The sequence below is a fragment of the Tropicimonas marinistellae genome, assembly GCF_001509585.1.
GTDB lineage: Bacteria > Pseudomonadota > Alphaproteobacteria > Rhodobacterales > Rhodobacteraceae > Tropicimonas > Tropicimonas marinistellae.
This window is the reverse complement of sequence record NZ_LNCI01000001.1, coordinates 630825-686013: the sequence shown is the minus strand read 5'-3', so window position 1 is coordinate 686013 and position 55189 is coordinate 630825. Positions and strand designations below refer to the sequence as shown.

Genomic DNA, 55189 nt, shown 5'->3' with positions numbered 1-55189 from the left:
CCTGCATCAATTCAACGGGGGCAACGACGGAAGCGTCGTACCGGCGCTCGGCGCTGGCACGGGTGTCGCGGCGGGCAACCCGGCACTGGCGCGGGGCTTCGCGGTTGTCTCGTCCGATGCCGGGCACGATGGCAAGGCGCATCCCGACGCGGGTCTCACGGGGGGCAACATGTTCGGCTTCGACTTCGAGGCGCGGCGCGACTACGGCTACAATGCGGTTGCGCAATTGCATCCCGTCGCGCTCTCTCTGGTCGAAGCCCATTACGGGCGTGCGCCGGAGCATGTCTATGGCTACGGCCGGTCGAATGGCGGCAGGCACGCGATGGTTGCGGCCGAACGGATGCCCGGTGCCTTCGACGGTCTGCTCGCCGGCTATCCCGGTTTCAATCTGCCCAAGGCGGCCATTCAGCATGCCTGGGACGTGCAATCGTTCAGGGCCGTCGGCGAAACCCTCGCAGCAGCCTTCAGCCCCGAAGAAATGAACCTCGTCTCCGAAGCCATCGTTGCCGCCTGCGACGAGCTGGACGGGCTGCCGGATGGCGTCGTCTTCGCCACACTCGCCTGTCAGGAGGCATTCGACCCGGCGGCTCTGGTCTGCGCGGACGGGCAAAACAGCGAATGCCTGACAGCGGAGAAAGTCTCGGCGCTTGAGCGTATCCACGCCGGCCCGAGCGACGGCAGCGGTTCCCAGCTGTACAACAGCTGGTATTGGGATACCGGCCTGAACAGCGGTGGCTGGCGGTTCTGGAAGCTCGAAAGTACGGTGCCGCCCTGGGGGCAAAAACCGATCATCGCGGTGATGGGGGCCGGATCGCTGGCGCAGATCTTCACAACGCCGCCAACCGAAGTCGCGGGGACGCCGGATGACCTCGAAGGATACCTGATGAGTTTCGACTTCGACGCCGACGCGCCGAAGATCCACGCGACATCGGCCGACTTCCCGGAAAGCCCGATGGAGGTGATGACCCCGCCCAACGCCGGGAACCCGACACTTGAAGACCTTCAGGCCGCTGGCGGCAAGCTGATCGTGTTCCATGGCGTATCGGACCCCGTGTTCTCCTTCAAGGACACGGCGGATTGGTATGGACGGCTGCAAGAAAACAATCCCAACGCCGACGACTTCGTCCGGTTCTACGCAATACCGGGAATGCCCCATGGCCAGGGCGGGAACGCGCCGGACGAGGTCGACCTGCTGCGCACACTCATGGACTGGGTCGAAGGCGGCAATTCGCCGGGGGCCGTGACCGCCGAATTTCGCGCGGACGGAAAGGAGATCCGGCCCGAGAACGTTGGCGCGGAACGGCCGCTTTGTCCCTACCCCGCACATGCGGTCTACACGGGTAGCGACGCCAGCAGCGCGACGAGCTTTTCCTGCGAATAACCAAGCGGGCGGCGCATCATGCGCCACCGCATCCCCTGACTGTCATCACAGTGGCTTCTTGAAACCGATGTGGGACGGCGTGTAGCCGAGCCCTTCGTAGAACGACTGTGCCCGCTCTCGCGCCCGGTTCGTGGTGAGTTGCAGAAGCCCGCAGCCAGCCGCTCGCGCCCGCGCCTCGGCATCCGCAAACATCGCTGCGCCAAGACCCCGCCCGCGGAACGGCGCGGCGATGCGCACACTTTCGATCTGCGCCCGGCGCGTCGCCTTGAGCGACAGGCCGGAAATGAAGGTGAGCTGGTAGGTCGCGACCACGTCGCCCGCCAACTCGCCCACGATCAACAGGTTTCCACCTTCCGCCCGCATCGCATCGAAGGCCGCGACATACTGCGCCAGGTCGGTGCCTTCCCGCCCCTGCCCCAGCATGTCGTCGGCGAGCATCTCCACGATCGCGGGCACGTCGTCGCGCCGCGCCTCCCGCCAGATCGCATTCACGCCAACGCGGCCCTGGCGAATGCCTCGATCAATGCCGGGTCCTTTTGCCCCGGCGCCGATTCCACGCCCGACGAGACGTCGACCTGGCGGGCGCCGGTGAGATGAATGGCCTCGGCGACGTTTTCCGGCGTCAGGCCACCGGCCAGCATCCACGGCACCGGCCAACGGCGCCCCGCAATGAGCCGCCAGTCGAAGGCGAGCCCATTCCCTCCGGGAAGCACGGCGCCCTCGGGGGGCTTGGCGTCCACGAGCAACTGGTCCGCCACCCTTCCGTAGTCCGCCAAAGCCGGCAGATCTGCCTCCGTTGCAACACCAACCGCCTTCATGACCGGCAGGCCATACCGATCCCTGAGCGCAGCCACGCGCTCCGGCGGCTCCGACCCGTGGAGTTGCAGCATATCGAGAGGCACCCGGTCGAGAATCTGATCGAGCGTCGCATCGTCGGCGTTCACCGTGAGCGCGACCTTTGCCACGCCCACCGGCACATCGAGCGCCAGCGCGCGTGCCGCCTCCGGATCAACGTGGCGCGGCGACTTGGGAAAGAAAACGAACCCGACGTAGGCCGCACCGGATCTAGCGGCCACAGCCACATGCTGCGGCCTCGTCAGGCCGCAGATCTTCACGCGAATGTCAGGCGGCATGAGGTGTCAGCTTGCCTTGCGCGTGGCGGCCTGGTCGAGAATGGCAAGAACCTCGTCCTTGCCCTCGTTGGACTCCTGCTTCAGCCGCGATACCTCGCGGTTGAGGCTCTTGACCTGGCGTTGCCGCTTGCTGACCTCGGCACGATGCTTGCTCTCGCGGATCCACTCGAGGATATAGCCAAGAAGCAAGCCAACCGCGATCCCGCCCAGGACCACGATGAACAGCGGCAGGTCAATCGAGAAATTCCAGGCCACGAGATCAGCGAGCCCCGACGGCAGTGCCGTCAGCGTCACCATCTGCCGGTTTGCCATGGCGGCAATAACCAGCACGGCAACGATTGCGGCCAGGATCAGGTAGCGAACGTATCGCATCATCGTCGAACCCCTCAGGTTTCCAGCCCGTTCAACCGATCGCGCAACAGCTTTCCGGTCTTGAAGAACGGCACGTGTTTCTCCTCCACGTCCACCGCATCTCCGGTCCGTGGATTCCGTCCCGTCCTCGCATCCCTTTTCTTCACGGAAAAGGCGCCGAAACCGCGCAGTTCCACACGGTCGCCCCGTGCCATCGCGTCGATGATCTCCTCAAAGACCGTGTTCACGATCTTCTCCACGTCCCGCTGATACAGGTGAGGGTTTTCCTCGGCAAGAATCTGAATAAGTTCCGATCGAATCATAGGTCTCCCCCTCAGCCGTCCCACAACGCAGCGGCGCACCATTCATGTCGCTCATCCGACTATACGGCATTTCTGCCACATCGTAACGGAAATCGCGTTGCTTGGTGCCAGAAATTCGCCCCTAAAGCCCCGAAAACAGGCGAGAAACCGGGTCGCATGCTCAGTCAAGCGCCCGAAAGCCGTCACCGCGCGCCAAAGCGGCGCCGAATCGTTCGGGATCGCAACGCCGTCAATTCCTGCCGCGCGGCGGGGAATCGCGGCGTGAATTGACCCGCTTTGTCCGAAAAAAACGCGACGCAGACCGATCCGTTTCCACGTGCCCATCCTCGAAAGACAGCATCGCGCGACACGGCGTGGGCCTGTCACGGAACGGCAATCGAGTTGTCGATGAAGTGCGGCAAGCCGGTTTCCCGGCGGGTGCAATTTGCACCGGGTCCGAACCGCCAACGACACAGACGGCGCCCCCTCGTCAGTCGGCTGGAGCGCCGCTCCCGAAGCCTACCGAAAAGAAAAGGCCCCGTGGAACACGGGGCCTTCCATTGTTCTTACCATCGGCGTGAGGATCACTCGTCGCCCTTGAGCGCTGCGCCAAGGATGTCGCCGAGCGAGGCTCCCGAATCCGAGGAGCCGAACTGCTCCACCGCTTCACGCTCTTCGGCAATCTCGCGCGCCTTGATCGACAGGCCCAGACGGCGCGTCTTGCTGTCGATGTTGGTCACACGCACATCCACGTGGTCGCCGACCTGGAAGCGCTCCGGGCGCTGCTCGGCACGATCACGCGACAGGTCGGAGCGGCGGATGAAGGACTTCATGCCCTCGTATTCCACCTCGATGCCGCCATCCTCGATCGCCGTCACGTTCACCGTGATGACCGAGCCGCGCTTCACGCCGCCCGTGGCCTCGGCAAACTTGTCGCCGCCCAGTGCCTTGATGGAGAGCGAGATACGCTCCTTCTCCACGTCGACCTCGGTGACAACCGCCTGAACCACGTCGCCCTTGCGGTATTGCTGGATGGCCTCTTCGCCGCGCTGATCCCAGCTCAGGTCGGAGAGGTGCACCATGCCGTCGATATCGCCGTCGAGGCCGATGAACAGACCGAATTCGGTGATGTTCTTGACCTCGCCTTCGACCTGCGTGCCCTCGGGGTGCGTCTCGGCAAAGACATCCCACGGGTTGCGCATGGTCTGCTTGAGGCCGAGCGACACGCGACGCTTCGCGGTGTCGATCTCCAGCACCATGACTTCCACTTCCTGGGAGGTGGAGACGATCTTGCCCGGATGGACGTTCTTCTTCGTCCAGGACATTTCGGAGACGTGGACCAGACCCTCGACACCGGGCTCCAGCTCCACAAAGGCGCCGTAGTCGGTGATGTTGGTGACACGGCCGGTATGGACCGATTCCAGCGGGTACTTGCCCTCGACGGTGTTCCACGGATCGTCCTGCAGCTGCTTCATGCCGAGGCTGATACGGTGGGTTTCCTTGTTGATCTTGATGACCTGGACCTTGATGGTCTCGCCGATCGACAGGATCTCGGAGGGGTGGTTCACACGGCGCCAGGCCATGTCGGTGACGTGCAGCAGGCCGTCGACACCGCCGAGGTCAACAAACGCACCGTATTCGGTAATGTTCTTGACCACGCCGTCGACCGCATCGCCTTCGGAGAGCTTGCCGATGACCTCGGCGCGCTGCTCGGCGCGGGACTCTTCGAGGATCGCGCGGCGCGAGACAACGATATTGCCACGGCGGCGGTCCATCTTGAGAATCTGGAACGGCTGCTTGAGGCCCATCAGCGGGCCGGCGTCGCGCACGGGGCGCACATCAACCTGGGAGCCGGGCAGGAAGGCCACGGCACCGCCGAGATCGACGGTGAAGCCACCCTTGACGCGGCCGAAGATCGCACCTTCGACGCGGGCTTCGTCGGCATAGGCCTTCTCCAGACGGTCCCACGCCTCTTCGCGGCGTGCCTTGTCACGGCTGATGACGGCTTCGCCACGGGCGTTCTCGACCCGGTCGAGGTACACCTCGACTTCGTCGCCCACGGCGATCTCGGGCGCTTCGCCCGGATTTGCGAATTCCTTGAGATCGACGCGGCCTTCCATCTTGTAGCCCACGTCGATAATGGCCTGGCCCGCCTCGACGGCGATCACTCGGCCCTTGACAACGCTGCCTTCGGCGGGCGTGTCGATTTCGAAGCTTTCTTGCAGGAGGGCTTCGAATTCCTCCATGGTTGCATTAGCGGACATTCAGTCGGTTTTCCTTCATTTCGCTTTCACTGGCCGGGCGGTTGTCTCCGCCGGTCTTTGGATTGGTCGGAAAGGCGTACCGAGAATGACAATCAGGGCCGGAGGTTTCCCCGACCCTGCCCGCATTCCGGCGTTGACCGCCTCTTGTTTGACGGGGCGTTCTATAGCCGCATCGGACCCGGGGGGCAATAGAAATCCATGGGATCGGAGGCACAGCTGCATGGCGCAGTCGCGGCCGTTTCCGCGATCCGCCGGGTTCTCGCCACCGTTCGCGCATCCCGGCGATGGGATGGGGCGCGGCGCCGATCCAAGCTCTGGCCCGGAGTGACCACCCCCCTGGCCGCGCCCAACCCTCCCCCCGGGAAGGGCGCACTGGCGATGCCGCTATCCGTTCCACCGTCCTCGGCGCAGTGAGACAAATCGCGCCGAATTGACGTCCCAAGGCGCCCACCCAGGGTCGGGCGCAGCCCTCCACGCTCCATTGAAACCGCTGTTCCATCCGCCGATCATATTCTCATTCTGAGCGACGAGGCGACTTGCAGCAGTCGTCGAGCGGGCCATTGGAAATGCGGGCGGCGCCTCGGCACGTGCCGCCCGATAGATCCGGGCGAATTCCTAAGAAACCGTGAATCCGCCCTCGTAACCCATTGGAATCATTACATCGACGTCTTGTCTCACGCGTGGGACAATGTTCAGGAATACCGCTCCGGCCCGGCCCACTGGCTCTCGGTGTAGCGGTCGCCATGGGCCCAACCCACGGGCAGCACCTGCTCGATCCGGGCGATCTCGGCGGCCGACAATTCCAGCGCGGCCCCCGCGACCAGTTCCTCGAAGTGGCGGACCGACCGGGTGCCCGGGATCGGAATCACATGGCTGCCGCGGCTCAGGAGCCAGGCAATGGCCAGCGCCGCCGCCGGGTATCCCATCTCCGCGGCCAACCGGCGGAAACGGTCCGTCGCGGCGAGGTTGGCCGCAAGGTTGGGCGCGACAAACCTCGGATTGTTGGTCAGGAACGGAATGTCACGGATTTTCTCGGCAGTGGGCGGCCGATCCGTCAGCAATCCGCGCCCGACAGGCGAAAACGCGACCAGCGAGGTGCCCAATTCGGCACAGGTCTGGACCAGCCCCAGTTCGGGCGCACGCGTGGAAAGCGAGTATTCCGACTGCACGGCCGCCACAGGGCAAACCGCATGCGCCCGCCGCAGGGAACTCGGCGCGATCTCCGAGAATCCGACAGCTCGCGCCTTTCCGGCCTGAACGAGACCGGCGAGGGTTTCGGCCACCTCTTCGATTGGCCGGTCGGCCTCCCGCCGGTGAACATAGAAGAGGTCCACGCACTCGATACCGAGCCGCGTGAGACTGCCTTCAAGTTCCGAGGTCAGATGAGCGCGCGAATTGTCGAAGCGGCGGTCACCCGCGCCCGCACCACCGGCCCCATGCAGGATGCCCGCCTTGGTCGCGATGTGGAACCGGTCATGGGCGTCGGAACCGCGCGCCTTCAGGAAACTCCCGATGGCGTTTTCCGATTTCCCCGCGCCATACACGTTGGATGTATCGATATGGGTCACCCCGTGCGCCAGCGAGGTATCGAGGATCGCATGGGACGCCGCCTCATCGGTCGGGCCATAGAAATCTGAAAACGACATCGCACCGATGCCAATGGCCGATACTGCCGCGCCATCGCGGCCGATCCTTCGGGTCTGCATGGGGGGCTCCTACTCGGTCTTCGCCTGAACCGCCTGCACCGCTTCGAGCGCGGTCCGCACGGCGGTTTCGATACTCATCGTGCTTGTGTCGATCTGAACGGCATCCTTGGCCGCCAGCAACGGCGCCGTTGTGCGGGCCGCGTCTCGGCGGTCACGCTCTGCGAGGTCGGCGGCGACCTCTTGCAGCGATACATCGTGGCCTTTCCCGCGCAACTCCTCGAACCGGCGCTCGGCACGAACGGCATCGGAGGCGGTGACAAACAGCTTCACGTCCGCATCGGGGCATATCACCGTTCCGATATCGCGCCCATCCAGCACCGCGCCGCCCATCCGGCGGGCAAAGGCGCGCTGGAAATCGACCAGGGCGCTGCGCACCTCGGGCATCGCGGCGACGCGGCTCGCGGCCTGGGCGACATCCGGCGCCCTGAGGGCATCCGCATCGCCGAGATCCGCCGCGGTCAGCGCATTCGCCGCCTCCAGCGGTGACATGCCCTGCAGCGTTTTGCGTCCGACGGCGCGGTAGAGCAAGCCGGTGTCCAGATGCGCATAGCCCAGCCGCTCGGCCAGCGCGCGCGCAATCGTGCCCTTGCCGGATGCCGCCGGCCCATCAATTGCAATCGTGAGAGACACCGAGTTGCCCCCGTTTTGTCCTTACCGAATGGGACTTTGCCAAATACACGTTTCGGCAGGCCGCGTCATGTTTTTTTGCCGCCGCCACCGCGAAAGGGGTCAGCCGACCATCGTGGTCAGGGTTGGATCGAACCCGCCCGCGCGCGGCAGAGCTTCGTCGATCTCGTAGTAGTCCCCTTTGTCGTCGCAGTAGATATGCGCGCTCAGAACAACACCCGAGGGCGCGTCAAGGGTTCCGGCGAAGATCGACAGGTTCGCCCCCGGACCATCCCAGAAGAGGTTCGCCCCGCAGGTGCCGCAAAATCCGCGCCGCGCATAGTCCGATGACGCATACCACGTCACTTCGCCGAAAATCGTCACCGAGTCGCGGCGCGCCGAGGTCGCCGCCACGTGATGACCGGAGGTTTTGCGGCATTGCGTGCAGTGGCAGGCGATCACCGGCCGCAGGGGTCCGGTGACTTCGTATCTTACTGCGCCGCAAAGGCAGCCACCGGTGTGGAACGACTCGGACATCAGTCGTTGTCGCGGTCGAATGTGGCCCCAAGCCCGCGCATAAGCGGTTCGAAGATCGGGAAGGAGGTTGCGATGGGCCCTGCATCGTCTACGCTGACGGGCCGTTTCGCGGCCAGACCGCAGACAAGGAAGGACATGGCGATGCGGTGATCAAGCCGGGCCGCCGCCATGGCGCCTCCGGGAACCCCACCAGCCCCAAGCCCATGCACGGTGAAGCTGTCCTCGGTCTCATCGACACGCACTCCGCAGGCGCGCAACCCGACGGCCATGGCGTCGATCCGGTCGCTTTCCTTCACCCGCAACTCGTGCACATCGGTCATCACCGTCTCGCCCTCGGCAAAGGCTGCGACAACCGAGAGGACGGGGTATTCGTCGATCATCGACGGTGCGCGTTCGGGCGGCACCTCGATCCCCTTCATGTCGGGAGAGAACCTGGCGCGCAGGTCGGCAACCGGCTCGCCCCCCTCCTCGCGCTCGTTCTCGTATACGAGGTCGGCACCCATCTCGCGCAGCGTCGTGAAGAGGCCGGCGCGAGTGGGATTGAGCCCGATATTTGGCACCAGCACATCCGAGCCCGGCACAATCAGCGCCGCACAGACCGGGAAAGCGGCCGAGGACGGGTCGCGAGGCACCGCGATGGTCTGCGGCCGCAACTCCGGCTGACCGGTCAGGGTAATCCGGAACCCATCGTCACAGCGCTCCGACGTCACCTCCGCGCCGAAACCACGCAGCATCCGCTCCGTATGATCCCGGGTGGCGGCGGCTTCGGTTACGATCGTTTGCCCGGGCGCGTTGAGCCCTGCCAACAACACTGCCGATTTGACCTGCGCCGAGGCCATCGGCGTCCTGTAGTCCACCGGAACCGGCGCCTTTGCACCGACAATGGTCATCGGCAGACGCCCGCCGTCGCGTCCAACCGCCCGCGCTCCGAATAGCGCCAGCGGATCAGTCACCCGGCCCATCGGGCGCGAGCGCAGCGAGGCGTCGCCGGTGAAGGTCGCAGTGATCGGAGAGGTTGCCATGGCCCCCATGATGAGCCGGACACCGGTCCCGGAATTGCCGCAGTCAATCACGTCCTCCGGTTCGGCGAAACCGCCGACGCCGACACCATGCACGGACCACTCGCCATCGCCGAGTTGCGTGACCTCCGCCCCGAAGGCTGCCATGGCCTTGGCGGTATCGAGTACGTCCTGCCCCTCAAGAAGGCCGCTGATACGTGTTTCACCCACCGCCATAGCGCCCAGTATCAGCGACCGGTGCGAGATTGACTTGTCACCCGGCACATTGGCATTGCCCACGAGCGGGCCGCCCGCGCGGGCCGTCATTTTCTGGGCGGGTCCGTGAGACGCCATTACATGCTCCCTATCCTGTCGCGGTGCCGGTTACCGCAGTCGGCCGCCTGCGTCCAGCGACCGAGAATGCCGCACGCAGATTGGGCACAAGCTTTTGCACCGCTGTCCGGTTTCGGATAGGCGTTGGCGGCCGGCCGAAAACCTGAGTCCGCTCTGCGCAGCTTTTCAGGCCGTTTGGCTGCGACCACGGCCGGCACCGCAGCACGTATCACTCGCAGGAGACCGACATGACCGTCATGCCAACACTCACGCTCAACGACGGCAATACGATACCGCAACTCGGTTTCGGCATTTGGCACGTGCCGCCAGCGACCACTTCGGACACCGTGAAGAGCGCGCTCGGTCTTGGCTACCGGCTGGTCGACGGTGCGTTCTACTACAGCAACGAAACCGAGATGGGCGAGGGCCTGCGCGCCTCCGGAGTATCGCGGGACGAGGTATTCCTCACCTCCAAGATCTGGAACGGTGACCACGGCGCGGAAAAGGCGCGCGCCTCCGTCGAACGCAGCCTGAAGAGCATCGGCGTGGACACCCTTGACCTCGTGCTGATCCACTGGCCGGTCCCGAGCCGCTTTCTTTACGTCGAGACGTGGCAGGCACTGGTCGACATGCGGCAGGCCGGGCTGACCCGCTCCATCGGGGTGTCGAACTTCAACGCCGACCATCTGGAGCGGATCATCGCGGAGACCGGTGTCGTGCCGGCACTGAACCAGATCGAGGTGAACCCGACGCTGCAACAGCCGGAACTGCGGGCAGCAAACGAGAAGCACGGGATCCTCACGCAATCCTGGACGCCACTCGGGAACGGCCGCTCCTTCGATGCCGAACCGATCACGGCGGCGGCCGCGCGGGCCGGCAAGAGCCCCGCCCAAGTGATCCTGCGCTGGCACCTTCAGCTCGGCAATGCGGTGATCACGCGTTCGGAGAACCCTGCGCGCCAGGCCGAAAACCTCGATGTCTTCGACTTCGCGCTTAGCGACAGTGAGATGGCGGAAATCGCGACGCTCGACCTCGGTCTGCGCACCGGTCCCGACCCATCGGTGTTCCGAATGCTCTAGGCGCACCGGGGGGTTCCGGATGTTCGGTGCTCCCCGTCCAGCTAGTCTCTCACGAATGTAAGGTAATGCGGCACCCTGCCTTCGCGCAACGCCTTCTGCTCGTAGCGCGTAGACAGCCAGTCATCCCATGGCGCGCGCCAATCCGTCGGCCCCTCGGCAGTCCAAGTGAACCCGTGGGCAGGCACCTGCTCGAGGGTCTGGCGCACGTAGTCGGGAATATCGGTTGCCACGCGGAACTCGGCGCCGGGCTTCAAAACGCGGGCCAGGGGTTCTAGGTGCTCCGGCGTCACGAATCGGCGCCGGTGGTGTTTCTTCTTCGGCCAGGGATCCGGGTAGAGCAGAAAGGCGCGCGAGATCGATGCCGCCGGAAGCACGTCGAACAGATCGCGCGCATCGCCGGGGTGGACGGCGACGTTTTTCGCGCCGGCGGCCCGGATCTTTCCCAGCAACATGGCAACGCCATTGATGAAAGGCTCGCATCCGATGATCGCGGCGTCGGGATGCTGCACCGCCTGGTGGACCATGTGCTCCCCGCCGCCGAAACCGATCTCCAGCCAGATCTCCCGCGCGCCGAACCGGGCCGCCAGATCAAGTGGTGCCCGGTCAGGATTGACCTCCCAATCCACAGGCCCTGGCGACAGCTTGTCCAGATCCTCGTCGAGATAGCCCTTTTGACTCGACCGCAGCGTCTTGCCGTGGCGGCGGCCATAGAAATTGCGCCACGGGGCGCCAGTGGGAGATTTGCTCTGCGTCATGGTCCGCTGCCTTTGTCAAAGCAGGCCCGCCGGGTCAAGCACCCGTCCGCGTGCGTCAGCACGCGGCCCGGCCCAACGGGATGAGCCCCCAAATGGGGGCGAAGACGGGCGGGAGTTCTCCGCAGCCGGGATCGGTGCTCAACGACCGGATACGCGCAACCGCTGCCGGGCAGCGTGTTCACACCGACGGAGGGACCAAGTTCAGCCAGCCGCCTTCTTGAGTGCCTCGACGAGGTCGGTGCGTTCCCAGCTGAACCCACCCTCATCATCCGGCGCTCGGCCGAAATGGCCGTAGGCGGAGGTGCGCTGGTAGATCGGCTTGTTGAGATCGAGGCGAGAGCGAATGCCCAGCGGCGTAAGGTCCATCACATCCGTCACAGCCCGCTCGATGGCTACCTCGTCCACGCTACCCGTGCCGTAGGTATCCACATAGACAGAGAGCGGCTTGGCGACCCCGATTGCGTAGCTGAGCTGGATCGCACAGCGGCGGGCGAGACCGGCGGCCACAACGTTCTTGGCCAGATACCGCGCCGCGTAGGCAGCCGACCGGTCGACCTTCGTGGGGTCCTTCCCGGAAAAGGCACCGCCGCCGTGCGGCGCCGCGCCGCCGTAGGTGTCGACGATGATCTTCCGTCCCGTCAGGCCCGCGTCCCCGTCCGGCCCGCCGATCACGAAAGTGCCCGTAGGATTCACCCACCACTCCGTCTTTTCGGTGATCCAGTCGGCTGGCAGAACTTCTCGGATGTAGGGTTCCACGATGGCGCGAATGTCGTCTGACGTCTGTCCCTCGTCGGCATGCTGCGTCGACAGCACGATCGAGGACACCTCCACCGGGCGGCCGCCCTCGTAGCGGATCGACAACTGGGACTTGGCATCAGGGCGCAGGTCGGGCTCGGCGCCGCTTTTTCGGGCTTCAGATAGTCGCCGCAGAATCGCATGTGCGTACTGAATCGGCGCTGGCATGAGTTCCGGCGTCTCGTCCACGGCATAGCCGAACATGATGCCCTGGTCGCCCGCGCCCTCGCGGTCCACGCCTTGCGCGATATGTGCCGATTGCTCATGCAGGAAGTTCAGCACCCGGCAGGTGTTCCAGTGAAACTGCTCCTGCTCGTAGCCGATATCCTTGATGCAGTCGCGGGCAATCTGGCTGATGCTGCCCATGAAGTTTTTCAGCCGATCTTCGTCCGACAAGCCAACTTCACCGCCGATAACCACCATACCGCTCGTCGCGAAGGTCTCGCAGGCGACGCGGGCGTTCGGCTCCTCGGTCAGGAACGCGTCGAGAACGGCATCGGAAATCCGGTCGCAGACCTTGTCCGGGTGCCCTTCGGAGACGGACTCCGAAGTGAAAGTGTAATTCTGTCGGGACATTAGGTGCTCCACTAAAGCTACACCGCCACGCCAGGAAGCCGTTGTGACGGTCGATTAAATCCCCTTAGGTCGACCACCCGTCGAGGTCAACTGTCTCTGGGCCGCCGACCCTGAAGCAGTGCCGCAACTGCCATTGCTGCCAGCAACGGCACCAATGGCAAATCGCCGAACCGGGAATAGGGCGTCGGCGGCAGCGGAGCCGGTAGCCGCAGGTCGGTATATCCCGCCTCACCGAGCGGCAGCCGGACAAGCTCCCGCCCGAACGGATCGAAGGCGGCCGACACGCCCGTGTTGGCGGCCCGCACGAGCGGCACACCCTGCTCCACCGCCCGCAGGCGCGCCAGCGCGAGGTGTTGATATGGGCCGGCAAGGCGGCCGAACCAGGCGTCGTTGGTCACCTGTACCAGCCAGTCGGCGCGTCCCGGTGCACGCGCGATGTCATTGGGAAAGATCGCCTCGTAACAGATCAGAGGCAGGATTGTTCCCGCATTTCCGAGGTCCAGCAGGACCGGCCCCGGGCCAGCGCTGTATCCGCCGGATGCATTCGCAGCCAGCCCGAATATGCTCAGCCGGGAAAACAACGAGGAAAATGGCATGTACTCGCCAAAGGGTACCAGGTGATGTTTGTCATATCGGCCGGTCACGGCACCGCTTTCATCCAACGTTACGAGCGTGTTGAACCAGCGGCCGTCCATCTCGCGCCTTTGCACGCCTGCGAGCACCTGCGCACCGTCCGCGGCGTCGGCCATCAATCGGAATGCGTGCGCTGCGTTGTCCAGCAACCAGGGCACGGCTGTCTCTGGCCAGATCACCACATCGGGGCGCTGCGCGCCCGCCGTGGGTGGCGCAGCAGTGAACCCAAGTTGCCGCTCGAAGTAGACCGGCATCAACTCCGGATCCCACTTCAGGTGTTGGGCGGCGTTCGGCTGAACGAGCCGAACCGTCACGGCAGGTTCGGCCGGGGCGGCAGGCCCGGACGGGACTCGCAGGTGCGCCCATCCCGCGGGCAGGGAGACCAGGGCTGCACCGAACAATGCCCCCAAGAGCGCCCGGCGCGCGCCAAACAGCGTCGGAAGGGCCGCCGCGAACAGTGTCAGCAGCGTCAATCCGTGTGCCCCGGCTATAGAGGCAAGCTGCATCTGTGGCGTGCCGATCCAGATGTGCCCGACCAAGGCCCAGGGAAACCCTGTGAAAACAAAGGATCGTAGCATCTCCGCCGACGTCAAGGCGACAACAGCAAGTCCCGCGCGCTGTCGCTGCGTATGCCCCAGACGTGCAGCCAATCCGAAAGCAAGCGCCCAGAAGAGGCCGAGCCCGCCCGCAAGAAACGCAAGGGCGAACGGCGCCATCCAGCCGTGGCGCGCGATGTCCACGAGAAAAGGTTCCACGATCCAGAACAGAGCCGCCGCGAAATAACCGGTCCCCAAAGCCCATCCGCGCCAAGCGGCCGTCTGCCAACGCGCAGGCAAGGAAAGAAGCGCCAAAGCGACCGCGAAGACAGCAAGTGCACCCCACGCCCAACCAAGCGGTGCCTGACCCGTTGCCGCCAGGGCTCCGAGTCCCAGGCAAATCCCGAAGCCTGAGCGGCGCGCTTCAACCGCCCTGGCAAATACCGCCGCCATGCCGGCTTACTCGGCTGCCGCCTGCTGCGACAATGCGAGCGCAGTACCGGGCAGCCGGACGCGCAGGCGCTTGATACGCCGTGGATCTGCGTCCACGACCTCGAATTGCGCGCCGGACGGATGCGGGATCACTTCACCGCGTGCAGGCACGCGACCGGTCTCCATGAAGACGAGCCCGCCAAGCGTATCGACCTCTTCCTCGTCCTCGCTATCCAGCAGCTTCATGCCGATTTCGGATTCGAAACCGTCAAGCGGCGCGCGCGCGAGCGCAAGGTAGCAACCGGGTTTCTCGAGGGTCCAGAATGCCTCTTCCTCAACGTCGTGCTCGTCTTCGATCTCACCGATCACCTGTTCGATCAGATCCTCGATCGTCGCCAACCCATCGACGCCGCCATACTCGTCGATGACGAGAGCCATATGGCGGCGGTCTGTTTGCATCTTCTGCAACAGCACGCCAATCGGCATCGATGGCGGCGCGTAGATCAGCGGGCGTAGCATCTCGCGCAAGTCAAACGTCTCGGCGCCATTGCCGTTGAACCCATATCGCAGGGCCACGTCTTTCAAATGCACAAGGCCGAGGGGGCTGTCGATTGTGCCATCATAGACCGGCAGGCGGGTATTGCCGCTATCGCGGAATACTTCCAGCAGTGCATCGAGGCCGATATCGACGGGGACCGAGACAATCTCCACCCGCGGTATCGCCACATCCTCCACGCGCATCTGGCGGAGGTTCGCCATACCGCGCGACGGACCAGTTCGCACCTCTTCCGGCAGGGGCACGGTATTGTGCATGCCAACGCCTCCGCGCGCCTCCGCGGCAGTTTCGGGTTTTCTAAACAGGTCGCCGAGACGCCGCATTATCCCGCGACTCGGTGGTGTGTCGGTCTCCTGCGCGCCATGCGCTGCGCTAGAAGATCCTTCGGGAGTATCGCCCATCGTTCCTTTCCAAAAACGCCGGTCGCGCCGGCACGACCCTAATATGGGTTCGGAAATCCAAGTTTGAACAGTATCTCAACCTCGAGGCGTTCCATCAAGAGCGCATCTTCGTCGCGGATGTGATCGTATCCCAACAAATGGAGCAAACCGTGAACGATCAGGTGCGTCACATGCGCCTCCAGCGGCTTTCCCGCCTCCTCCGCCTCCCTCGCGCAGGTTTCCCACGCAAGCGCTATGTCCCCCAGAAACGGGGGTTCGCCGGGAAAATCCGGTTCCGGTAGTGCCGGTTGCCCACCTGGCTTCTCTGGCGCGAGATCATCCGACGGCCATGACAAGACATTTGTCGCAGCTTCCTTTGCCCGGAAATCAGCATTCAGAACGGCGATGCGGGCGTCGTCGGTGGCAAGTATGGTGCAGGTGCAATCTTCGGGTAGATGCAGGTGCCGGAGGCTCGCGAGAATCGCGCGCTCGGCAAGAGCATGAAGGCCCGTGGCGTCCCATGCTTCCGCCTCCAGCACGATATCGACGGTTTCGGTCATTCCCGCCATCTCGTTCAATTCCCGTCCGGCCAGCTTAGCCGGCTGGCGCATCCGCGTCATAGGCGTCGATGATCCTGGCCACCAGCGGATGCCGAACCACGTCCTTGGCGGTAAAGTAATTGAACGAGATCCCGTCCACGCCTTTGAGTAGTTTCTCCGCTTCGACCAATCCGGAGGTTACGCCGCGTGGCAAGTCCACCTGCGTACGGTCGCCGGTCACTACCATCCGGGATCCCTCGCCAAGGCGCGTCAGGAACATCTTCATCTGCATCGTGGTGGCGTTCTGCGCTTCATCCAGAACAACCGCGGCATTGCTGAGTGTACGACCGCGCATGAAGGCCAATGGAGCGATTTCGATTTTCTTTTCTTCCTTGAGCTTGGTGACTTGCTTGGCCGGCAGGAAGTCATTCAGCGCGTCGTAGAGCGGCTGCATGTAGGGGTCGACCTTTTCCTCCTGCGTGCCCGGAAGGAAACCGAGGCGCTCGCCGGCCTCAACGGCCGGCCGGCAGAGTATGATCCTGTCCACGTGCCCGCCAATGAAGAGATTTACCGCGACAGCAACCGCGAGATAGGTCTTTCCGGTGCCCGCAGGTCCAATTCCGAAGGCAAGCTCATTGGCCATCAGCGCGCGAACGTAGGCTTTCTGCGCCTCGGTCCGCGGTTCCACGATCTTCTTGCGGGTCTTGATCTCCACGCGACCGCCCTGGAACATCTCCAATTGGTCGGCCGGCCGGGGCGCTGCCTCGTCTTCCAGCGCGCCCAGTCGGATCGCCCCGTCGATATCGCCGGGTTCCAGGGGCCGGCCGGCTTCGAGCCGCTCATAGAGTTCCTGAAGAATGACCGCACCGCGCGCCCGCGCGTCTCCATCGCCGATCAGCGCAAGCTGGTTGCCGCGCCGGACGATCTGCAACCCTAGCTGATGTTCGATCTGGGAAAGGTTGCGGTCAAACTCGCCGCAGAGTTCAACGAGGAGACGATTGTCGGGGAACTCCATCGGAGTTTCGAGAATATCGTCGGAAGTGGGCGGTGTGGTCAGGGCGCTGATTCCCAATAATGCGACTCCGCTGCTCGTGTTTGCTCTGAAGTTATGCTGCCCGCCATGCGCCCCGTTTGGCAAGTCGATGGGTACAAAATTCACGCGAGTGACACAAAAAGAGGCGGCGCAATCACAATCGAGTGCCAAATATGGGGTGCGCCGCGCCTGACTACGACCCTGTTTCATGTCGGCGAAGGGGTGTTTCACCGGGTTCGAGCGGTTTTGGCATCCCGCGTTTGCCATGCGGGTAAATGCAAGAGGCGTCAAATTGGAACGTTTCGGTCGGCGAGACTTCACAGCCCCCAGTTCAGCGGTATACTCCGTCGTCGAACGTTCCGTATCGCACCGGCCCGAGATGGGCACCCGGCCGTGCGCGTGTATGTGTTTCTGCCCCAGAGGGAATTCTACTGATGAACGTGAATTATCTGATTGCGGCAATGGTCGCGGGAGCAAGCGTTTTCGCAACCGGCAACGCACTGGCCGATGACCTCCCTTCCCCGTCGGACAACGACCGCATGACGATAAACGTGAGCTGCTACCGCGGCGCGTTGAAGACCGTCGCCTGGGACCGGCCCAATGCGGTGTTTATCGATGACCTGCTCCAGCTTGGCTACACACCGGAACAGGCCGATGCGATCGGCAACCGCGTGTGCCGGGACGAATATGGCGTCGGGAACGGCGCCCACAAGATCGAAACCCTCAAGAAACTGCTGAAAGAGATTCCGCCGGGCTGAGAGGTCGCGCGGCGCCTCAGACCAAGATTCCCGCCAGCGAGTTCGGTGCGCTTTCCGTGATGCGTACGTCCACAAGATCGCCGGGAGACAGGTTCGCGGTCAGGTGCACGGCGTGCAGATGGTCGGATTTTCCGACGACCTGTCCAGGCAACCGCCCGGACTTTTCGACAAGAACGCCCACTGTGCGGCCGACCATCGAATCCTGGACAGCGCGTTGCTGTGCGGTCAGCAGAGTTTGCAGCCGTTGCAGGCGGTCGTCGGCTTTGGCAGGATCGACAACCGGGCGTTCGGCGGCGGGCGTACCGGGGCGCGCCGAATACTTGAACGAGTAGCACTGGCCGTAGCCGATCTCTTCAACCAAGGCGAGCGTCGCGCGGAAATCCTCTTCCGTCTCTTCCGGGAACCCGACGATGAAATCGCCCGACATGAGGATGTCAGGACGGGCAGAGCGGATTCGGTCAACCAGGCGGATGTACTCCTCCGCCGTATGGCCGCGGTTCATCCGCTTCAGGATCCGGTCGGACCCGGACTGCACCGGCAGGTGCAGGTAGGGCATCAGCTTCTCGCAGTCACCATGGGCCGCGATCAGGTCGTCGTCCATGTCGCGCGGATGCGAGGTCGTGAAGCGAATCCGCTCAAGCCCATCGATCTCCGCCAACCTGCGGATCAACCGTGCGAGCCCCCAGGAGTCGGCACCGTCGGCACCGTGGTAAGCGTTCACGTTCTGCCCGAGGAGGGTTATTTCCCGCACCCCCTGTTCGACCAGCCCTTCGGCCTCTTTGAGCACCCGTGCAACCGGACGCGACACCTCTGCACCACGGGTGTAGGGCACCACGCAGAAGGCGCAGAACTTGTCGCATCCCTCCTGCACGGTCAGAAACGCCGTCGGCCCGCGCTTCGGCTTTGGCCGTGCCGGTAGGTGGTCAAACTTCATTTCCTCGGGAAACTCGGTATCGATCGCCGACTTGCCGCCACGCGCCCGCGCCTCCAGTTCCGGCAACCGGTGGTAGCTTTGCGGCCCAACCACCAGATCGACCAGAGGCTGCCGACGCAGGATCTCCTCGCCCTCGGCCTGCGCAACGCAGCCCGCTACACCGATCTTCAGATCGGGGTTGGCCGCCTTGAGGCCCTTGTAGCGGCCAAGCTCGGAATACACCTTCTCCGCCGCCTTCTCGCGGATGTGGCAGGTGTTGAGCAGGATCAGGTCGGCATCCTCGGGGCGGTCGGTCTGGGCATAGCCCTGCCCACCCATCGCCTCGGCCATGCGCTCACTGTCGTAAACATTCATCTGACAGCCGTAGGTCTTGATGTAGAGCTTCTTCGGCGCCTCTGTCATCGGCTTCGCCTCCTGATCGCTGGCGCGCGGCATAGCGCAGCCGGGTCGGCGGCGCAACGCCGCAGCAGCGGTTGCAACCGACCCGGACTTACTCCTAACGTGGCGCCAAGACGGGCGCGCGCCCGAACACGAGACGCCCCCGCATGAATTACTCCGATCTCGAAAGCCTCCTCGCCCACGCTCCCAACGCGCTCGCTCGTGCTCCGGTTGCGGTCATCCTTGCGGAGGACGATGTCGAAATTGCCAGCACCGTGGAGTACCACGTTGAAAAGGGATTCCGCAGCATTGTCCTGCTTCTCGGCGCGGGCATCCAGCCTCCTCCCGGCTTGCCAGATAACGTGCATTCCGCACCCTTCGATCCTCACGCCGTCGATGCGCCCGCCGGCCCGCTCAACCGGCTGATCGCTGCTGCGCCGCCCGGCACCTGGATGTTCTACTGCTATAATGGCGAATACCTGTTCTACCCATTTTGCGAGCATCGCAGCGTCGGCGAGATGCTGACATTTCACGCAGAAGAACGCCGTGACGCGATGCTCGCCTATGTCATCGATCTTTATGCCGACAATCTTGAGCATTGGCCAAACGCCGTTTGTCGCGAACGGGCCCATCTGGACAGGACCGGGTATTTCGCCCTCGCGCGCGCGGGCGGCCAGGACCGGCAGCTCGACTTTTTTGGCGGGTTGCGATGGCGTTTTGAGGAGCACATTCCGAAAGGCAAACGCCGTATCGACAGGGTATCGTTGTTTCGAACACAGCCGGGCTTGCGCCTTCAAACCGATCACACGTTCAACGATGACGAATACAACACCTACGCCTGCCCCTGGCACCACAACCTTACCGCGGCGGTCTGCTCATTTCGGACGGCAAAGGCGTTGAAACTGAATCCGGGCTCGACCTTCGATATCCCGAGTTTCGCGTGGTCCGGCTCCACGAGGTTCAATTGGTCGTCGCAGCAACTCATGGATCTGGGGCTGATGGAGCCGGGCCAGTGGTTTTGACCTGTTAGGGGATCCGAGGGGCGCTCACGCCCCCCGGGACCCAGAGACATCGCACCTAGGTCGACGCAGTTTCGGTATGTGCCATCCCACCGGAGATTTCCTCCGTCGCCTCAGGCACCAGCGGTTCCGGTAGGACGAGGTTCAGCACGATCGCGATGAGCGCCGCAGGCAGAAGCCCACTGGTCATCAGGACCCGGAGCGTTTCGGGCAGATGCTGCACGGCGCCCGGCTCAAGCTGCAGGCCAAGTCCCACCGACAGCGAAATTGCGAAGATCACCATGTTCCGCTTGTTCCAGTCGACATCCGACAGCATCGAGATCCCGGCCGCCACGACCATGCCGAACATCACGATCACGCCACCGCCCAGAACTTCGATCGGCACGGTACGGATAACTGCCCCCACCTTTGGGACAAGTCCGCAGAGGATAAGGAACAATCCGCCAATCGTCACGACATGCCGGCTCATGATGCCCGTCATGGCGATCAGGCCCACGTTCTGGCTGAAGGACGTGTTGGGCAGGCCACCGAATATGCCTGCAACGGCCGAACCCACGCCGTCGGCAAAGGTTGCGCCGGAAATCTCAGCATCTGTCGCTTCGCGCCCGGCCCCGCCTTTGGTGATGCCCGACACGTCGCCAACCGTTTCCACTGCGGAAACAAACGCCATCAGGCAGAAACCGATGATCGCCGCCAGGCTGAACTCGAAGCCGTACTTGAACGGCTGCGGCAAGGCAAAGCTCGCAGCACCTTGCCAACTCCCGGAAACACTCTCGAAACTCAGCAACCCGGTGAGAAGCGCGAAGACATATCCCGCCAGAATGCCGATGAGGACCGCAGAGACCGAAAGCATGCCCTTGGTGAAGAACTTGAACCCAAGGGTTACGAAGACGACGACGAGCGCGGCCGACCAACTGTGGAGGTTCCCGTATTCCGGCGTCCCGATCTTGGGAACGCCGCCTGCGGCGTACTGGATCCCAACCTTGACCAGCGCCAGACCGATCATCATCACGACAAGGCCCGTGACAAGCGGCGGCAACGCGAACCGGATCTTTCCGATCACCGTGCCGAGTGCGGCGTGGAACAGCCCGCCGATGAGAATGCCGCCGAACATTGCTGCAAGCCCGTCGACACCCTTGCCCGCAACCAGCGGGATCATGATCGGAATGAAGGCGAAGCTCGTACCCTGAACAATGGGTAGACGAGCCCCCACCGGACCAACACCGATCGTCTGCATCAGTGTTGCGATGCCGGCGAACAGCATCGACATCTGGATCATGTAAAGCAACTCGGGAAAGTCGGGTGAATTGGACCCGAAGCCGAAGCCGGCGGCTCCCGCAACGATGATCGCCGGCGTCACGTTGGAAACAAACATTGCCAGCACATGCTGGATTCCCAGCGGAACGGCCTTTGCAAATGGCGGCATGTAATCCGGATCGCGCAATTGCTGCGGCGTTCCGATTGAACCGGTGTCCATGTTTTCTGTCCCCTCTTTGTCTGGTTTCCCCACACAAAAAGGCGCGGCCTATCGAGAGTCCCTCTCTTTTTGCGGCTCACGTGAAGTCACAGCGCCGGGATGACCCGAAATCGGGCGCATGACACCGGGATGCTGCAAAAAGTGGCTTTCGCCTGCTAATGCGCAGAAACCGACGAGTTTATCGCCTGCGCAGGCGGATGACGACATCAATGCTCGCGACCTCGGCTCCGTCAGGTGCCTGCGGCAGGCGCGTGATTTCGAGTTCCTCGGCAGGCGCGTCGGTCAGGCGCTGGTCGTCTTCCCAGAAGAAATGCGGGTGGTCCGTCGTATGCGTATCGAAATAGCTCTTCGTTCCATCCACTGTGATCTCCCGCATGATCCCGGCATCACAAAATGCCCGGAGCGTATTGTAGACAGTGGCGAGCGAAACAGATTCCCCCGCATCGCGGGAGGACTCGAAAAGGCTCTCAGCGGTAACGTGGCGATTACGCCCGTCGCCTACCAGCAACGCTGCCAGCGCAAGCCGCTGCCGCGTCGGACGCAGCCCGCCCTTGGCAAGCCACTCGGCTCCGCGTGTACGTTCCTGATTGGTCATGAACCTGTTTCCGCTAACTCCAATTCAAGTCATGAATATGCGCAATTCGGCCCGAAATTCAATTGAAAACAGGTCGCAACATGCGAAGGTCACGGCAGCGGTGGCGCTCTTGCGCCGGTCGGACGGGCGGTGATAGAGAGCGCGGAGCAAGATGACTGGCGCCGGGAGGAAGGACTTCATGTCCGAAAGACAGACACGGTTCGAAAAAGAGGATCTGCTGCGGTGCGCGCGCGGCGAGATGTTCGGCCCGGGCAATGCGCAGCTTCCGCTGCCGCCGATGCTGATGGCAGACCGGATCACCGATATCTCGGAGGACGGCGGCGAGTTCGGCAAGGGCCACATCGACGCGGAATTCGACATTTCGCCCGACCTTTGGTTCTTCGAGTGCCATTTCCCCGGCAACCCCGTCATGCCGGGCTGCCTTGGCCTCGACGGTCTCTGGCAGCTCACCGGATTCGGACTCGGTTGGCGCGGTCTCAAAGGGCAGGGATTTGCGCTCGGCGCGCAAGAAGTGAAATTCGCCGGCATGGTTCGCCCCACCTGCAAGTTGGTCACCTACCGCATCGACTACACCCGTGTCATCGACCGGAAGCTGAAGCTGGGCGTGGCAAACGGCAAGGTCTATGCTGACGGCGAAGAAATATACGCCGTAACCGGGCTGAAGGTCGGCCTGGCAGAAGCACAATCCTGATCCGCAACGGAACTCTCGGAAGGAGGTCCAACATGCGTCGCGTCGTCGTCACCGGTCTGGGCATCGTCTCGCCCATCGGCAATTCCGCCGACGAAGTCACCGCCAGCCTCCGTGCAGGCGCGTCGGGCATCGCCTTCGATGAAACCATGGCAGAGCACGGCTTTCGCAGCCAGATCTCCGGCCAGCTGAAAATCGATCTGGCCGAGCATATCGACAAGCGGACCCTGCGGTTCATGGGGCCGGGCGCGGCCTACGCCCATATCGCCATGAGCCAGGCCATCGACGACGCGGGACTGGACGAAAGCGATGTGGTGAACGTTCGGACGGGCCTTGTCGCAGGCTCTGGCGGCCCCTCCACGTCGGCGATGCTCGCCGCCCATCAGACCGTGCTCAAGACCGGCGCCACGAAGCGGATCGGACCCTTCGCGGTGCCCAAATGCATGTCGTCCACGATCTCCGCAAACCTTGCGACTGCGTTCAAGATCAAGGGAATCAACTACTCCATCACCTCGGCTTGCTCGACGTCGCTGCATTGCATCGGCAACGCGGCCGAGCAGATCATGATGGGCAAGCAGGACGTAATGTTCGCTGGCGGCGGTGAGGAGCTGGACTGGACTCTTTCCTGCCTGTTCGACGCCATGGGCGCGATGTCTTCCAAGTACAACGACAGCCCGGAAACCGCGTCCCGCGCCTTCGATGCAAACCGCGACGGCTTCGTGATCGGCGGCGGCGGCGGGATCGTCGTCCTGGAAGAGCTGGAGCGCGCCAAGGCCCGCGGCGCCACGATCTATGCCGAAGTCACCGGCTTTGCCGCCACCTCCGACGGGCACGACATGGTCGCGCCTTCCGGCGAGGGCGGAGAGCGGGCGATGCGGCTTTCGCTCGATACGATCCCGGACGGCCGGAAGGTCAGCTATATCAACGCGCATGGAACCTCCACGCCAGTCGGTGACGTGGGAGAGATCGAGGCCGTACGTCGGGTTTTCGGCGAAGGAAAGACGCCGCCGGTCTCCTCGACCAAGTCGATGACCGGCCACGCGCAAGGCGCGGCCGGCGCATTGGAAGCCGTCTTCTGCCTGTTGATGCTAAGAGGTGACTTCATTGCGCCTTCCATCAACATCACCGAGCTCGACCCGGCATTGAACGCCAACGAGATTGCGACGGATCTGGTCGAGGCTGCCGGCTTGGATACGGTCATGACGAACAGTTTTGGATTCGGCGGAACGAACGGTTCCATGCTTCTTTCGAGATACGACGGGTAAGGGCGACATGGCGGAATTGATGAAAGGCAAGCGCGGCCTGATCATGGGCGTGGCCAATGATCGCTCTATCGCATGGGGCATCGCGAAGGCGATGGCGACCGCCGGGGCGGAACTTGCCTTTTCCTACCAGGGAGAGGCCTTTGGCCGCCGGGTTGAGCCCCTGGCGGAATCCCTCGGCTCGGATATTCTGATCGACGTCGACGTGACCGATGACGCCTCGCTCGATGCCGGTTTCAACCGCTTGCGTGAAACATGGGGCACCCTGGATTTCGTGGTGCACGCCATCGCCTACTCGGACAAGAACGAGCTCGGCGGCCGTTTCATCAACACGACACGCGACAACTTCCGTAATTCCCTTACGATTTCCTGCTACTCGCTGATCGATGTGGCCCGGCGCGCAGCGCCGATGATGCCCAACGGCGGCACGCTCCTGACCCTGACATACCAAGGCTCCAACCGTGTCACCCCGTACTACAACGTGATGGGTGTGGCGAAGGCGGCATTGGAATCGACAGTGCGCTACCTCGCCAACGACCTCGGCCCGGACGGAATACGGGTGAACGCGGTTTCTCCCGGCCCGATGAAGACACTTGCAGGCGCAGCGATCAGTGGCGCGCGCAAGACCTTCCGGCTGACCGAAACCAACGCGCCCCTTCGCGCCAATGCAACTCTGGACGCGGTCGGCGGAACCGCCGTCTATCTGGCGTCGGAGGCAGGTGCCTGCACGACCGGCGAAATCATCCACGTGGACGGCGGGTATCACGTGCTCGGGATGCCGCAACCGGAAAACATCTGACCCACGCGCGCAAGGCGATGCATGACGTGCCGTGCCGAGATTTCGTTCGGCGACGGTTCGAGCCGGGCGACCCAGCTACTCAGACAGGGAAATTCTCTTCGTCGTCCTCGCTTTCGTCCGCGTCGAACGCCTCCTGCTGCACAAGTTCGTCGCCCGGGAAAACCGGGGTCATGAGCCCCACGACGGCGCCGCTCGCATCGCCGACAGTTGCGATTCGCCCGACACCCGGCACATCGAGGGGCGCCCGGATGACAGTCCCGCCGGCGAAACGTGTTGTCTCCATCGCGCGGTCAACGTCGTCCACAGCGATATAGGTGATCCAATGTGATGGCATTTCGTCGAATTGCGCCTGTCCGGTCATGTCCATGATACCGGCGACCGGTTTTCCGTGCACAATTGCAACGTGGTAGTCGCTACCTTCGGCGGGCATCGCATCGAACGCCCATCCGCAAACGTCCCTGTAGTATTTCAATGCGCCCGGCACATCGCGTGTCATCAACTCGCTCCACCAGATCGCTCCGTGATTCAGGCTCATGGCGCACCTCCCCTGCTGCCGGCACCTCAATTCACGCCCCTGCGGCGTGCCCGCAGTCTAGCCGAGGATTCGCGGTTGCAACACGAGACGACGCGGCGCAGGACGCGGGCGAAAATGTGCATGTTCAACGCTCCGGCACTGTGCAAATGTCGAACCCGTGGGAGGGCCATGCATGACCATCCGTATCGCCGTATTCGATGCCTATGGAACTCTGTTCGACGTGGCCGCCGCCGCGCGGCGCGCGGCATCCGAGCCGAACAGCACCGCGCTGGCGACCCATTGGCAGGCACTCGCGCAAATCTGGCGCGACAAGCAACTCCAATACACCTGGTTGAGGGCAATTACCGGGGCGCATACCGATTTCTGGCACGTGACGACCGAGGCACTCGACTACGCGCTCGAAGCCACCGGCCTTGGTGGCGACGATGCGCTTCGCTCCCGGTTGCTCGCACTCTACCGTGAGCTCGACGCCTACCCCGAGGTTCCCGCCATGCTGCAGGCCCTGCGGCAAGCCGGGCTGAGGTCCGCGATCTTGTCGAACGGATCGCCGGACATGCTGCAAGCCGCCGTTGAGACGGCTGGGCTCGGCGCGGATCTGGATGCGATTCTGTCCGTGGAGTCGGTGGGTGTTTTCAAGCCGGACTCCCGGGTTTACGATCTTGTCGGCGAGCACTTTGGCTGCAACCGATCCGATGTTCTCTTCGTTTCCTCAAACGGATGGGACGCGGCAGGCGCTTCGGGCTACGGCTTCGAGACCGTTTGGGTCAATCGGGCCGGGTTGCCCGTGGATCGACTGCCATGGCGGCCGGCTCATGTCTTGCCTGATCTGACGAGAATTCCGGAGCTTGCCAGTACTCGATGACCCGGTTTTTCCACGCGCCTGACGGCCTGCGCCTGGCCTATGACGACCGGGGCAGCGGCCACCCGATCCTGTGCCTTGCCGGTCTTACCCGAAATATGGCGGATTTCGAGCCAGTGCGGGAGACCTTCGCCGACAAGGCCCGGATCATCCGCCTGGACTACCGCGGCAGGGGCCTTTCCGAGTGGGACCAGGACTATCTCGGGTACAACGTTATCAACGAAGGTCGCGATGCAATTGCGTTGCTCGACCATCTCGAAATCGATCGTGTCACGATCCTCGGCACATCGCGCGGCGGCCTGATCGCGTTGACATGGGCCGTTGGCCATGCCGACCGCCTCCACGGTGTGATCCTGAACGACATAGGCCCGGCCATCGACGCCCAGGGTCTGTCGCAGATCATGTCCTACCTCGGTTTTCGCCCACAGTACCGCGACTACGAGGATGCCGCCGACCGCCTCCCTCAGGACATGGCCCCGCGGTTTTGCAATGTATCGCGGGAGCAGTGGCGGGCTTTCGCGCAACGCGTCTGGAAGGAAGCCCCGGACGGTCTCGACCTGCGGTATGACCCGGCGTTGCGCCGCTCGGTCCTGGAACAATCCGCGAGTGGCACCCTGCCAGACCTCTGGCCGCTCTTCGAAGCACTGAAGCCGTTCCCCACCGGGTTGATCCGCGGCGCCAACTCCGACCTGCTGTCCCAAGCAGCCGTCTCCGAGATGCTGCATTGCAAGCCCGACATGATCTACGCCGAGGTGCCGGATCGCGGCCACGTCCCGTTTCTTGACGAGCCCGAAGCCGTTTCGGTCATCGAAACCTACCTGGATCGCGCCACATGAATATCGCGGAGATCGAAGCTGCCGCCGCCCGGCTATCGGGCCGGGCACGGCGCACCCCCTTTCTCTCCTCCCCCTTTCTCGACGAGATCGCCGGTCGCCCGGTCCACGTGAAGACCGAGTGCCTGCAGCATACGGGCAGCTTCAAATTCCGCGGCGCGTGGTCCGCCATCTCGACCTTGCCGGAGGGAACCCGCGGTGTGATCGCCTTCTCATCGGGCAACCATGCGCAGGGTGTGGCCATGGCCGCCCGGCTGCGGCGATTGCCGGCTGTGATCGTGATGCCGGCGGATGCCCCTGCCCTGAAACGCGCCAACACGGAAGCACTTGGAGCCGAGGTCATCGCCTACGACCGCGCCAACGAAGACCGCGACGCCATCGGAGAAGCTCTCGCGACAGAGCGCGGCCTCACGCTCATCCGCCCCTTCGACGACCCCCTGGTGATCGCAGGGCAAGGCACCTGCGGGCTGGAGATCGCCGAACAGGCGGCGGAGGCCGAAATCTCCTCGGCAACCGTGCTTACCTGTTGTGGAGGTGGCGGGCTGACGTCGGGCATTGCTCTGGCCCTCGAAGCACGGGCGCCGACGCTCCGGGTGCGCCCGGTGGAACCCGAGGGGTTCGACGACGTGGCACGCTCTTTGTCCGCTGGCAGGATCCTCTCCAACAAGGCAATGAGCGGATCCATCTGCGACGCCATCATTACACCGTCACCGGGGCGCCTTACATTTCCCATCATGCACCGCCTCTGCGGACCGGGGCTTACCGTGAGCGACGAGGACTGCCTCCGGGCGATGTACCTCGCGTTCCTGCGGCTCAAGATCGTACTGGAACCGGGAGGCGCCGCCGCCCTCGCCGCTGCACTGTTTCACGGCGATTCTCTCGACGACGGCCCGGTGATCTGCACTGCCTCCGGCGGCAATGTGGATCCGGGGGTTTTCCAGAGCGCTCTGGAACGTTACGGGAAGACGTGACGGCAGTTCAGGAGGTGACGACGATGCGGATGGCTGATCTTGGCGATATCGCCCTTCACTGGCGCGAGGACGGCAATCCCGACGGTGCGCCCATCGTATTCGCCAACTCCCTTGGAACCGATCTCAGGGTCTGGGACAGAGTCGTCGCCAGGTTGCCGCAGCGCTACCGCATACTGCGCTACGACATGCGCGGACACGGACTCTCCGACTGCCCCGACGGTCCCTATTCCATGGGCACGATGGTGCGTGACGCCGAGCGACTGATGGACCACCTTGATGTGAACGGTGCGGTGTTCGTCGGGCTCTCCGTGGGGGGCATGGTGGCGCAGGGCCTGGCCGTGAAGCGGCTGGACCTCGTTCGGGCGATGGTGTTGTCGAACACCGCCGCGAAGATCGGGACAAAAGAGATGTGGGAGGATCGGATCGCCGGAGTGCGGACTGGCGGACTGGAATCGCTGGCCGACTCGATCATGGAGAAGTGGTTTACACCCGCGTTCCGGTCCACGCCCGAATGCGCAGGATGGCGCAACATGGTCACGCGCACGCCGGTCGCGGGGTACGTTGGTACCTGCCACGCTATTGCTGGCACCGATTTCTATACCCCCACCTCGGGTCTCGCCCTGCCGACGCTGGCAATTGCGGGTTCGGAAGACGGATCGACACCGCCGGACCTTGTTCGGGAGACGGCGGAGTTGGTGAAGGGGTCGGAGTTCCACCTGATCCGGAACGCCGGCCATATTCCTTGTGTCGAACAGCCGGACGATTACTCTGATCGGCTTAGTAAGTTCCTGACCGCAATCGGCCACTAGGTGCGATGCAGGGGTCATTGAAAGACCTTTGAGATTCCCTTTCCGGTGTTTCCGCTCGCGGCATCGAACCGTCCGAGATTCACAGTCATGACTGAACCAGAGACCAATCCCCCGCCGACCGGTGACCATCGGCTTCCGCTGGCCTTCATCCTTGCGACGCTGGTGATCGATGCGATGGGAATTGGTCTTATCCTGCCGGTCATGCCAGAACTCATCGGCGAGGTTCACGGCGGCTCCCTGGCGGAGGCCGCCGTCTGGGGTGGAATTCTCGCAACCGGTTTTGCGGTCATGCAGTTCCTTTTCGGCCCTGCCCTGGGTGCGCTCTCCGATGCCTACGGGCGGCGGCCCGTGCTACTCGTGTCGCTCGCGGTCATGGCTGCCGACTACCTCGTGATGGCCCTGACCCATTCGATCTGGATTCTGTTGGTCGCCCGCATCGTGGGTGGCATTCTCGCGGCGACCCACGCAACGGCCATGGCCTTCGTCGCCGATATTTCTCGTCCGGAGGAAAAATCCGCTCGTTTCGCGCTCACCCATGCGGCCTATGGGGTGGGATTCGTTCTGGGGCCATTGATCGGCGGCCTGCTCGGCATCTTCGGGCCACGCGCGCCGTTCTACGCGGCCGCGCTCCTGGCGTTGGCAAACTTGTTCCTCGGCCTGGCGGTCCTGCCGGAAACCGTCACCGACCGTATCCGCCGCCCCTTTTCCTGGGCACGCGGCAATCCCTTTGGCGCTATCGCTCAAATCGGCCAGCTCCCGGGCGTCGGGCGGCTGCTCACGGTGCTGGCAATCTACGAATTCGCGCTCTACGTCTACCCCGCGATCTGGGCCTATTTCACACCCGTGCGGTTCGGATGGGACACGCCGATGGTGGGCACCTCTCTCGCCGTCTTCGGCGTCGGCTATACCATCGTGCAGGCCGGGTTGATCCGCCCGATCCTGAAGCGCCTGGGCGATCATGGCACCATATTCTTCGGACTGAGCTTCGAGGTGGGCATCCTCGCCACGCTGGGTATGGTCACGTCCGGTACGATCGCTATGATCCTGACCCCGATCTCGGCAATCGGGTCCGTCGCCGTGCCGGCGCTTCAGGGCGTGATGTCTGCCCGCGTCGGCGAGGACGCGCAGGGTCAGTTGCAAGGCGTCATAACGTCGACGATCTCGCTGGCCACCGTGCTCGCGCCACTCGTCATGACACAGGTCTTCTATGCAACGACGCGCGAGGGCGCGGCCTATCACAACCCGGGCGCGGCTTTTCTGCTCGCCGCCGTGCTCATGGTCGGCGGCGTGATACTCTATGTCGCCGGTACGCAAGAACGCGCGGACAATCCGAGGTGACGCTGCCCGAAAGGGTCACGCAGGAAATCCCAATGCAAGAAATCCGAGCTGCCGTGTGTCGCGCTGTCGGCGCTCCTCTGTCCATCGAAACGCTCTCGCTCGCCGCGCCCGGCCCGGCCGACGTGCAGGTCAGGATGGAAGCGGTGGCGATCTGCCACTCCGACATCTCCTTTATCGACGGAGGCTGGCAAGGGCGGCTTCCGGCGGTCTACGGGCATGAAGGCGTCGGCCGCGTCACGGCCATTGGTTCGCAAGTCCACACCGTCGCATTAGGCGACCGCGTGCTGGTCACGCTGATCCGCGCCTGCAATCACTGCCGAAACTGTAACACCGGCCAACCGTCCCATTGCGAGACGGCACCCGATCCCGAAACGGGGCCGCTGCGCGACAGCAACGGGACGCTCGTGCTCAACGCGATGAATTGCGGCGCCTTTGCAGAGGCCGTGACAGTGCACGCAAGTCAGGTTATCGCCGTTCCGGACGGGATCCCGGCGGAATGTGCCTGCCTGCTTTCCTGTGGCGTGATAACCGGCGTCGGCGCGGCGGTGAACACGGCAGCCGTGCGCCCGGGCCAGACCGTGGTGATCGTCGGCGCCGGTGGCGTCGGGCTCAACGCCATACAGGGTGCGCGCATTGCGGGCGCTGTACGCATCGTTGCCATCGACCTCTCGGAGGAAAAACTCGCAGCGGCGCGCCAGTTCGGGGCTACGGACGGGATCAGCGCTGACGACCCCGACGTCGCCGCCAAAATGCGCGCGGTCGCGCCCCGCGGAGCCGATACGGTCCTGATCTGCACCGGCGCGATCGCCGCGTATCACACCGCCCTCTCGCACATGGGTCGGCGCGGAAAGACGGTGCTTGTTGGAATGCCGCACACGGGTCAGATGGCGGAATACGAACCCGCCATGCTGGCCGCCCTTGGACAGAGCATCACCGGCTCCAAGATGGGCGACGTTGTGCTGGCCCGTGACATACCCTGGATGATCGACCTCTATTCACAAGGCCGCCTGCTGTTGGACGAACTCGTCTCCGGCCGCTGGTCTTTGGACCGGATCAACGAGGCCATTGCCGATACCCGCGCCGGCGGCGCGCGCCGAAACGTCGTCGTCTTCTGACCCCGGTCACCCGCAAGCTGGCGGCGGCTCAAGCTCGCTTGACGACGGGCATCCGCGCCAACCGAGCGTTCGCACGGCCTACCGCATGGCCGACAAGTTCGCGACCATCAACGTGCGGCGACGGTCAGCTGCCTCATTGATCTGTTCGGCCACCCCGGTCGCGTGGGAGAGATGTTGTTCGACGATTTCTGCGTTCTCCCGGCAACACACCTCCATTGCGGCATGCATGGCCTTGTCGATGGCGGCCAGGATCTCCGCCTCATGTCCATCCGTGACCCCGGTTCCCTCGATCGCCTTGATTTCCTCAAGCGCTTGGTGGGCGATGTCTTTCAATGGCATAGCTCGGTCCTCCTCATCGCCTATCTAGGCATCCAGGCGCCCCGGTCTCAAGGGGATGCGACGCCATTGGCCCGGCGTTTTCCATTGCGCCGCAGCGGCTTCGCCTCCTAGGCTCGGTCCATGTTCGACGACTTCCCTTACCCACTGGGCGGCGTTCCCGACCAAGGAACTGGCGGGTATTCCGCGCCGCGCCCGGACGTCGCCGTTATAAACGAAAAGACACGCTCCCCCGCCAATGAGGCACGCCTGAAACATCACCGGAACAGCCCATGAAACTGGCAGATCTCGACATTCTGATTACCGCTCCGCCGCCGCCCGGCTGGGGCGGGCGCTATTGGATCTTCGTCAAATTGACCACCGCCTGCGGCATTACGGGTTGGGGGGAGGTCTATGCCGCTGCGGTTGGGCCGGAGGCGATGCAGGCAGTTATCCGTGACGTCTTCGAACGCCACATGGCCGGGGAAAACCCCGAGAACATCGAACTGATGTTCCGCCGCACCTACTCTTCCGGATTCACCCAACGACCCGATCCGACGGTAATGGGCGCGTTCTCCGGCTTGGAAATCGCCTGTTGGGACATCCTCGGCAAAGCTCGCGAACGTCCCGTTTGGGCGTTGCTCGGCGGTCGGATGAACGATCGATTGCGCGCCTATACCTACCTGTATCCCGGTCCGAACGATCCGCTTCCCGACTTCTGGGTCGATCAGAACGCTGCCGCGCGCGCCGCCGAAGCGCGTGTCGCTCAGGGCTTCACCGCCGTCAAGTTCGATCCCGCCGGGCCATATACCGTCCGCGGAGGCCACCAGCCCGCGCTGTCGGACATCGAACGGTCCGTGGCGTTCTGTGCCGCAATTCGGGACGCGGTAGGCGACCGGGCGGATCTTCTTTTCGGAACCCATGGACAATTCTCCACCGGCGGCGCGATCCGCATGGCAAAGGCGCTGGAGCCGTACCAACCGCTTTGGTTCGAAGAGCCCGTCCCTCCTGACAACGTGGGGGCCATGGCACGCGTGGCGGCGGCCACATCGATTCCCGTTGCGGCTGGCGAGCGCCTGACAACCAAGGCGGAGTTCGCGCCCGTGCTTCGCAATGGTGCCGCATCGATCCTGCAACCGGCCACCGGGCGGGTCGGCGGCCTGTGGGAGGCGAAGAAGATCTCGGCGATGGCGGAGGTCTACAACGCTCAGGTCGCGCCACATCTCTATGCCGGCCCAGTTGAGTGGGCCGCAAACGTGCATTTGGCGACGACGCTACCCAACTTGCTGATGGTAGAGACTATTGAGACGGGCGGCCCGTTCCACCGCGCGTTGATCGGCGATACGATTTCGTTCGATGCCGGATACCTCATCCCGCCGGAGGCACCTGGCCTCGGCATCGACGTGGACGAAGCACTAGCACGGGCGCACCCATGGAACGGTACCGGCCTGCATCTGGAGATGCAGGAAGCCCCTTGCAGCTATACCGAGGAGAACCATTTTGCCGGCGGCGCACCACCGCCCGTCCCCGAGGAATGAATGCCCCGGAGAAAGACGTATCTTCGCTACCGCTTCTTGATACGAATCAAGGCGGACCGACAAAGCGGCCGTTATCCGGCCACCTGTCTTCTCGCTGAAAGGGCCATAGCATGTTGCGACTGACGCTCTTGATCCACGCGCTCGCCTCCACCGTCTTGATGGGCGTTGGTATCGTCGCCGCTCTTGTGTTGGGCTTCGTCTCCGCGACGGCCATTGTCGCAGCCATCGTCGGCGGGTTGCTCCTCGGCATTCCGGCGGCGTGGCTGATTGCGAAGAAACTTCACGAGGGATGAATCTCCCTCAGAGAAGTTGTTGGAAAACAACTTGATAGATGATGTCATGCGACCCCGCGCACGGCCTCCGGATGATCCTTGATGAAATGTTGCAGCGTGCGGAAAAGGCTCTTGGCATGCGCCACGTCGTCCTTCCGCATTGCCACGCGCATGTCGTCGCAAATCATCTGCTGTACCTTCTGCGCACCTTTCGGCATGTGCATCAGGTACTCGGCAAGCATCGAGGCATCGAAATCCCCGATGTGTTCGTGCTCGGCGATAGCCGCGATCTCGTCCCTCGAGAGACAGTTCATGTCCTCGATATCGTCGAGTGTGATCATCCTATCCTCCCCTTTCGGCTGATCCACTGAGTGAGTGTTAGCACAGTATTTGACGCCACGTCATTGATTATGATCAAGGTGACATGCGGCAAAAATATGACGTAGCGGAAACCTCAGATGCTGACGTAGACGGCGACGGTCGCTTCGAACTCCCGTGGCCGGTCCGCGTGGAGCCAGTGTCCGGCGCCGGGGATTTTGGCAAAGCGCGCCGACGGGAAAAGGCGTTTTATTTCAGCCCTGTACTCGGCCTTTACGTAATCGGATTCCGCCCCCGACAAGAACAGGGCCGGGCCGTCGAAACGCCCGTCGACCTCCGGCCAGCCAAGTATCTTGTCCATCTCCTCCGCCAGTACATCGAGGTTGAGCCGCCATTTCGCGGGGGTTTTCTTCAGGTCCAGGGACTGGAGAAGGAAGGCGCGGATCTGTGCGTCGGCCACGTCGCGCTGCAATGCGCGGTCGGCGTCGCTGCGCTTGCGTAGACCCTCGATATCCAGCTCCTGCATGGCTTCGATCAGGTGGAGCTGGGTGTGACTGTAGGCGACCGGCGCAATGTCGGCGACGACCAGGCGACGCAGCAGGTCGGGCCGGGTAAGCGCCAGCATCATGACCGACTTCCCACCCATAGAGTGACCGAGCGCGTCGACCTTTCCTCCATTTTCCTCAATGACTTGCGCGAGATCCGCCGCCATCTCTTCGTAGCCGTTCGCCTCCGCCCGGAAGCTCTCGCCGTGGTTGCGCATGTCGACTGTGATCACGGGCCGGTCGACACTCAGGCGTTTTGCGATCACACCCCAGTTGCGGGCCGAACCGAAGAGGCCATGGACGATCAGCAGCGGCAGACCCTCCTCGGGGCCGTAGCGATAGGTGGCGAGCATGGTTTTACAAGCGAATCCTGAGGGTTGGGGCTCCTTGTTGATTGCCTGTTTTCGGGCAGGGATCAACGCGGTAGAACACCGCCATGAACCAGACTGCCCTATCCGAGACCAATGCCGCCCTCGCCGTTCTGATGCGCGAGAAACTCGGCGTTGGCGGTGAGGACCAGTTGGAGGTGAAGTTGCGCCGTGCCGGACGGCTGCTGCCAAGGGCCGTACGCAAGGACGCCAACTATCTGGTAGAAATGGAAAAACTCGCGCAGCACCCGAAGCTCTCGCGGCAGATCGACGGCGAGAGATTGAACCGGGCACAGGCGCATTTGCGCAATCACCTCGACACGATAGACCCGGCCGACCGGCGCAAGGGCCGGATTCTGGGCATCGTCGCGCCGCTCGCCTTCAACCTGCTGCTGATCGCCGCGGCATTGATCGTCTGGATGGCCTGGAGCGGCCGCCTTTGACAAACGATCCGGTCAAAACGACCGGAACCACCCCTTGAAACGACCAAATGCACGGTCTTTTTCATCGGCAAAGCGGTCGTTTTCGCCCAGACCCCGGCATTTCGGCCGGATTCCGCCGAAAACGACCGAAACGACCGGAACAAACGACCGGAAATGTACGCAACACCCACCGCGCGCCCCGGCAACGCCGCTTTCACCTGGCCGTGATTTGCTGCGCCCATGTCGATCCTGAGCCCCACCCCCCATATCCGTTCCGAGATGATCCCGGTCACGCAGTTCCGCACCAATATCGCGATGATGCTGCCCCAGGTCGTCAACATCCCGATGCGGCTCGTGCTGACCCGTCACGGCAAGCCCTATTGCGCCGTGGTCTCGATGCGCGACCTTACGATGGTGGAACGCTTCGACGGTCATTCGCTGGCGAACCTGCGGGCCGAACAGGACGATATCGCCTGCCGCTACGCCGCCGCGCAGGAGGCTGGGCGCAGCTTCGACGGTCCGACCATCAGCGGTCTGTGAGGCGGCTTGCAACCGGCTCGGGCGGGCCCTAGATTGCGCCGCCGAAACCACGACCCGGAGAGCCTCTCGCATGAAACGTCTGATCCTGCCGCTCCTGCTCCTGACCCTTGCTGGCTGCGCCACCGTTCAGGGCGCGGGGCAAGACATCTCCAATGCCGGCGACTTCGTCTCCGACAGCGCACGGACGGTCCAGAACCGGATGTGAGGGCTCAGGCGAGCTTCTGCGCCACGACGTAACTCACCGGAACCGCGACGGCGAAGCCGAGCGCGGCGGCCCAGACAATGGGCGCCTGGGTGTCGAAGCCCGCGACGAGCGCGGCGACGATGAAGATTCCGGCGATCGAGGCGCCGATCACGACGAAGAGCAGAAGGGCGAGGCGGAACATGTTTCCTCCGGGGCATTGGCTGCGGATCGCCCGAAGATGTATTGCCCATGTATCTTTGAGTCGTTGATCTGGGTCAAACTCCTGTACGCCAAACATCGTCGCCCCGCGCGCTGCAAACCGCCCGACCGCAACCGTGACCGCCGGGGCCAGTTCGTCCGATCCGACTGCCCGCCGATATGAGAGGATCATGGCCGATCTGCCGGTCGGGACGTCGGCTTGCAAACGACGCAGCCGCTGACGGATTGGTGTCCTGAAGAGCCCCCTGGACACGGAAAGTCCCTCGACAGATTTACCGGCGCCCCCCAGTATTGGCGAATTCGTTTCGCCGCTGAAGGTATCCCAAGGAAGGAACGCGCCATGGCCGAGGGGGATTTCGATCTGCCGGGAAAGACACGGGAACTGGTGACACCGTTGCTCGACTCAACGCAATGGAACGGGTTCGAGTTTCGTGATGGCGATGTCGTGGTGAATACCTATGGCAAGAGCGGGACGACCTGGACCCAGGCCATTCTGGTGCAACTCCTCCACGGTGCGCCGGAGGCGCCGCGTGTGAACAACATATGCCGCTGGATTGATTGCGGCTTCGGCCAGGAGGGCCGTCTGGAGGCGGTCGCGGCGCAGACGCATCGCCGCGTGCTCAAGTCGCACCTGCCAATCGACGCGATGGGGATTTCTCCGAAGGCCAAGTACGTGCACGTGTCGCGGGACGGAAGAGACGTGGCGTGGAGCACGCACAACCATCTCTTCAATTCCGTCGATGGCTTCTACGAAATGCTGAACAGCAGCCCGAGTGCCGCGGGCCTGCCGCTTGAACGGCCCACCGAGGATCTTCGAGCCTATTTCCACGATTGGCTCGATACCAGCTCCTTCATGGGGGCGGAATTCTTCGATGTCACGCGCGGCTGGTGGGAAGCGCGCGCGCTTCCGAACGTGTTCCTGCTGCATTTTCAGAACCTGAAGGACGACCTTGCCGGGCAGGTGCGACGCCTCGCTGAATTTCTGGATATCGACCTGGACGCGGACCTTTTGCGCAAGGTGCTCGAACACGTGAGTTTCGATCACATGAAGAAACATGCGGATACGATGTTTCCGGACCTGCCCTTGAAGGCCGGAGGCCGCGACTTCATCAACAAGGGCACCAATGGGCGCTGGCGCGACACGCTGACTCCCGAGGACAACGCCCGGTACGAGGCAAGAGCGCTGGCCGAACTGGGCGAAGACTGCGCGCATTGGGTGGCGACCGGCGAAATGCGGTAGACCTGTCGCGCGGCCTGCAGGGCCGTGTCGGTCATGCTGGGTGTTTTGGGAAAACGCGAACGGCGCGACCTTCGATACAGGCCTGAGCCGGGGGGCCCCCGCCCGCGCGGGGCGGGGGCGAAGGCCGATCAGCCGACGACGTTGTAGCCGCGCTGACGCATGCAGTTGCGGATGATGGTTTCCTTGTTGGACTGCTGCTGGAGCGCCCCGGCGGTGGCACCGGCGGCCGCGCCGAGCAGGGCGGCGTCGCGCGCGTTGGTGCCCTTGTTGTTGAACACGGCGGTCGAGCCGCCGGCGATGGCGGCACCGGCCAGCATGTTGCCGCCGGTATTGCTGTCGAAGGCCCCCTGCTGCGAGGCGAGCGCCTGGCATTGGGCCAGATCGCTGGAGTAGTTCGGGCCAACCGCGCCGTCGATAACGGGCTGGTAATTGGCGCCGGAATTGGCGCAAGCGGCCGTAATTGCGGCCAGAGCAATCGCAGAGACAGGTTTGATGAGGCGCATGGGGAGCCCTTTCGGCACTGTGAATTTTGGTGTCGTTGGATCCGCCCGCGGGCGAACCGTGTCAGGAACTTAGCCGAAGTACGTTCGGGAAAACAATCTTTCCGGAGCGGCGGGGTGGCGGATGAACGCCGATGCGAGCGGCGCCGCCCCGCTAGAGGTTCGGGCAGTAGCGGCTGACGAAGGTGCGGGTCTTCTGGCGCTCGGTGATCCAGTCCTTGCTGGTTCTCGGGGCCGACCCGGCGGTGAAGGCCTTGACCTGGCCGAGGGCCTGCCTGTCGAGCGACTGGATACAGGCATCCGAGATGCCCGCGCGGCGCAGGTCGTGTGCGACGGAAGCCCGCAGCTGGCTGTCGTCGGAACTGCCGAGCGTGACCGTCCCGCCGCCGCCGGTGGTGCTTACCGAGGTCGCACAGGCCGACAGAAGGGCCGTCGCGAGAATGGCGGCGGGCAGAATACGGATCGGCAGCATCGTGGTGTCCTTCGCTGTGGCGGCCCCTGGATGCAGCATAGCGGGTGCGCGTGTCAGGACAACGGGGATTGCGGGCGGGCGGCGATCCGGACCGTCCCCACCGGCCGTTGGCGCGCACGAATGGACCATGGGAGCGGTGGGGGGAGCGGCGGAGGGCGCGGCGGGCGGGGCGCCCCGCCGCCCGCCGCGCCCGGCGGTGTCAGCCCGGCGCGGAATAGGCCGAGGCAAGCGTGCCGGCCTTCTTCTGCATCTCGGTCAGTTCGGCCGAGGTGAAGGCGCGTTGGGTCTGCAGGTTGGCGACCGCGCCGGAAGAGCCGGCGACCATCAGGCAGGAGATCACGTCCTCCACCCGGTCGACGGTGACGACGATCATGAAGTCGCTGCTGCCGGTGGTGGCGAACCAGGCCTCCTGGGTGCCGCCCACCGCCTCCACCAAACCGCGGGAGATTTTCTCGCGGTCGGAGGGGCTCTCGATCATGCCCTGCATGGCCTGCTGGGTGTAGGTTCCGGTTACGATGAAACGTGGCATTGACTGTCCTCCCGATTGGGGGAACGGCCTTGCGTCCGCACCACGCGCAACGGCTTTCCGCCGTCTCCCCCGTGGACAGGGTACCACATTCGGCGGCGTCTTCGGACCGGCCGCGCCTTGGGTGCAGTCGGCCATGCCTGACCGGCGTCGGGCCGGCCATGCGGGGGGCGGGGCGATACCGAGCAATCGGCGCGGCTTCAGAACTGGAAGTTCACCCCCGCGAAGACGCCCCATTCCGGCTGGCCGTCGCCGCTTGTCCAGACGTATTTCTGCGGTTCCGCGAAGACGTTGACGACGGCGCGGTCGGTCCTGATCACCTTGCCCAGGCCGAGACTGAGGGGCACGGCGTAGTCGTCGGTCTCGAAATTGTAGGTCCAGACGCTCGCGGAACGCAGGTACCAGCCCTGTCCGAGCTGGTAGAAGCCGAAGGGCTGGAACGCGCCAAGGTTGACGTCCGCGCGGTCGTCGTCCCCGCCGACGCTCGCCTGCCAGGTCAGGAGATAGCCCCACTGGAACGTCGGGCTGGTGCCGTTGAACAGGACATTGGCCAGGCCGAGCGACCATTTGCCCGACCCGAGCGTGTCCTCCACCGCCGTGGGGGCCGTGACCTGCGGACCGATGCCGAAGCTGACCGCGGGATTGCCGGTGTCGAACAGGTAGGCGGCAAAGATGTTCAGATCGCCGACGCCCGTCTCGTCACCACCGCCGGGAAGCGGGATCGTGTTCACCGGCAGCGTCGCCCGCATCAGCCAGTCGCCGCCGAAGGCCCGGAACGGCTGCGCGTAGCGCAGGAAGAACTGGTTGGCGTCACGCCCGGTTCCCTGCAACTCGCCGAAATACTGGTTCTGGAAGTTCAGCGCCTTGGTATTGGCGAGCGGGTTGTTGGCTTGCGCCGCCGAATTATCCTCGGCCGAAACCGGCCCTGCGCCGGCGAGGCCGCCGAGAAGCGCGAGACCCGCGCCAGCCTTCAAAACGAATTTGGTCATTGAACGCATCTGCAATTCTCCCGCATCTGACGGTGGCCGGACACTTCCGCCGAACAATCCATGCCGGAAGCGGCCGCGGCGCTGCAATTGCGCCGACGTGGAGTGTATCACTCCCCGTTCTCGATGTCCGGAAAGAGACTCTGTTGATGGCAGGGATGCCCCCTCCCGACGGCGGCAGCCATGCCCGGCCCCGCAAGGAGAAGGTGCCCGAGGCGCGGCCGTATCGGTTCTCCCGATGGCCTCAGGGCACCAACAGTCTGAAATTTGAGTCATTCCTGAGCGGCAACAATCACGCTGGGCCGGGCGGGCGAAGGATGGATGCCTTGAACGTCGCTGAAGGTTTCTGTGCTGCGGTAAGTGATTTGGGAACTGCCAATGCCGTTAGTGAAGTGCACGTGCGCTCTCTGATCGGCGCTTGTCTTTAGCAAAGGGCCGTTGGCGTTGATGACACCGCCCCTTTTGCCGGCGGGCATGCTGGCCACCATCGCAGGGAGTTGCAGCAGGCTCGACGACAAGAACGGGATTTCCAGATGCGCCTGTACCAACTTCACGTTCGCTTTCAAAAATGCATGCCCCTGATGCTTGGTTGCAGCGGACTTCGGCTCACCGCCCTTCTTGAAGAATGCTGCAAGCGGCATCGACGGCCGCCTTTGCGCGTACGCCGTTGAAAACCGACCTGCTGCAGACGCAGAGGACGGCTCTTGGCATGGAGTATGAGCGCCTTTCAATTCAGGCGCATCGCGTTTTTTGCGGTGTGGGAAAGATCTTGGCCAACTTCCTGAGGGTCTGGGCGTTTGGGCCGAGCGTGACCTGCTTGACCCGCTGCCTGAAACTCCACTCAGAAATGGGTCCGGACAGCACAATCGGCCCGGTTCCGTGGGACGTGTTTGGACCCCCTTCTTGACGTAGTGTCAATCCAAGGAAAGCACGCGTATTGCTGCACCAATGGATACAAAAAAGCTCCTCAATAGACCGCTACGAAACAATGGTCTAAGCTTGGGGAACACGGTTGTTTGTGCGCTCGGGCGACGTTTGGGATGCTATGATTTTCGGCATTGGGTAGATCGTTCCCGGGCACATTGGAGGAATAACGATTGAAAGTCGCGCTGCTAGCCGGAGGCAAAGGTACGCGCCTTGCCGAAGAGACGTCTGTTCGTCCCAAACCAATGGTAGAGATTGGCGGTCGCCCGCTCTTGTGGCACATCATGATGCACTACACCCAATACGGGCATCATGAGTTCGTCATAGCGCTTGGTTACCTTGGCGACTACATCAAGAAATATTTCGCTGATTACGCCACCTTGACGGGCAATCTCACCATCGAGATGGAGCCGGGCAAGCCGTCTGTCGTGACCCGTCAGGAAGAGTTGCATGAGCCGTGGAAGATCGACCTTGTCGAGACCGGAATGGAGACCCTGACCGGCGGCCGGATCAAACGTCTGAAAGACTATCTCGGCGACGGCACATTCATGCTGACATGGGGCGATGGCCTGTCGAATGTCGATTTCGACGCACTTCTGGCGTTTCACCGCAAGCACGGGAAACTCGCAACGATCACCGCCGTTCGGCCGCCGGCGCGGTACGGGCACATGAAATTCGACGGCGAGCAGGTGGTCAGCTTCGAGGAGAAACCGCAGACGGCCGAGGGATGGATCAACGGCGCCTTCTTCGTTCTTGAACCTGCTGTTCTGGACTATATCGACGGTGATCTGGTGATGTTCGAGCATGCGCCATTGCAAAGGCTGGCCGCCGATGGCCAGCTCATGGCCTACAAGCATACTGGCTTCTGGGCGGCCGTGGACACGCTGCGCGAGAAGCAGGTTCTGCACAACATGTGGGAAGCCGGTGACCGGCCCTGGGCAACCTGGGAGAAGTGACGTGCGCGTACTCGTGACAGGCAACCGCGGCTACATCGGAACGATCCTGACCCCCATGCTCGAAGCTCTGGGACACCGTGTTTACGGGTTGGACAGCGACATATTCGAGCGCTGCAGCTTCGCGCCCGCCGGAGAGATTCATCGTGTGCCGACGCTCCGAAAGGACATTCGGGACGTGACACCTGAAGACTTCGTCGGAATCGACGCGGTGCTGCACCTGGCCGCCTTGTCGAACGATCCGCTGGGGAACTTCCGCCCCGAGGCGACCTTTGACATCAACCATGCCGGTACGATGCGGGTGGCGGAGGCGGCCCGCGCCGCCGGTGTCCGCCGTTTCGTCTTCTCCTCGTCCTGCAGCAATTACGGTGCGGCCGGAGACGACATGCTGGACGAAACAGCGGCCTTCAACCCGGTCACGCCCTATGGCGAGTCGAAGGTTCGCTCCGAACAGGATCTCGCCAGGCTGGCCGACGAGCGCTTCTGCCCGACCTTCCTGCGCAGTGCCACTGCCTATGGTGTCTCGCCGCGGCTGCGGTTCGACCTGGTTCTGAATAACCTGGTGGCCCATGCAGTCACCACCGGCGAGATCTTCATGAAGTCCGACGGCACGCCCTGGCGGCCGATCGTCCATATCGAGGACATCGCGCGCGCCTTCTGCGCGACGCTGGAGGCGGAGCCGGACGAGATCTGCAACGAGGCGTTCAACGTCGGCGTGACGGCGCACAACTACCGCATTTCGGAACTGGCCGAGATCGTGGCCGACGTGGTCCCCAATGCCCGTATCGCCTATGCGGAGGACGCCGGCCCCGATCTGCGTTGCTATCGCGTCTCCTGCGACAAGATCCGAAAGGCAATGCCGTGGTTCGACCCCCAGTGGGATGCCGTGAAGGGGGCCAAAGAGGTCTATGAAGCCTGCCTCACGGCGGGGCTGACGCGGGAGGATTTCGAGGGCGTGCCCTATCAGCGCATCGGGCATCTGCGGATGCTGACGGCGGAAGGTATCATCGGTGGCGACCTTCGCCACACCCCGCGAGGTTCCGAAGCGGAAGAACGCTTTGCCGCGCGTGCAGCAGAGACCGCTTGCGTGTCCTGCGGCAACGCTGGGTTGATGCCGGTCGTGGACCTCGGGCTGATGCCCCGTTCGGACGGGTTGCTTGATGCCGCGACCGCCGGCAGCCAGGTAAGAATGCAGCCGCTGCGTGCCGCCTTCTGCCCGGAATGTGCGCTGCTGCAACTGCTGGAGACGCTGCCGCCGAATGAGATGTTCGGTTCCGATTACCTCTATTTCTCCTCCTATTCCGAGGACCTGCTGACGCATTCGCGCGATCACGCACTGGAGCTTATCTCCCGACACGAGCTAGGCGGCGACGATCTCGTTGTGGAACTGGCCAGCAACGACGGCTACATGCTGCGCAATTTCGTGGAAGCCGGCGTTCCTGTCCTCGGTATCGATCCGGCCGAGAAACAGGCCGAAGCCGCCCGCGCCATTGGCGTCGACACATTGTCCGCGTTTTTCGGTCTCGGCTTGGCGCAGTCGCTCGCGCAGAAGGGGACGCGCGCGAGCCTCATCATCGCCAACAACGTCGTCGCCCATGTGGAGGACCAGAACGATTTCGTTGCGGGTATGAGCGCGCTCCTGCGAGACGACGGCCATGTCGTGGTCGAGTTCCCCTACGTGCGCGATCTGGTTGAGAAGACCGAGTTCGACACGATCTATCACGAACACCGCTGCTATTTCTCGGCGACCAGCGCAAAAAACCTGTTCCTGCGGCATGGTCTTCACCTGAACGACGTGAAACGCGTGCCGATCCACGGCGGATCGCTTCGCCTTACCTTCGGGACGGTTGCGAAACCGACGTCCGCAGTGGCCGGACTCCTTGCCGAAGAGGCGGCGCTCGGGATCGACGGTTTCGACTATTACCGCGACTTTGGGGAGACGATCCGCGCCTTCCGCGAGCGGGCGCGCGCGCTTGTGTTGGGCCTCAAGCAATCGGGAAAGCGTATCGCTGGCTATGGAGCGGCGGCCAAGGGAACGATCCTGCTCAATTACCTCGGTCTCGATGAGCGGGTGCTTGACTACGTTGTCGACAAGAACCCGCACAAGCAGGGCAAGTTCATGCCGGGCGTTGCCATCGAGATCGGTGCGCCGGCGCGTCTGCTTGAGGACAGGCCGGATTACGTGATGATCCTGCCCTGGAACTTCCGGGACGAGATCATCCGCCAGCAGGACGCCTATCTGGCTGGCGGCGGCAGGTTCATCGTGCCCATCCCTGACATGGAGGTGGTCTCCCGGTGACCGATAGGCCAATCGCGGAGCCCAGGTCGGACTGTCCGGCCTGCGGCAGCGGCGCGCTCAAGAGCCTGCTGCACTTGCCGGCGATTCCGGTGCAGAGTTGCATCCTGCTTGACCGGGCGGACGAGGGCGCCAGCTTCCCCCGCCACGAGATGCGCCTGACCTATTGCGAGACTTGCGGCTTCGTCTTCAACGCTGCCTTCGACGAACGGCTGATCGACTACGCCTCCGCGACGGAGGAATCGCAACATTTCTCCGGTACGTTCAACGCCTTTGCCAAACGACTTGTGGAGGAAATTGTGGCCACGTGGCCGCTAGAGGGCCGCAAGGTGCTGGAGATCGGCTGTGGCAAGGGCGATTTTCTGCGCGAGCTGTGCCTCGCCGTCCGCTGTCAGGCGCTCGGAATAGACCCAGGGTTCATCGAAGAACGGTTGGAGACGCTCGACGGTGGATCCCTGCGATTCCAGCGGGAGTATTTCAGCCCCAGGACCGTCAACATGCGCCCTGATCTCGTTGTCTGTCGCCATACATTGGAACATATCGGCGAGGTCCGCGCCTTCGTGGACAATATCCTGCCGCTCGTCGCCGGGCGGCCCGGCGCGGGGATCTTCTTCGAGACGCCGGATGTGGGGCGGGTTCTGCGCGAAGGCGCCTTCTGGGACATCTACTTCGAGCATTGCTCCTATTTCACGCCGGGCACACACGCACGGCTGTTCCGCGCAGCGGGCTACGACGTGACGGATGTGCGTCTGGACTACGGGGACCAGTACATCATCCAGCACGCGCGCCCCGCCGGCGGCACGTCTGTGCCACCGCACCCAGCCGAGGAACCGCTGGAGGAACTGGCGGCTGTCGCGGCGGCATTTCCCGCCAAGGTCGCAGAGGTGATGGCCCATTGGCGCGACTTCGTTATCCGTCGGTATCGGGACGGCCAGCGCATTGCCGTCTGGGGGGGCGGGTCGAAATGCGTGAGCTTTCTGACTTCGCTCGACCTCGACGAAGAGATCGCGCAGGTCATCGACATCAACCCCCACAAGCAGAACCGGTTTCTTCCTGGCACCGGCGCGCTTGTTTCGGCACCGGAAATGCTGTCGAAGTCTCCGCCCGATACGGTCATCGTTATGAATCCCGTATACTTGGATGAAATCGGCCGAAGCCTCGCCGACATGGGGCTCTCGCCGGAGTTGGTCGCGGTCTAGCGGCGTGACGCGAATCCGAGAGGAGAAGGCATGGCGACGGACGGAATGACGGAGAGTGCGGCGCTCGGGGATCCGGCGCAGGCCGCGTCCTCCGTGCTCAACCAATCCGTTGCCAAGAACATGGCCATGGTGGTGGCCGGCAAGGCGGTCGCCGTGCTCGCCGGCATCGCCGTGACGGTGCTGACGACCCGCCACCTCGGCCCCACGGATTACGGCCGTTACCGGGAAGTCCTGAACTACGTGATCTTCGGCTCCGTCTTCGTGGATCTCGGGCTCTACATGGTCCTGCTACGAGAACTGGGAAAGCCCGGATCCCACGCGCGCTTCCTTGGAGCCGCGATGGCCCTGCGGCTGGTCGCGACCGGCGCTGCACTCTTTCTGGCCGCTGTCGCCGGACTTTTCCTGCTTGACGATCCGGTCGTGCGAACCGGCATGTTCGTCGGCGCGCTCTACTTCACGGTTTTTCAGGCGAGCGAGTTGCTGATCGCGGTGTTCCAGCGGCACTTGCGCCAGGACCGTTACGTGGCGGCGGAAATGGCCGGAAGCGCGACGCTGATCGCCCTGACGGTGCTGGCCGTCGCCCTCGATGGCGGAGCTGTGGCGATGCTGGCGGCGCTGGCCGGGTCTGCGGCGCTGACGCTGGCGATGGTCTGGCGATGGGCGGCCCTGCTGGAACCGTTTCGGCCGGTCGCTGACGCGGCCTATTGGCGTAAACTCGCGGTTCAGGGGCTGCCCTTCGCCGGCTCGCGGATTCTGCTGATCTTCATCCTTCGGGGCGACATGCTGGTGATGGCGCTGACACAATCGTCGCGCGCACTTGGACTCTACGGGATCCCGACCAAGATCTTCGAGATCGTCGCATCCCTGCCGCCACGTTTCTCGGGCCTTCTGATGTCGGGTTTCACCGAGGCCGCGTCGCGGCGGGACTACGCGCTGCTCTCGCGGCACGTGGGCGAGGCGATTTCACTGATGCTGTGGTTCGGAACCGGCGTCGTGATCACGACCAGCCTGTTTGCGGAGGAGATTGTCGTTCTCATTGGCGGCGGCGCCTTTGCGGACGCGCGCGTTGCCATGGTTCTCATCGGTCCGGCGATCTCGCTGTCGGCCGTTACCAGCGTATTCCGCTTCGCCCTGGCCGCGGTCGAGCGGCAGCGGCAGTTGCTTTACGTTGACGGTGCCGCCGCGGTGATCGCCTTTGCGTTGTTTTGGCTGCTCATTCCGTCGCATTCCGGCGCGGGGGCGGCCTTGGCGCGCACCCTTGTCGAGACCTTCATTCTTGGCGGTGTGGCGGTTTTGGCTCATCGCGCCGGTATCAGGATGCCGATTTTGCGTAAACTCGCCGCCGCCACCGTAGCGGGCGCACTCGGGGCCGCAGCGATGTATGGGATTTTCCTGGCAACCGGCCAGTGGTGGCTCGGCTTGCTGCTCGGAGGGCTCGCCTATTGCCTCGTTACGCTCATCGTGGGGCTGCTACCGGGCGCGAGAATCCTGGGCTGGATTCTCGAAAAGCTCGCCGCAACGCGCGGATAGGCGCTGATTGGCAGGGATTCAGGCCGCGATTTGGCCGAAATCATTGCGCCGCGCACCCGAATCGCAGCCAATTGGCGAGAGGTGTGGGGGAGAGGTCTGCGTCGCGCCGGGGATTGAACGCTTCGCTATGGGGGCTCTCATCCGAGGGGTCATAAAGATGGACAAGGTTGACGAGTATCCGGGAAATCCGGCCGTGCCGCAGAGCGCTTCGCCGGATGCGACCATCGGGATCCCGGTCTTCAACGGGGAGAACTACCTCGAGGAGGCGATCAAGTCCGCGCTCTGCCAAACCGCAGACGACCTCGAATTGGTGGTGTGTGACAATGCCTCGACCGACCGGACAGCCGAGATCGTCAAGGACCACGCCGCGGACGATCCACGGATCACCTATCTCCGAAATGAAACGAATATCGGCGCGGCTCGAAACTATAACCGCGTCTGGGCCGAGGGTCGCGGCCGGTACTTCAAGTGGCTGGCGCATGATGACCGGATGAAACCGGAGTACCTGGAACGGACGATCCCGGTGCTTGATGCCCGGCCCGAGGTGGTCCTGTGCAACAGCCGTGTGGACTACATCGACGCCGATGGAACCGTGTTCGACCAATACGACGGCATTCTTTCGGAGGCGAGCCATGCCCGTCCGTCTGACCGGTTTGCCGCGATCGTCCTGAAATCCCATTCCTGCGTCGACTTTTTTGGACTGCTTCGGCGTGACGCCATGGAGAACTCACTGCGGCACGGAACCTTCCACGGTGCCGACCGCGCCTTCCTCGCGCAGATGGCGCTTCGGGGAGAGTTCGCCCATATACGGGACCCGCTGGTGGAGATGCGCGAGCATCCCAACCGATACACTCGGCAGAATATTTCCGTGCAGGCCCGGCAGACCTGGCACGACGGTGACCGCGGCCGTCGTTTCGAGGTTCCGTCGCTGATCCTCTACCGCAAGTACCGGGAAATCGTCGCGCAGGAGGCGTCGCTCACGCCGGAGGAACGGCGCAGGTGTAATCAGGTGCTGACGCAATGGTGGTTCACCAACTGGAACGCGGTGCGGGTGGCGGTGGATGGGGTATCAAACGTCATTCCGGGGTTTTCCACGTTTGCCGAGAACGCGAAGGTGCGGCTCTTCGGGGCCGCCCCTGGCCATTTCACCAAACGGTAGGCCCCGGATGATTGGCGCCCAGAAGATCGCTGCTTCGGAGGAGGTCATGGCGGACCGCCGTTTCAAGATAACGGTCGTCGCCGCCTGTCCCTTCCCAGCGCGCAGGGGGACACCGATCCGCGTTGAACGGCTGACCGAGGCGTTCCAGGCCGTGGGCAACGACGTGGAACTCGTGACCTACCATATCGGCGAGGCCGATTATCCGATGGGCTTTCCGGTCCACAGGATCTTCGAAAAGCTTGAAACCGGCACGATTGCGCCGGGGCCGACGCCGGCAAAGCTGCTCCGCTACGATCCGGCGCTCGTGGGATTGCTACGGCGACGGCTGCGCGCACGGCGTCCACAGGTGATATATGCTCATCACTTCGAGGGGCTTCTGGTTGCCCTCGCGGCGCGCGGGCGGCGGTCCATTCCGGTGATCTACGACGCGCATACGATGCTGGCGAGCGAATTGCCCACCTATCAATCCGCGCGAACCAAATCCGCTTCACGGCGCCTCGGCGCGGTTCTGGACGGCGCCATTCCGGCCCGTGCTGATCATGTTGTGACAGTGACGGAAGACATCCGCACCGCTCTGCTGGAGCGCCACGGTTTCGATCCTGGCAGGGTCACTGTCGCGATGAACGGCGTCGAGGTCGATACATTCGCGCCCATTCGCCGGAATGCGGTGGAACCGGCTACGATCGTTTATACCGGTACATTGTCCCAGTATCAGGGTTTCGGCGATTTGCTGATTTCGTTCGCGACCGCGCTCAGGTCCTGCCCGCAGCTTCGGCTCAAGGTCTATTCCAACGGCGATTTCGCTGATCTGGGCCGGCAGGCGGAGGCGCTCGGGATCCGCGCTGCAATTGATGTGGAACCCGATACCTTCGCGCATCTGCCGGACCGGCTTGCGCGCGGCGCGATCGCGGTTCTGCCCCGGTCCATCTGCGACGGCATTCCGCAGAAACTGCTCAACTACATGGCCGCCGGAATGCCCATCGTCGCCTATCGGGGATCCGCGAAGGTGCTCGAACACGACCGCAATGGCTTGATCGCCGAGAACGGCGACCTGGACGGGTTCGCTCAGCAGATCCTGCGCCTTGTCAATGACCCGGAGACGGCGGAAGAACTGGGCGCTAACGCGCGCGCCAAGGTTCTCGGCACCATGAACTGGAAAGCCGCCGCAAACACCTGCCACGGCATCTTCAATCAGCTGGTTCGGGATGAGTGACCTGCATCGATCCGGTTTGCTGTCGCGGTCAAATTCGGCTTGCTCAGAAATGTATACGCCCGCACGTTAGCTCATGCAGAGGCGGGAGCGGCTCCACGCCTTGTTGAGCTCGTGCGGACCTTCGATGTGATGGCAGCCACGGAAAGACGCCGGAAAGGATCGAGATGCGCATCGCCATCGTCCTCCAACCGCTAGACAGGGTCGACTTGCCATTCACGCACGGCTCTTCGCTGGCCATCGTCGGGTACAATTTCGCCCGCGAGCTGGCATCGGCGGGACATGAGATCATCCTCTATTGCGGAGGAAAGGAGGACGGACGCGTTCAGGAGGAGGGCAACCTCAAGGTCGTCACGATTCACACGCCATTAGACAAAGCGTTCAAGCTTGCCGACCGGGTCACCGGGATATGCGAGATATCGCCGCCACTGATGACACGCAAGAGCTACTTTGCCAGTTATTTCAAGCGTGTGGCGCAAGCCCTCGCAGATGACACATTCGATATTGTCCACGTCAGCACGTACTTTCAATTCATGCCAATCTTTCGCGAAGCAGCGCCGGAGGCGGCGTTGTTGCTGCACATGCATGGCGAGACGGCCTCCATGGCGCCCAGCAGCGTCCTCGAACCGGCTTTGCCGGCGATCGATCTCGCGATCGGCTGCTCGCAGTTCATCGTCGATCGCCTGGTCGAAGCGGCACCCGCCCTCGCGTCACGCAATGCGGTCCTGTGGAACGGTGTGGACCATGTCGGCGAGGACGACGCCCCCGTTGAGGATGCCCCGCGCCCCCTCGCCCACCGACTTCTCTTTGTCGGACGGCTCTCTCCCGAAAAGGGCATGCATGTGCTCATCGAGGCCTTCAACGATGTGGCCCGCCGGCGCGAAGACGTCGTCCTCGATCTTGTCGGCAGTGCCGGGCTGCTGCCTTACTCCTTCCATGTCGGCGTGTCCGATGACCCGATTGATGCGACGCTTCGCCCGTTCTACGGAAAATCCCTGCCCAACAAACTCTACCGCCAGATTCTCGCCAACCAGAAGGCGTTCCTTGTCGATCTGAAGGCAATGCTCGACCCCGCCTTGATCAAACGGGTGAACTTCAGGGGGGCCCTGCCACATGACACCGTTCATGACCTATACGCCGCATCCACGATCGTCGTATTTCCGTCGGTCTGGAACGAACCGTTCGGCATGCCGGTTGCCGAGGCGATGGCCGCCGGTGTTCCGGTCATAAGTACCGACAGCGGCGGGATTCCCGAAATCACCGATGGGAACACCGCCGGCATTCTGGTGCCACGCGGCGATGCGGCCAGCCTCGCGCGGGCGATTGACGATCTCCTGGATGCGCCCGAGCGACGCAGACAGCTCTCGATTGAAGGTCTCAAGCGCATGCGCGCGCATTTCACCTGGCCGGTGCTCACCAGGCAGCTTGAAGCGATCTACGAATGTGCAATCGAATTACGCCAAACGGCCCCCGTGACCGCTGCATGATATCCACCGAGATCATAAATCGCGCCAGACCCGGCCCGTTCGTCATCGTCGGGCGCCCGCATTCCGGTACACGCGCCGTTGCCAACGCGCTGCTTGAGGCGGGGGTCTTCAACGGTGCAGAAATCGCGGAGGGCTTTCTCGACAGCGAGATCTGGTTTGCGCGCTTCGTCATGCCGATCCTGAGCGATCCGGCCATGCCGGCGCTTCTCGATAAACCGGACGCCGCACACACCCTCATCGACGCGCGCTTGCGCGACACGCTCGACTTTTTCTTCAAGGGCCATGACCCGGCAAACCCGCGCCCATGGGGCTGGAAACTGAGTGAGACTCTGTTTTTCATGCGCGAGCTTACCGAGCGCTTTCCGGGCGCGCGCTTCATTCACGTTATCCGCGACGGCCGGGACGTCATGCTCTCCGATAGCGGCTATTTCCAGCTCACGATGCCGCCGCCGTCGGGGCGCGACCCGAAACGCCTTGCACGGAAAATCTGGACGCTTGCCACGAACAAGCATCAACGCTTTCTGCGGAATTTCGACTATCGCCGCTTTTGCGAGATGGTGACCTTCGGTGAGCACGGAATGCGGTTTTGGCACGACGTCGATCTATCGGATCCTCAGGCCATTGCCCGCAATCGCTATCGCCTCCAGATGCAATCCTGGCTCCATTGCGTTTCGAGCGCACGGGATATCGGTCGTGAACTTGAGCCGAAGCACTATCTCGAACTGCGCTACGAAGATTTCTGCATGGCGCCGCGAGAAAACGCGCGTACGATGTTTGACTTTCTCGAGATCGAGCCCTCCGAAGCTGTCTATGCCAATATCGAAAGAGCTGTCTCGCGCGCACGTATCGGCAAATGGCAACGCTTCAGCTCCGAGGACACCCACGAACGGCAGGATTTCGAGAACGCGCTCGCGCATGGTGGCCCTTTGCTGGCTGAACTCGGTTACATGTAATGAGCGGGCGCGCCGCAGCGTTTGGCTTTGCGCTTGGTCGCAGCAAGGGATTATGCGGGCAGCGCCGCCGCCGTTTCCAGAGATCAATCCGCATCGAGGGGACCGGCTTCGAGCCGCTGACGGTCAACGACGACCGAAGTCACTCTCACGGAATCAGGTCACGAAACGAGTGACAAAGCGGTGACCCGAGACTGCATGCAGGGAAGTGACAAGACGGCTCAGAGGCACACGAGCGCCCCGCACCCCATCAATAATCAGACCTAGATTTTCGTGGGTTCCTGGTGGAGCCAAGGGGAGTCGAACCCCTGACCTCTTGCATGCCATGCAAGCGCTCTCCCAACTGAGCTATGGCCCCGGTAGCGCGGTGTCTAGTGTTCCGCTCTGGGGAGTTCAAGAAGAAAATGAGCCCCCCGAGTGATGTTTTTCAGGAGTCGTCGTCGTCGGAACCGACGTCCGCGATCTCTTCGAGAGAGACGTTGTCTTCGTCCGCGTCATCGTCCAGCACGTCGTCGCCGAGATCCACATCGGAATCGGAATCGTCGTCCAGCACATCGGCGTCATCGTCGATCAGCGCATCTTCCTCGGTCTCGGACGCCTTGTCCTTCTCGTCCTTGATCAGCGTGCGCGACTTGTTACCGGTGTCGAGCGTCACGATTTCTCCGGTATAGGGGCTGACGATCGGATTACGGCCGAGATCGTAGAACCGCTTCCCGGTCGTCGGGCAGACGCGCTTGACTCCCCATTCTTCCTTGGGCATCGCATGGTCCTTCATCTGTGGGCGATGGATTGAAAGCAGCCCGATGCCACAGGTACCTGGGCCTGTCAAACCCAAAGAGTCGAAGCTGCGGCAGGAGAGCCGGTCATGAGCGAGTACATATTGCCGGGGCAGCCGCCCGTGCGCGTGACTCTACGGCGGTCGGCGGGGGCGCGGCGCTATTCGCTGCGGGTTTCGCGGCTGGACGGGCGGGTGACACTTACGATACCGCGCCATGCCCCGGAGACCAAGGCACTTGCCTTCGCGCGGGAGAAGGCGGGCTGGATCCGGCAGAGGCTGGCCGAACGGCCCGAGGATGTCGCGGTGGACGTGGGCGTGCAATTGCCGGTGGACGGGATGTTGCTGACCGTGGCGCGAGGCCCGCGCAGCCAGGTTGCGCGCGCGGAGCGGCAACTGGTGGTGAGCACCCGCGCCGACTCGGTGCCGGCGGCGGTCGCGGGCCTGCTGAAGGCGCGTGCGCGGGACCGGCTGGCCGAGGCATCGGACTATTACTCGCGCAAGCTGGGAAAGCCCTATGTGCGGATGACCCTGCGGGATACGCGGTCGCGATGGGGCTCCTGCTCCACCGAAGGGGCGCTGATGTATTCGTGGCGGCTGATCCTCGCGCCGCCGGAGGTTCTGCAATATGTCGCCGCGCACGAGGTGGCGCATCTGGCCGAGATGAACCACGGCCCCGCGTTCTGGGCGACGGTTGAGCGGCTACGGCCGGGCTACGAGACGCAAAGGCAGTGGCTGCGGCAGAATGGCGAGGACCTGCACAGGTATCGCTTCTCCGATTGACCGGCGCGCGCGGCTGTGATCACGTTTTCCCATGCTGATTTCCCCACGTCCGGGCGACCCGCCGATGGCGCCCGCCCCGACCGCCGCCGCGCATGACCGGCTGTACCGCACGATGCGCCTGCGCATCCTGCATGGCGAGATATTGCCGGGACAGGCGCTGACATTGCGCGGGATCGCGAAGGATTTCGGCGTTTCCATGACCCCGGCGCGGGAAGCGCTGCGCCGGCTGGTGGCGGAAGGGGCCCTGACGCTCTCGCCGTCCGGCCGTGTCTCGACGCCGGAACTGACGAATGAACGGATCGAGGAGCTGGCGGCGCTGCGTGCGCTGCTGGAGCCGGAGCTTGCCTCGCGCGCCCTGCCCCGCGCGCACCTCGCGCTGATCGACCGGCTTCAGACGATCAACAACGCAATCGGAGACGCCAACACGTTGCAGGACGCGCCCGCCTACATCCGCGCGAACCTGGAGTTCCACCGGGCGCTCTACCTGCGTGCGCAGGCGCCCGCGATGCTGGCGCTGACCGAAACGGTCTGGCTGCAACTGGGGCCGACGATGGGCATGCTCTACGACCGGTTGCGGCGCCAGGAGGCGCCTTACCACCACAAGCTGATCATTGCCGCGCTGCGCGCCGGGGACGAGCCGTCGCTCCGGCTTGCCGTGCGCAGCGATGTCACGCAGGGCCTGCGCCTTCTGGCTCAATAGCGGGCGTATCTCCGACCGCTTCGCGCCAGTGCCGGCGGCAGAGCGAGACATAGGTCTCGTTGCCACCGATCTGCACCTGCGCGCCGTCGGTCATGGCGCGGCCATCGGGGCCCATCCGCGCGACCATCGTCGCCTTCTTGCCGCAGTGGCAGATCGTGCGGACCTCGCGCATCTCGTCGGCCAGGGCGAGCAGCGCGGCGGAGCCGGGAAAGAGCCGGCCCATGAAATCGACCCGGAGGCCGTAGCACATGACCGGGACCTTGAGATCGTCGACCGCCCGCGCCAGCTGCCAGACCTGCGTTTCCGACAGGAATTGCGCCTCGTCGAGAAAGACGCAGGCCACCGGCCCGGCCTCCAGACGGCGCGCGATAATGGCGGAGAGGTCGTCGTCAGGGCCGAAGACATCGGCTTCGGCGGAAATGCCGATCCGGGAGCCGATCGTGCCGGCCCCGGCGCGCGTGTCGACGCCCGCGGTCAGCAGGTAGGTTTCCATGCCGCGCTCGCGGTAGTTGTAGGACGCCTGTAGCAGGATCGTCGACTTGCCGGCGTTCATGGTGGAGTAGTGGAAGTAGAGCTTGGCCATGCCCCGCGATTATCGCCTGCCAGGCCGCCCGGCAAGGCCGGGAAGGCGGGCTGCGGCCACCCCGCGTGGCAATGTGGCCGCCTGCCCTGTTGTCTCGGTTGTCTCGCGCGTCGGGACGCGTGGGCCGCGTGTCAGGCGAAGGCCGCCTCGAGCGCGATTTCCACCATGTCGGAGAAGCTGCGTTCGCGTTGATCGCTCGGCAGGGATTCGCCAGTCAAAAGGTGATCGCTGATCGTCAGCACCGCGAGGGCACGCCGGCCGTGACGGGCGGCGACGGTGTAAAGCTCGGCGGCCTCCATCTCCACGGCGAGCACGCCATGACGGGTCAGCTGCTCGGTCAGGTCGGGCCGCTCGTCGTAGAACACGTCGGACGAATAGATCCCGCCGACATGGGTCGTCACCGATTTCCCGGCGGCCGCGGCGGCGGCGGCGGAGAGGAGCGACCAATCGGCACAGGGGGCGTAATTCATCTCGCGAAAGAAACCGAGCGAGGGCGTGGAAATCGTCGATGCCGTCATGGCAAGCACGACATCGCGCACCGCGACGCTGGTCTGCATCCCGCCGGCCGAGCCGATGCGAATGAGGGTTTTCGCATCGTAATCGCGAATCAATTCGTTCGCGTAGATCGACAGCGAGGGCATGCCCATTCCGGAGCCCTGAATGGTCACCGGATTACCGCGCCACTGGCCTGTGAAACCGAGCATGCCGCGTGTCTCGTTTACGCATCGCGCATTCTCGAGAAAGCGCTCGGCGGCCCATTTCGCGCGATAGGGATCGCCCGGCATAAGAACCGTTTCGGCGATGTCGCCGGCGCCAGCACCAATGTGAATTGTCATCGCATCCTCCAATCGAAACGGGCCGCATGAATGCGACCCGTGAAAACTCCGCCCGCTTGTGGGT

At 63.5% G+C, this 55189-nt stretch carries 60 protein-coding genes, 1 tRNA gene and 1 riboswitch (1 of these 62 running past the window's edge); of the genes, 29 read left to right on the top strand and 32 right to left on the bottom strand.

What is annotated here, in order from left to right:
• On the top strand, positions 1-1381 hold the 3' portion of the coding sequence (locus ARC39_RS03235; protein ID WP_068109852.1) for a tannase/feruloyl esterase family alpha/beta hydrolase. 272 nt of this gene lie to the left of the window's left edge; the window shows 1381 of its 1653 coding nt (coding positions 273-1653); its start codon lies beyond the left edge, outside the window; the stop codon is at positions 1379-1381.
• Between the two features lie 45 nt (positions 1382-1426).
• On the opposite strand, the gene ARC39_RS03230 is transcribed toward ARC39_RS03235, so the two are convergent.
• The 9 genes from ARC39_RS03230 to aroA all read right to left on the bottom strand — a co-directional run bounded on the left by ARC39_RS03230 (position 1427) and on the right by aroA (position 9632).
• A complete protein-coding gene (locus ARC39_RS03230; protein ID WP_068110146.1) occupies positions 1427-1819 on the bottom strand; it encodes a GNAT family N-acetyltransferase in 393 nt (130 codons plus the stop codon).
• Positions 1820-1869: 50 nt separating this feature from the next.
• Positions 1870-2514, bottom strand: coding sequence for a phosphoribosylanthranilate isomerase (locus tag ARC39_RS03225; protein ID WP_068109849.1), 645 nt, complete (start codon positions 2512-2514; stop codon positions 1870-1872).
• Positions 2515-2520: 6 nt separating this feature from the next.
• Complete coding sequence (locus ARC39_RS03220) at positions 2521-2889, bottom strand: LapA family protein (RefSeq protein WP_368085964.1); 369 nt, start codon at positions 2887-2889, stop codon at positions 2521-2523.
• Between the two features lie 11 nt (positions 2890-2900).
• Complete coding sequence (gene ihfB / locus ARC39_RS03215) at positions 2901-3188, bottom strand: integration host factor subunit beta (RefSeq protein WP_068109846.1); 288 nt, start codon at positions 3186-3188, stop codon at positions 2901-2903.
• 563 nt (positions 3189-3751) lie between these two features.
• Entirely contained in the window at positions 3752-5431 is a 1680-nt protein-coding gene (gene rpsA / locus ARC39_RS03210) for a 30S ribosomal protein S1 (protein ID WP_201455701.1), read from the bottom strand.
• A gap of 692 nt (positions 5432-6123) precedes the next feature.
• Complete coding sequence (locus ARC39_RS03205) at positions 6124-7137, bottom strand: aldo/keto reductase (protein ID WP_068109840.1); 1014 nt, start codon at positions 7135-7137, stop codon at positions 6124-6126.
• Positions 7138-7146: 9 nt separating this feature from the next.
• Positions 7147-7767, bottom strand: coding sequence for a (d)CMP kinase (locus tag ARC39_RS03200; RefSeq protein WP_068109837.1), 621 nt, complete (start codon positions 7765-7767; stop codon positions 7147-7149).
• A 99-nt stretch (positions 7768-7866) separates the two neighbouring features.
• Positions 7867-8280 carry a GFA family protein gene (locus ARC39_RS03195; protein WP_068109834.1) on the bottom strand — a complete coding sequence of 138 codons (414 nt, stop codon included), beginning with the start codon at positions 8278-8280 and terminating at the stop codon, positions 7867-7869.
• Positions 8280-9632, bottom strand: a complete 1353-nt coding sequence (gene aroA / locus ARC39_RS03190) for a 3-phosphoshikimate 1-carboxyvinyltransferase (protein WP_068109831.1) — start codon at positions 9630-9632, stop codon at positions 8280-8282. The genes ARC39_RS03195 and aroA overlap by 1 nt, the downstream gene beginning before the upstream one ends.
• Positions 9633-9859: 227 nt before the next feature.
• On the opposite strand from aroA, the gene ARC39_RS03185 reads away from it, so the two are divergent.
• On the top strand, positions 9860-10690 hold the full coding sequence (locus ARC39_RS03185; RefSeq protein ID WP_068109827.1) for an aldo/keto reductase: 831 nt from the start codon (positions 9860-9862) through the stop codon (positions 10688-10690).
• A gap of 41 nt (positions 10691-10731) precedes the next feature.
• On the opposite strand, the gene trmB is transcribed toward ARC39_RS03185, so the two are convergent.
• The 6 genes from trmB to ARC39_RS03155 form a co-directional block, all read right to left on the bottom strand.
• Complete coding sequence (gene trmB / locus ARC39_RS03180) at positions 10732-11445, bottom strand: tRNA (guanine(46)-N(7))-methyltransferase TrmB (RefSeq protein WP_068109825.1); 714 nt, start codon at positions 11443-11445, stop codon at positions 10732-10734.
• A 201-nt stretch (positions 11446-11646) separates the two neighbouring features.
• Positions 11647-12816: a methionine adenosyltransferase gene (gene metK, locus ARC39_RS03175; RefSeq protein WP_068109822.1), complete on the bottom strand. Its 1170-nt coding sequence runs from the start codon at positions 12814-12816 to the stop codon at positions 11647-11649.
• A gap of 4 nt (positions 12817-12820) precedes the next feature.
• A riboswitch (SAM-SAH riboswitch) is annotated at positions 12821-12869 on the bottom strand.
• A 33-nt stretch (positions 12870-12902) separates the two neighbouring features.
• On the bottom strand, positions 12903-14438 hold the full coding sequence (gene lnt / locus ARC39_RS03170) for an apolipoprotein N-acyltransferase (RefSeq protein WP_068109819.1): 1536 nt from the start codon (positions 14436-14438) through the stop codon (positions 12903-12905).
• Between the two features lie 6 nt (positions 14439-14444).
• Positions 14445-15374, bottom strand: coding sequence for a hemolysin family protein (locus ARC39_RS03165; RefSeq protein ID WP_068109816.1), 930 nt, complete (start codon positions 15372-15374; stop codon positions 14445-14447).
• Between the two features lie 38 nt (positions 15375-15412).
• Positions 15413-15913 carry an rRNA maturation RNase YbeY gene (gene ybeY / locus ARC39_RS03160; RefSeq protein WP_068110139.1) on the bottom strand — a complete coding sequence of 167 codons (501 nt, stop codon included), beginning with the start codon at positions 15911-15913 and terminating at the stop codon, positions 15413-15415.
• 34 nt (positions 15914-15947) lie between these two features.
• Positions 15948-16907, bottom strand: coding sequence for a PhoH family protein (locus tag ARC39_RS03155; protein WP_068109813.1), 960 nt, complete (start codon positions 16905-16907; stop codon positions 15948-15950).
• A gap of 452 nt (positions 16908-17359) precedes the next feature.
• On the opposite strand from ARC39_RS03155, the gene ARC39_RS03150 reads away from it, so the two are divergent.
• A complete protein-coding gene (locus ARC39_RS03150; RefSeq protein ID WP_068109810.1) occupies positions 17360-17683 on the top strand; it encodes a hypothetical protein in 324 nt (107 codons plus the stop codon).
• Between the two features lie 16 nt (positions 17684-17699).
• Here ARC39_RS03150 and miaB read toward each other — a convergent pair whose 3' ends face one another.
• A complete protein-coding gene (gene miaB, locus ARC39_RS03145; protein WP_068109807.1) occupies positions 17700-19019 on the bottom strand; it encodes a tRNA (N6-isopentenyl adenosine(37)-C2)-methylthiotransferase MiaB in 1320 nt (439 codons plus the stop codon).
• A 143-nt stretch (positions 19020-19162) separates the two neighbouring features.
• Between miaB and ARC39_RS03140 the strand changes: the two genes are divergently transcribed.
• Entirely contained in the window at positions 19163-20017 is an 855-nt protein-coding gene (locus ARC39_RS03140) for a glycosyltransferase family protein (RefSeq protein ID WP_068109804.1), read from the top strand.
• A gap of 55 nt (positions 20018-20072) precedes the next feature.
• Here the strand turns inward: ARC39_RS03140 and ARC39_RS03135 are convergent, their stop codons facing one another.
• Together ARC39_RS03135 and irrA are read right to left on the bottom strand one after the other, a co-directional pair.
• Positions 20073-21491 carry a uracil-xanthine permease family protein gene (locus ARC39_RS03135; RefSeq protein ID WP_068109800.1) on the bottom strand — a complete coding sequence of 473 codons (1419 nt, stop codon included), beginning with the start codon at positions 21489-21491 and terminating at the stop codon, positions 20073-20075.
• Between the two features lie 178 nt (positions 21492-21669).
• The gene (irrA, locus tag ARC39_RS03130; protein WP_068109798.1) at positions 21670-22086 is read right to left on the bottom strand and encodes an iron response transcriptional regulator IrrA; all 417 of its coding nucleotides are present in this window, start codon (positions 22084-22086) and stop codon (positions 21670-21672) included.
• 178 nt (positions 22087-22264) lie between these two features.
• On the opposite strand from irrA, the gene fabA reads away from it, so the two are divergent.
• From fabA to ARC39_RS03115, 3 genes are read left to right on the top strand one after another with little or no spacing between them, the layout of a single operon-like run.
• On the top strand, positions 22265-22777 hold the full coding sequence (fabA, locus tag ARC39_RS03125; RefSeq protein WP_068109795.1) for a bifunctional 3-hydroxydecanoyl-ACP dehydratase/trans-2-decenoyl-ACP isomerase: 513 nt from the start codon (positions 22265-22267) through the stop codon (positions 22775-22777).
• 32 nt (positions 22778-22809) lie between these two features.
• A complete protein-coding gene (locus tag ARC39_RS03120; protein ID WP_068109793.1) occupies positions 22810-24039 on the top strand; it encodes a beta-ketoacyl-ACP synthase II in 1230 nt (409 codons plus the stop codon).
• Between the two features lie 7 nt (positions 24040-24046).
• Positions 24047-24835, top strand: a complete 789-nt coding sequence (locus ARC39_RS03115) for an enoyl-ACP reductase FabI (protein WP_068109791.1) — start codon at positions 24047-24049, stop codon at positions 24833-24835.
• Between the two features lie 79 nt (positions 24836-24914).
• Here the strand turns inward: ARC39_RS03115 and ARC39_RS03110 are convergent, their stop codons facing one another.
• Complete coding sequence (locus tag ARC39_RS03110; protein WP_201455700.1) at positions 24915-25370, bottom strand: VOC family protein; 456 nt, start codon at positions 25368-25370, stop codon at positions 24915-24917.
• A 172-nt stretch (positions 25371-25542) separates the two neighbouring features.
• Between ARC39_RS03110 and ARC39_RS03105 the strand changes: the two genes are divergently transcribed.
• The 6 genes from ARC39_RS03105 to ARC39_RS03080 all read left to right on the top strand — a co-directional run bounded on the left by ARC39_RS03105 (position 25543) and on the right by ARC39_RS03080 (position 31295).
• Entirely contained in the window at positions 25543-26232 is a 690-nt protein-coding gene (locus tag ARC39_RS03105; protein ID WP_068109788.1) for a haloacid dehalogenase type II, read from the top strand.
• Positions 26229-27065: an alpha/beta fold hydrolase gene (locus tag ARC39_RS03100; protein WP_068109786.1), complete on the top strand. Its 837-nt coding sequence runs from the start codon at positions 26229-26231 to the stop codon at positions 27063-27065. The genes ARC39_RS03105 and ARC39_RS03100 overlap by 4 nt, the downstream gene beginning before the upstream one ends.
• Positions 27062-28033: a threonine ammonia-lyase gene (locus ARC39_RS03095; RefSeq protein ID WP_068109783.1), complete on the top strand. Its 972-nt coding sequence runs from the start codon at positions 27062-27064 to the stop codon at positions 28031-28033. Before ARC39_RS03100 ends, ARC39_RS03095 begins: the two co-directional genes overlap by 4 nt.
• A 23-nt stretch (positions 28034-28056) precedes the next feature.
• A complete protein-coding gene (pcaD, locus tag ARC39_RS03090; protein WP_068109780.1) occupies positions 28057-28842 on the top strand; it encodes a 3-oxoadipate enol-lactonase in 786 nt (261 codons plus the stop codon).
• An 87-nt stretch (positions 28843-28929) separates the two neighbouring features.
• Positions 28930-30180 carry a TCR/Tet family MFS transporter gene (locus tag ARC39_RS03085; RefSeq protein ID WP_068109777.1) on the top strand — a complete coding sequence of 417 codons (1251 nt, stop codon included), beginning with the start codon at positions 28930-28932 and terminating at the stop codon, positions 30178-30180.
• Positions 30181-30212: 32 nt separating this feature from the next.
• Entirely contained in the window at positions 30213-31295 is a 1083-nt protein-coding gene (locus tag ARC39_RS03080; protein WP_068109774.1) for an alcohol dehydrogenase catalytic domain-containing protein, read from the top strand.
• A gap of 78 nt (positions 31296-31373) precedes the next feature.
• Here the strand turns inward: ARC39_RS03080 and ARC39_RS03075 are convergent, their stop codons facing one another.
• On the bottom strand, positions 31374-31634 hold the full coding sequence (locus tag ARC39_RS03075) for a hypothetical protein (RefSeq protein WP_068109772.1): 261 nt from the start codon (positions 31632-31634) through the stop codon (positions 31374-31376).
• Positions 31635-31903: 269 nt separating this feature from the next.
• Between ARC39_RS03075 and ARC39_RS03070 the strand changes: the two genes are divergently transcribed.
• Positions 31904-33148, top strand: coding sequence for a mandelate racemase/muconate lactonizing enzyme family protein (locus ARC39_RS03070; protein ID WP_068109769.1), 1245 nt, complete (start codon positions 31904-31906; stop codon positions 33146-33148).
• A 110-nt stretch (positions 33149-33258) separates the two neighbouring features.
• Positions 33259-33441, top strand: a complete 183-nt coding sequence (locus tag ARC39_RS03065) for a hypothetical protein (RefSeq protein WP_068109766.1) — start codon at positions 33259-33261, stop codon at positions 33439-33441.
• Positions 33442-33485: 44 nt separating this feature from the next.
• Here the strand turns inward: ARC39_RS03065 and ARC39_RS03060 are convergent, their stop codons facing one another.
• The gene (locus ARC39_RS03060; protein ID WP_068109764.1) at positions 33486-33761 is read right to left on the bottom strand and encodes a hypothetical protein; all 276 of its coding nucleotides are present in this window, start codon (positions 33759-33761) and stop codon (positions 33486-33488) included.
• A 113-nt stretch (positions 33762-33874) separates the two neighbouring features.
• Complete coding sequence (locus ARC39_RS03055; protein ID WP_068109761.1) at positions 33875-34636, bottom strand: alpha/beta fold hydrolase; 762 nt, start codon at positions 34634-34636, stop codon at positions 33875-33877.
• An 83-nt stretch (positions 34637-34719) separates the two neighbouring features.
• On the opposite strand from ARC39_RS03055, the gene ARC39_RS03050 reads away from it, so the two are divergent.
• The 3 genes from ARC39_RS03050 to ARC39_RS25165 all read left to right on the top strand — a co-directional run bounded on the left by ARC39_RS03050 (position 34720) and on the right by ARC39_RS25165 (position 35818).
• The gene (locus ARC39_RS03050; RefSeq protein ID WP_068109758.1) at positions 34720-35094 is read left to right on the top strand and encodes a hypothetical protein; all 375 of its coding nucleotides are present in this window, start codon (positions 34720-34722) and stop codon (positions 35092-35094) included.
• Between the two features lie 219 nt (positions 35095-35313).
• Entirely contained in the window at positions 35314-35613 is a 300-nt protein-coding gene (locus ARC39_RS03045) for a type II toxin-antitoxin system Phd/YefM family antitoxin (RefSeq protein ID WP_068109756.1), read from the top strand.
• 70 nt (positions 35614-35683) lie between these two features.
• Positions 35684-35818, top strand: a complete 135-nt coding sequence (locus ARC39_RS25165) for an entericidin A/B family lipoprotein (RefSeq protein WP_078059034.1) — start codon at positions 35684-35686, stop codon at positions 35816-35818.
• Between the two features lie 4 nt (positions 35819-35822).
• Here ARC39_RS25165 and ARC39_RS03040 read toward each other — a convergent pair whose 3' ends face one another.
• Entirely contained in the window at positions 35823-35999 is a 177-nt protein-coding gene (locus ARC39_RS03040) for a CTP synthetase (RefSeq protein ID WP_068110136.1), read from the bottom strand.
• A gap of 357 nt (positions 36000-36356) precedes the next feature.
• On the opposite strand from ARC39_RS03040, the gene ARC39_RS03035 reads away from it, so the two are divergent.
• Positions 36357-37256 (top strand): sulfotransferase domain-containing protein, encoded by a 900-nt coding sequence (locus ARC39_RS03035; RefSeq protein ID WP_068109753.1) that lies wholly within the window; start codon positions 36357-36359, stop codon positions 37254-37256.
• A 128-nt stretch (positions 37257-37384) separates the two neighbouring features.
• Here the strand turns inward: ARC39_RS03035 and ARC39_RS03030 are convergent, their stop codons facing one another.
• The 5 genes from ARC39_RS03030 to ARC39_RS03010 form a co-directional block, all read right to left on the bottom strand.
• Positions 37385-37759: a hypothetical protein gene (locus ARC39_RS03030; protein WP_068109750.1), complete on the bottom strand. Its 375-nt coding sequence runs from the start codon at positions 37757-37759 to the stop codon at positions 37385-37387.
• Positions 37760-37910: 151 nt separating this feature from the next.
• Positions 37911-38267: a hypothetical protein gene (locus ARC39_RS03025; protein WP_149866284.1), complete on the bottom strand. Its 357-nt coding sequence runs from the start codon at positions 38265-38267 to the stop codon at positions 37911-37913.
• A gap of 160 nt (positions 38268-38427) precedes the next feature.
• Positions 38428-38757, bottom strand: coding sequence for a GYD domain-containing protein (locus ARC39_RS03020; RefSeq protein ID WP_068109743.1), 330 nt, complete (start codon positions 38755-38757; stop codon positions 38428-38430).
• A 197-nt stretch (positions 38758-38954) separates the two neighbouring features.
• Positions 38955-39743 carry a hypothetical protein gene (locus ARC39_RS03015; RefSeq protein ID WP_201455699.1) on the bottom strand — a complete coding sequence of 263 codons (789 nt, stop codon included), beginning with the start codon at positions 39741-39743 and terminating at the stop codon, positions 38955-38957.
• A gap of 269 nt (positions 39744-40012) precedes the next feature.
• Positions 40013-40381: a hypothetical protein gene (locus tag ARC39_RS03010; RefSeq protein ID WP_068109740.1), complete on the bottom strand. Its 369-nt coding sequence runs from the start codon at positions 40379-40381 to the stop codon at positions 40013-40015.
• Positions 40382-40837: 456 nt separating this feature from the next.
• Between ARC39_RS03010 and rfbF the strand changes: the two genes are divergently transcribed.
• The 8 genes from rfbF (at position 40838) to ARC39_RS02965 (ending at position 51451) form a co-directional block, all read left to right on the top strand.
• Positions 40838-41620 (top strand): glucose-1-phosphate cytidylyltransferase, encoded by a 783-nt coding sequence (rfbF, locus tag ARC39_RS03005; RefSeq protein ID WP_068109737.1) that lies wholly within the window; start codon positions 40838-40840, stop codon positions 41618-41620.
• Position 41621: 1 nt separating this feature from the next.
• Positions 41622-43916: an NAD-dependent epimerase/dehydratase family protein gene (locus ARC39_RS25930; RefSeq protein ID WP_078059033.1), complete on the top strand. Its 2295-nt coding sequence runs from the start codon at positions 41622-41624 to the stop codon at positions 43914-43916.
• On the top strand, positions 43913-45112 hold the full coding sequence (locus ARC39_RS02990; protein ID WP_236545102.1) for a class I SAM-dependent methyltransferase: 1200 nt from the start codon (positions 43913-43915) through the stop codon (positions 45110-45112). The genes ARC39_RS25930 and ARC39_RS02990 overlap by 4 nt, the downstream gene beginning before the upstream one ends.
• A 30-nt stretch (positions 45113-45142) precedes the next feature.
• Positions 45143-46642, top strand: coding sequence for an oligosaccharide flippase family protein (locus ARC39_RS02985; protein WP_068109735.1), 1500 nt, complete (start codon positions 45143-45145; stop codon positions 46640-46642).
• A 157-nt stretch (positions 46643-46799) separates the two neighbouring features.
• Positions 46800-47801 (top strand): glycosyltransferase, encoded by a 1002-nt coding sequence (locus ARC39_RS02980; protein ID WP_161470925.1) that lies wholly within the window; start codon positions 46800-46802, stop codon positions 47799-47801.
• Between the two features lie 46 nt (positions 47802-47847).
• Positions 47848-49014, top strand: a complete 1167-nt coding sequence (locus tag ARC39_RS02975; RefSeq protein ID WP_161470924.1) for a glycosyltransferase family 4 protein — start codon at positions 47848-47850, stop codon at positions 49012-49014.
• Between the two features lie 164 nt (positions 49015-49178).
• Complete coding sequence (locus tag ARC39_RS02970; protein WP_068109725.1) at positions 49179-50498, top strand: glycosyltransferase family 4 protein; 1320 nt, start codon at positions 49179-49181, stop codon at positions 50496-50498.
• Positions 50495-51451, top strand: coding sequence for a sulfotransferase (locus ARC39_RS02965; protein WP_068109721.1), 957 nt, complete (start codon positions 50495-50497; stop codon positions 51449-51451). The genes ARC39_RS02970 and ARC39_RS02965 overlap by 4 nt, the downstream gene beginning before the upstream one ends.
• A gap of 279 nt (positions 51452-51730) precedes the next feature.
• Here ARC39_RS02965 and ARC39_RS02960 read toward each other — a convergent pair.
• Positions 51731-51806: transfer RNA gene (locus ARC39_RS02960), tRNA-Ala, on the bottom strand.
• A 69-nt stretch (positions 51807-51875) separates the two neighbouring features.
• Entirely contained in the window at positions 51876-52208 is a 333-nt protein-coding gene (locus ARC39_RS02955; RefSeq protein ID WP_068110125.1) for a TIGR02300 family protein, read from the bottom strand.
• 105 nt (positions 52209-52313) lie between these two features.
• Between ARC39_RS02955 and ARC39_RS02950 the strand changes: the two genes are divergently transcribed.
• Positions 52314-53006, top strand: a complete 693-nt coding sequence (locus tag ARC39_RS02950; protein WP_068109719.1) for a M48 family metallopeptidase — start codon at positions 52314-52316, stop codon at positions 53004-53006.
• 64 nt (positions 53007-53070) lie between these two features.
• A complete protein-coding gene (locus tag ARC39_RS02945) occupies positions 53071-53706 on the top strand; it encodes a GntR family transcriptional regulator (RefSeq protein WP_236545101.1) in 636 nt (211 codons plus the stop codon).
• On the opposite strand, the gene ARC39_RS02940 is transcribed toward ARC39_RS02945, so the two are convergent.
• Together ARC39_RS02940 and deoD are read right to left on the bottom strand one after the other, a co-directional pair.
• On the bottom strand, positions 53675-54289 hold the full coding sequence (locus ARC39_RS02940) for a thymidine kinase (RefSeq protein ID WP_068109713.1): 615 nt from the start codon (positions 54287-54289) through the stop codon (positions 53675-53677). The genes ARC39_RS02945 and ARC39_RS02940 overlap by 32 nt on opposite strands.
• Positions 54290-54420: 131 nt before the next feature.
• On the bottom strand, positions 54421-55125 hold the full coding sequence (deoD, locus tag ARC39_RS02935) for a purine-nucleoside phosphorylase (protein WP_068109709.1): 705 nt from the start codon (positions 55123-55125) through the stop codon (positions 54421-54423).
• Positions 55126-55189 lie beyond the last annotated feature (64 nt).

Bases quoted from the DNA above. Each gene is read 5' to 3' on its own strand.
- ARC39_RS25165 (WP_078059034.1), top strand. From the start codon at position 35,684: ATGAAACGTCTGATCCTGCCGCTCCTGCTCCTGACCCTTGCTGGCTGC.
- ARC39_RS02945 (WP_236545101.1), top strand. From the start codon at position 53,071: ATGGCGCCCGCCCCGACCGCCGCCGCGCATGACCGGCTGTACCGCACG.
- trmB (WP_068109825.1), bottom strand. From the start codon at position 11,445: ATGACGCAGAGCAAATCTCCCACTGGCGCCCCGTGGCGCAATTTCTAT.
- ARC39_RS03205 (WP_068109840.1), bottom strand. From the start codon at position 7,137: ATGCAGACCCGAAGGATCGGCCGCGATGGCGCGGCAGTATCGGCCATT.
- ARC39_RS02950 (WP_068109719.1), top strand. From the start codon at position 52,314: ATGAGCGAGTACATATTGCCGGGGCAGCCGCCCGTGCGCGTGACTCTA.
- ARC39_RS02965 (WP_068109721.1), top strand. From the start codon at position 50,495: ATGATATCCACCGAGATCATAAATCGCGCCAGACCCGGCCCGTTCGTC.
- ARC39_RS03075 (WP_068109772.1), bottom strand. From the start codon at position 31,634: ATGCCATTGAAAGACATCGCCCACCAAGCGCTTGAGGAAATCAAGGCG.
- irrA (WP_068109798.1), bottom strand. From the start codon at position 22,086: ATGACCAATCAGGAACGTACACGCGGAGCCGAGTGGCTTGCCAAGGGC.
- ARC39_RS03230 (WP_068110146.1), bottom strand. From the start codon at position 1,819: ATGCTCGCCGACGACATGCTGGGGCAGGGGCGGGAAGGCACCGACCTG.
- ARC39_RS03070 (WP_068109769.1), top strand. From the start codon at position 31,904: ATGAAACTGGCAGATCTCGACATTCTGATTACCGCTCCGCCGCCGCCC.
- ARC39_RS03025 (WP_149866284.1), bottom strand. From the start codon at position 38,267: ATGCTGCATCCAGGGGCCGCCACAGCGAAGGACACCACGATGCTGCCG.
- deoD (WP_068109709.1), bottom strand. From the start codon at position 55,125: ATGACAATTCACATTGGTGCTGGCGCCGGCGACATCGCCGAAACGGTT.
- ARC39_RS03110 (WP_201455700.1), bottom strand. From the start codon at position 25,370: ATGAGCCTGAATCACGGAGCGATCTGGTGGAGCGAGTTGATGACACGC.
- ARC39_RS02985 (WP_068109735.1), top strand. From the start codon at position 45,143: ATGGCGACGGACGGAATGACGGAGAGTGCGGCGCTCGGGGATCCGGCG.
- aroA (WP_068109831.1), bottom strand. From the start codon at position 9,632: ATGGCGTCTCACGGACCCGCCCAGAAAATGACGGCCCGCGCGGGCGGC.
- miaB (WP_068109807.1), bottom strand. From the start codon at position 19,019: ATGACAGAGGCGCCGAAGAAGCTCTACATCAAGACCTACGGCTGTCAG.
- metK (WP_068109822.1), bottom strand. From the start codon at position 12,816: ATGTCCCGACAGAATTACACTTTCACTTCGGAGTCCGTCTCCGAAGGG.
- ARC39_RS03195 (WP_068109834.1), bottom strand. From the start codon at position 8,280: ATGTCCGAGTCGTTCCACACCGGTGGCTGCCTTTGCGGCGCAGTAAGA.
- ARC39_RS03010 (WP_068109740.1), bottom strand. From the start codon at position 40,381: ATGCCGCTTGCAGCATTCTTCAAGAAGGGCGGTGAGCCGAAGTCCGCT.
- ARC39_RS03040 (WP_068110136.1), bottom strand. From the start codon at position 35,999: ATGTTCCGCCTCGCCCTTCTGCTCTTCGTCGTGATCGGCGCCTCGATC.
- ybeY (WP_068110139.1), bottom strand. From the start codon at position 15,913: ATGACCGAAACCGTCGATATCGTGCTGGAGGCGGAAGCATGGGACGCC.
- ARC39_RS03185 (WP_068109827.1), top strand. From the start codon at position 9,860: ATGACCGTCATGCCAACACTCACGCTCAACGACGGCAATACGATACCG.
- fabA (WP_068109795.1), top strand. From the start codon at position 22,265: ATGTCCGAAAGACAGACACGGTTCGAAAAAGAGGATCTGCTGCGGTGC.
- ARC39_RS03030 (WP_068109750.1), bottom strand. From the start codon at position 37,759: ATGCGCCTCATCAAACCTGTCTCTGCGATTGCTCTGGCCGCAATTACG.
- ARC39_RS03165 (WP_068109816.1), bottom strand. From the start codon at position 15,374: ATGGGCGATACTCCCGAAGGATCTTCTAGCGCAGCGCATGGCGCGCAG.
- ARC39_RS03120 (WP_068109793.1), top strand. From the start codon at position 22,810: ATGCGTCGCGTCGTCGTCACCGGTCTGGGCATCGTCTCGCCCATCGGC.
- ARC39_RS03155 (WP_068109813.1), bottom strand. From the start codon at position 16,907: ATGGAGTTCCCCGACAATCGTCTCCTCGTTGAACTCTGCGGCGAGTTT.
- ARC39_RS03035 (WP_068109753.1), top strand. From the start codon at position 36,357: ATGGCCGAGGGGGATTTCGATCTGCCGGGAAAGACACGGGAACTGGTG.
- ARC39_RS03135 (WP_068109800.1), bottom strand. From the start codon at position 21,491: ATGGACACCGGTTCAATCGGAACGCCGCAGCAATTGCGCGATCCGGAT.
- ARC39_RS03225 (WP_068109849.1), bottom strand. From the start codon at position 2,514: ATGCCGCCTGACATTCGCGTGAAGATCTGCGGCCTGACGAGGCCGCAG.
- ARC39_RS03095 (WP_068109783.1), top strand. From the start codon at position 27,062: ATGAATATCGCGGAGATCGAAGCTGCCGCCGCCCGGCTATCGGGCCGG.
- ARC39_RS03065 (WP_068109766.1), top strand. From the start codon at position 33,259: ATGTTGCGACTGACGCTCTTGATCCACGCGCTCGCCTCCACCGTCTTG.
- ARC39_RS03015 (WP_201455699.1), bottom strand. From the start codon at position 39,743: ATGACCAAATTCGTTTTGAAGGCTGGCGCGGGTCTCGCGCTTCTCGGC.
- ARC39_RS02955 (WP_068110125.1), bottom strand. From the start codon at position 52,208: ATGCCCAAGGAAGAATGGGGAGTCAAGCGCGTCTGCCCGACGACCGGG.
- ARC39_RS03080 (WP_068109774.1), top strand. From the start codon at position 30,213: ATGCAAGAAATCCGAGCTGCCGTGTGTCGCGCTGTCGGCGCTCCTCTG.
- ARC39_RS02970 (WP_068109725.1), top strand. From the start codon at position 49,179: ATGCGCATCGCCATCGTCCTCCAACCGCTAGACAGGGTCGACTTGCCA.
- lnt (WP_068109819.1), bottom strand. From the start codon at position 14,438: ATGGCGGCGGTATTTGCCAGGGCGGTTGAAGCGCGCCGCTCAGGCTTC.
- ARC39_RS03105 (WP_068109788.1), top strand. From the start codon at position 25,543: ATGACCATCCGTATCGCCGTATTCGATGCCTATGGAACTCTGTTCGAC.
- ihfB (WP_068109846.1), bottom strand. From the start codon at position 3,188: ATGATTCGATCGGAACTTATTCAGATTCTTGCCGAGGAAAACCCTCAC.
- ARC39_RS02980 (WP_161470925.1), top strand. From the start codon at position 46,800: ATGGACAAGGTTGACGAGTATCCGGGAAATCCGGCCGTGCCGCAGAGC.
- ARC39_RS03115 (WP_068109791.1), top strand. From the start codon at position 24,047: ATGGCGGAATTGATGAAAGGCAAGCGCGGCCTGATCATGGGCGTGGCC.
- ARC39_RS03220 (WP_368085964.1), bottom strand. From the start codon at position 2,889: ATGATGCGATACGTTCGCTACCTGATCCTGGCCGCAATCGTTGCCGTG.
- ARC39_RS03060 (WP_068109764.1), bottom strand. From the start codon at position 33,761: ATGATCACACTCGACGATATCGAGGACATGAACTGTCTCTCGAGGGAC.
- pcaD (WP_068109780.1), top strand. From the start codon at position 28,057: ATGCGGATGGCTGATCTTGGCGATATCGCCCTTCACTGGCGCGAGGAC.
- rpsA (WP_201455701.1), bottom strand. From the start codon at position 5,431: ATGTCCGCTAATGCAACCATGGAGGAATTCGAAGCCCTCCTGCAAGAA.
- ARC39_RS03150 (WP_068109810.1), top strand. From the start codon at position 17,360: ATGAACGTGAATTATCTGATTGCGGCAATGGTCGCGGGAGCAAGCGTT.
- ARC39_RS03140 (WP_068109804.1), top strand. From the start codon at position 19,163: ATGAATTACTCCGATCTCGAAAGCCTCCTCGCCCACGCTCCCAACGCG.
- ARC39_RS03100 (WP_068109786.1), top strand. From the start codon at position 26,229: ATGACCCGGTTTTTCCACGCGCCTGACGGCCTGCGCCTGGCCTATGAC.
- ARC39_RS03055 (WP_068109761.1), bottom strand. From the start codon at position 34,636: ATGCTCGCCACCTATCGCTACGGCCCCGAGGAGGGTCTGCCGCTGCTG.
- ARC39_RS03045 (WP_068109756.1), top strand. From the start codon at position 35,314: ATGTCGATCCTGAGCCCCACCCCCCATATCCGTTCCGAGATGATCCCG.
- ARC39_RS03020 (WP_068109743.1), bottom strand. From the start codon at position 38,757: ATGCCACGTTTCATCGTAACCGGAACCTACACCCAGCAGGCCATGCAG.
- ARC39_RS02940 (WP_068109713.1), bottom strand. From the start codon at position 54,289: ATGGCCAAGCTCTACTTCCACTACTCCACCATGAACGCCGGCAAGTCG.
- ARC39_RS03050 (WP_068109758.1), top strand. From the start codon at position 34,720: ATGAACCAGACTGCCCTATCCGAGACCAATGCCGCCCTCGCCGTTCTG.
- ARC39_RS03085 (WP_068109777.1), top strand. From the start codon at position 28,930: ATGACTGAACCAGAGACCAATCCCCCGCCGACCGGTGACCATCGGCTT.
- ARC39_RS02975 (WP_161470924.1), top strand. From the start codon at position 47,848: ATGGCGGACCGCCGTTTCAAGATAACGGTCGTCGCCGCCTGTCCCTTC.